The organism is Shewanella colwelliana (assembly GCF_001735525.1).
Taxonomy (GTDB): Bacteria; Pseudomonadota; Gammaproteobacteria; order Enterobacterales; family Shewanellaceae; genus Shewanella; species Shewanella colwelliana.
Window position 1 is genome coordinate 271,013 of the sequence record NZ_MCBT01000046.1, and the last position, 57,671, is coordinate 328,683.

General features: G+C 45.0%; 53 protein-coding genes, 1 pseudogene and 1 other annotated feature (1 of these 55 cut by a window edge). Of the genes and pseudogenes, 39 read left to right on the forward strand and 15 right to left on the reverse strand.

Annotation, left to right across the window (positions count from 1 at the left end; all coding sequences use genetic code 11):
* The first annotated feature begins 458 nt into the window (after window positions 1-458).
* A pseudogene (locus tag BEL05_RS16695) lies at window positions 459-1,660 on the forward strand (IS4 family transposase).
* A 306-nt stretch (window positions 1,661-1,966) separates the two neighbouring features.
* Here BEL05_RS16695 and BEL05_RS16700 read toward each other — a convergent pair.
* From BEL05_RS16700 to BEL05_RS16710, 3 genes are all read right to left on the reverse strand, one after another.
* Complete coding sequence (locus tag BEL05_RS16700; RefSeq protein ID WP_069671862.1) at window positions 1,967-2,524, reverse strand: hypothetical protein; 558 nt, start codon at window positions 2,522-2,524, stop codon at window positions 1,967-1,969.
* A gap of 111 nt (window positions 2,525-2,635) precedes the next feature.
* Complete coding sequence (locus BEL05_RS16705; protein ID WP_069671863.1) at window positions 2,636-3,244, reverse strand: hypothetical protein; 609 nt, start codon at window positions 3,242-3,244, stop codon at window positions 2,636-2,638.
* A 136-nt stretch (window positions 3,245-3,380) separates the two neighbouring features.
* On the reverse strand, window positions 3,381-3,749 hold the full coding sequence (locus tag BEL05_RS16710; RefSeq protein ID WP_139151908.1) for a hypothetical protein: 369 nt from the start codon (window positions 3,747-3,749) through the stop codon (window positions 3,381-3,383).
* A gap of 628 nt (window positions 3,750-4,377) precedes the next feature.
* On the opposite strand from BEL05_RS16710, the gene BEL05_RS16715 reads away from it, so the two are divergent.
* Window positions 4,378-4,656, forward strand: a complete 279-nt coding sequence (locus BEL05_RS16715) for a hypothetical protein (protein WP_069671865.1) — start codon at window positions 4,378-4,380, stop codon at window positions 4,654-4,656.
* A 284-nt stretch (window positions 4,657-4,940) separates the two neighbouring features.
* Here BEL05_RS16715 and BEL05_RS16720 read toward each other — a convergent pair whose 3' ends face one another.
* Both BEL05_RS16720 and gltB read right to left on the reverse strand, forming a co-directional pair.
* On the reverse strand, window positions 4,941-6,350 hold the full coding sequence (locus tag BEL05_RS16720; protein WP_069671866.1) for an FAD-dependent oxidoreductase: 1,410 nt from the start codon (window positions 6,348-6,350) through the stop codon (window positions 4,941-4,943).
* Window positions 6,351-6,356: 6 nt separating this feature from the next.
* Window positions 6,357-10,805: a glutamate synthase large subunit gene (gltB, locus tag BEL05_RS16725; RefSeq protein WP_069671867.1), complete on the reverse strand. Its 4,449-nt coding sequence runs from the start codon at window positions 10,803-10,805 to the stop codon at window positions 6,357-6,359.
* Window positions 10,806-11,290: 485 nt separating this feature from the next.
* Between gltB and mnmL the strand changes: the two genes are divergently transcribed.
* The 3 genes from mnmL to oxyR all read left to right on the forward strand — a co-directional run bounded on the left by mnmL (window position 11,291) and on the right by oxyR (window position 13,909).
* Complete coding sequence (gene mnmL / locus BEL05_RS16730; protein WP_028762725.1) at window positions 11,291-12,217, forward strand: tRNA modification radical SAM protein MnmL/YtqA; 927 nt, start codon at window positions 11,291-11,293, stop codon at window positions 12,215-12,217.
* A 180-nt stretch (window positions 12,218-12,397) separates the two neighbouring features.
* A complete protein-coding gene (locus BEL05_RS16735; RefSeq protein ID WP_069671868.1) occupies window positions 12,398-12,763 on the forward strand; it encodes an Hpt domain-containing protein in 366 nt (121 codons plus the stop codon).
* Window positions 12,764-12,997: 234 nt separating this feature from the next.
* The gene (oxyR, locus tag BEL05_RS16740) at window positions 12,998-13,909 is read left to right on the forward strand and encodes a hydrogen peroxide-inducible genes transcriptional activator OxyR (RefSeq protein WP_069671978.1); all 912 of its coding nucleotides are present in this window, start codon (window positions 12,998-13,000) and stop codon (window positions 13,907-13,909) included.
* Here oxyR and BEL05_RS16745 read toward each other — a convergent pair whose 3' ends face one another.
* Window positions 13,910-14,989 carry an adenylate/guanylate cyclase domain-containing protein gene (locus BEL05_RS16745; protein ID WP_028762728.1) on the reverse strand — a complete coding sequence of 360 codons (1,080 nt, stop codon included), beginning with the start codon at window positions 14,987-14,989 and terminating at the stop codon, window positions 13,910-13,912. It lies immediately after the preceding gene.
* Between the two features lie 181 nt (window positions 14,990-15,170).
* Window positions 15,171-15,842, reverse strand: a complete 672-nt coding sequence (gene mutH, locus BEL05_RS16750) for a DNA mismatch repair endonuclease MutH (protein ID WP_373316136.1) — start codon at window positions 15,840-15,842, stop codon at window positions 15,171-15,173.
* A gap of 694 nt (window positions 15,843-16,536) precedes the next feature.
* On the opposite strand from mutH, the gene rppH reads away from it, so the two are divergent.
* From rppH to BEL05_RS16795, 9 genes are all read left to right on the forward strand, one after another.
* Window positions 16,537-17,061 carry an RNA pyrophosphohydrolase gene (gene rppH, locus BEL05_RS16755; RefSeq protein ID WP_028762730.1) on the forward strand — a complete coding sequence of 175 codons (525 nt, stop codon included), beginning with the start codon at window positions 16,537-16,539 and terminating at the stop codon, window positions 17,059-17,061.
* A 20-nt stretch (window positions 17,062-17,081) separates the two neighbouring features.
* Window positions 17,082-19,313 carry a phosphoenolpyruvate--protein phosphotransferase gene (gene ptsP, locus BEL05_RS16760; protein WP_069671869.1) on the forward strand — a complete coding sequence of 744 codons (2,232 nt, stop codon included), beginning with the start codon at window positions 17,082-17,084 and terminating at the stop codon, window positions 19,311-19,313.
* Window positions 19,314-19,389: 76 nt separating this feature from the next.
* Window positions 19,390-20,184, forward strand: a complete 795-nt coding sequence (locus tag BEL05_RS16765; protein WP_028762731.1) for a sulfite exporter TauE/SafE family protein — start codon at window positions 19,390-19,392, stop codon at window positions 20,182-20,184.
* A 70-nt stretch (window positions 20,185-20,254) separates the two neighbouring features.
* Window positions 20,255-21,106 (forward strand): thymidylate synthase, encoded by an 852-nt coding sequence (locus BEL05_RS16770; RefSeq protein ID WP_069671870.1) that lies wholly within the window; start codon window positions 20,255-20,257, stop codon window positions 21,104-21,106.
* Window positions 21,107-21,441: 335 nt separating this feature from the next.
* Entirely contained in the window at window positions 21,442-22,617 is a 1,176-nt protein-coding gene (nhaA, locus tag BEL05_RS16775) for a Na+/H+ antiporter NhaA (protein WP_069671871.1), read from the forward strand.
* On the forward strand, window positions 22,614-22,997 hold the full coding sequence (locus BEL05_RS16780; RefSeq protein ID WP_037428016.1) for a VOC family protein: 384 nt from the start codon (window positions 22,614-22,616) through the stop codon (window positions 22,995-22,997). The genes nhaA and BEL05_RS16780 overlap by 4 nt, the downstream gene beginning before the upstream one ends.
* A gap of 17 nt (window positions 22,998-23,014) precedes the next feature.
* A complete protein-coding gene (nhaR, locus tag BEL05_RS16785; RefSeq protein WP_028762735.1) occupies window positions 23,015-23,923 on the forward strand; it encodes a transcriptional activator NhaR in 909 nt (302 codons plus the stop codon).
* Between the two features lie 77 nt (window positions 23,924-24,000).
* Window positions 24,001-24,240, forward strand: coding sequence for an FAD assembly factor SdhE (locus BEL05_RS16790; RefSeq protein ID WP_028762736.1), 240 nt, complete (start codon window positions 24,001-24,003; stop codon window positions 24,238-24,240).
* Window positions 24,221-24,631, forward strand: coding sequence for a protein YgfX (locus tag BEL05_RS16795; protein ID WP_069671872.1), 411 nt, complete (start codon window positions 24,221-24,223; stop codon window positions 24,629-24,631). Before BEL05_RS16790 ends, BEL05_RS16795 begins: the two co-directional genes overlap by 20 nt.
* Here BEL05_RS16795 and nadB read toward each other — a convergent pair.
* On the reverse strand, window positions 24,628-26,238 hold the full coding sequence (gene nadB, locus BEL05_RS16800; protein ID WP_028762738.1) for an L-aspartate oxidase: 1,611 nt from the start codon (window positions 26,236-26,238) through the stop codon (window positions 24,628-24,630). The two genes, BEL05_RS16795 and nadB, sit on opposite strands and share 4 nt — an antisense overlap.
* Window positions 26,239-26,437: 199 nt before the next feature.
* Here nadB and rpoE point away from each other — a divergent pair, with 199 nt between their 5' ends.
* The 12 genes from rpoE (at window position 26,438) to BEL05_RS16860 (ending at window position 36,725) form a co-directional block, all read left to right on the forward strand.
* Window positions 26,438-27,016 (forward strand): RNA polymerase sigma factor RpoE, encoded by a 579-nt coding sequence (rpoE, locus tag BEL05_RS16805; protein ID WP_069671873.1) that lies wholly within the window; start codon window positions 26,438-26,440, stop codon window positions 27,014-27,016.
* A gap of 39 nt (window positions 27,017-27,055) precedes the next feature.
* Entirely contained in the window at window positions 27,056-27,658 is a 603-nt protein-coding gene (locus BEL05_RS16810; protein ID WP_069671874.1) for a sigma-E factor negative regulatory protein, read from the forward strand.
* 67 nt (window positions 27,659-27,725) lie between these two features.
* On the forward strand, window positions 27,726-28,655 hold the full coding sequence (locus tag BEL05_RS16815; RefSeq protein WP_028762741.1) for a MucB/RseB C-terminal domain-containing protein: 930 nt from the start codon (window positions 27,726-27,728) through the stop codon (window positions 28,653-28,655).
* A 7-nt stretch (window positions 28,656-28,662) separates the two neighbouring features.
* Entirely contained in the window at window positions 28,663-29,130 is a 468-nt protein-coding gene (locus BEL05_RS16820) for a SoxR reducing system RseC family protein (protein WP_069671875.1), read from the forward strand.
* 119 nt (window positions 29,131-29,249) lie between these two features.
* Window positions 29,250-31,040 carry a translation elongation factor 4 gene (gene lepA / locus BEL05_RS16825; protein WP_069671876.1) on the forward strand — a complete coding sequence of 597 codons (1,791 nt, stop codon included), beginning with the start codon at window positions 29,250-29,252 and terminating at the stop codon, window positions 31,038-31,040.
* A 147-nt stretch (window positions 31,041-31,187) separates the two neighbouring features.
* The gene (gene lepB, locus BEL05_RS16830; protein WP_069671877.1) at window positions 31,188-32,105 is read left to right on the forward strand and encodes a signal peptidase I; all 918 of its coding nucleotides are present in this window, start codon (window positions 31,188-31,190) and stop codon (window positions 32,103-32,105) included.
* 1 nt (window position 32,106) lies between these two features.
* The gene (gene rnc / locus BEL05_RS16835; protein WP_028762745.1) at window positions 32,107-32,784 is read left to right on the forward strand and encodes a ribonuclease III; all 678 of its coding nucleotides are present in this window, start codon (window positions 32,107-32,109) and stop codon (window positions 32,782-32,784) included.
* Window positions 32,781-33,776, forward strand: a complete 996-nt coding sequence (era, locus tag BEL05_RS16840; protein ID WP_028762746.1) for a GTPase Era — start codon at window positions 32,781-32,783, stop codon at window positions 33,774-33,776. Before rnc ends, era begins: the two co-directional genes overlap by 4 nt.
* A 109-nt stretch (window positions 33,777-33,885) precedes the next feature.
* Entirely contained in the window at window positions 33,886-34,581 is a 696-nt protein-coding gene (recO, locus tag BEL05_RS16845) for a DNA repair protein RecO (protein WP_037428019.1), read from the forward strand.
* A 90-nt stretch (window positions 34,582-34,671) separates the two neighbouring features.
* Complete coding sequence (gene pdxJ / locus BEL05_RS16850; RefSeq protein WP_069671878.1) at window positions 34,672-35,409, forward strand: pyridoxine 5'-phosphate synthase; 738 nt, start codon at window positions 34,672-34,674, stop codon at window positions 35,407-35,409.
* A 47-nt stretch (window positions 35,410-35,456) separates the two neighbouring features.
* The gene (gene acpS, locus BEL05_RS16855) at window positions 35,457-35,855 is read left to right on the forward strand and encodes a holo-ACP synthase (RefSeq protein WP_069671879.1); all 399 of its coding nucleotides are present in this window, start codon (window positions 35,457-35,459) and stop codon (window positions 35,853-35,855) included.
* A 330-nt stretch (window positions 35,856-36,185) separates the two neighbouring features.
* Window positions 36,186-36,725, forward strand: a complete 540-nt coding sequence (locus BEL05_RS16860) for an Mpo1 family 2-hydroxy fatty acid dioxygenase (RefSeq protein ID WP_028762749.1) — start codon at window positions 36,186-36,188, stop codon at window positions 36,723-36,725.
* Between the two features lie 80 nt (window positions 36,726-36,805).
* Here BEL05_RS16860 and BEL05_RS16865 read toward each other — a convergent pair whose 3' ends face one another.
* Together BEL05_RS16865 and BEL05_RS16870 are read right to left on the reverse strand one after the other, a co-directional pair.
* Window positions 36,806-38,089 (reverse strand): HlyC/CorC family transporter, encoded by a 1,284-nt coding sequence (locus tag BEL05_RS16865; protein WP_028762750.1) that lies wholly within the window; start codon window positions 38,087-38,089, stop codon window positions 36,806-36,808.
* Between the two features lie 127 nt (window positions 38,090-38,216).
* Window positions 38,217-39,005: a cytochrome C assembly family protein gene (locus BEL05_RS16870; protein ID WP_069671880.1), complete on the reverse strand. Its 789-nt coding sequence runs from the start codon at window positions 39,003-39,005 to the stop codon at window positions 38,217-38,219.
* 290 nt (window positions 39,006-39,295) lie between these two features.
* Here BEL05_RS16870 and ffh point away from each other — a divergent pair, with 290 nt between their 5' ends.
* The 10 genes from ffh (at window position 39,296) to BEL05_RS16920 (ending at window position 48,986) form a co-directional block, all read left to right on the forward strand.
* The gene (gene ffh, locus BEL05_RS16875; protein ID WP_028762752.1) at window positions 39,296-40,669 is read left to right on the forward strand and encodes a signal recognition particle protein; all 1,374 of its coding nucleotides are present in this window, start codon (window positions 39,296-39,298) and stop codon (window positions 40,667-40,669) included.
* 204 nt (window positions 40,670-40,873) lie between these two features.
* On the forward strand, window positions 40,874-41,125 hold the full coding sequence (gene rpsP / locus BEL05_RS16880) for a 30S ribosomal protein S16 (protein ID WP_069671881.1): 252 nt from the start codon (window positions 40,874-40,876) through the stop codon (window positions 41,123-41,125).
* A 20-nt stretch (window positions 41,126-41,145) separates the two neighbouring features.
* Window positions 41,146-41,676 (forward strand): ribosome maturation factor RimM, encoded by a 531-nt coding sequence (gene rimM, locus BEL05_RS16885; protein ID WP_028762754.1) that lies wholly within the window; start codon window positions 41,146-41,148, stop codon window positions 41,674-41,676.
* Between the two features lie 15 nt (window positions 41,677-41,691).
* A complete protein-coding gene (gene trmD, locus BEL05_RS16890) occupies window positions 41,692-42,444 on the forward strand; it encodes a tRNA (guanosine(37)-N1)-methyltransferase TrmD (protein WP_069671882.1) in 753 nt (250 codons plus the stop codon).
* Window positions 42,445-42,472: 28 nt separating this feature from the next.
* Window positions 42,473-42,823, forward strand: a complete 351-nt coding sequence (rplS, locus tag BEL05_RS16895) for a 50S ribosomal protein L19 (RefSeq protein ID WP_028762756.1) — start codon at window positions 42,473-42,475, stop codon at window positions 42,821-42,823.
* Between the two features lie 374 nt (window positions 42,824-43,197).
* The gene (locus BEL05_RS16900; RefSeq protein ID WP_069671979.1) at window positions 43,198-44,289 is read left to right on the forward strand and encodes a 3-deoxy-7-phosphoheptulonate synthase; all 1,092 of its coding nucleotides are present in this window, start codon (window positions 43,198-43,200) and stop codon (window positions 44,287-44,289) included.
* Window positions 44,290-44,303: 14 nt separating this feature from the next.
* Window positions 44,304-45,443, forward strand: a complete 1,140-nt coding sequence (gene tyrA / locus BEL05_RS16905) for a bifunctional chorismate mutase/prephenate dehydrogenase (protein WP_069671980.1) — start codon at window positions 44,304-44,306, stop codon at window positions 45,441-45,443.
* Between the two features lie 297 nt (window positions 45,444-45,740).
* Complete coding sequence (gene hcp / locus BEL05_RS16910) at window positions 45,741-47,405, forward strand: hydroxylamine reductase (RefSeq protein ID WP_069671883.1); 1,665 nt, start codon at window positions 45,741-45,743, stop codon at window positions 47,403-47,405.
* 59 nt (window positions 47,406-47,464) lie between these two features.
* The gene (locus BEL05_RS16915) at window positions 47,465-48,520 is read left to right on the forward strand and encodes an FAD-binding oxidoreductase (RefSeq protein ID WP_069671884.1); all 1,056 of its coding nucleotides are present in this window, start codon (window positions 47,465-47,467) and stop codon (window positions 48,518-48,520) included.
* 130 nt (window positions 48,521-48,650) lie between these two features.
* Window positions 48,651-48,986 carry a hypothetical protein gene (locus BEL05_RS16920; RefSeq protein WP_028762761.1) on the forward strand — a complete coding sequence of 112 codons (336 nt, stop codon included), beginning with the start codon at window positions 48,651-48,653 and terminating at the stop codon, window positions 48,984-48,986.
* 31 nt (window positions 48,987-49,017) lie between these two features.
* Here the strand turns inward: BEL05_RS16920 and pheA are convergent, their stop codons facing one another.
* Together pheA and hpf are read right to left on the reverse strand one after the other, a co-directional pair.
* The gene (gene pheA, locus BEL05_RS16925) at window positions 49,018-50,991 is read right to left on the reverse strand and encodes a prephenate dehydratase (protein WP_069671885.1); all 1,974 of its coding nucleotides are present in this window, start codon (window positions 50,989-50,991) and stop codon (window positions 49,018-49,020) included.
* A 40-nt stretch (window positions 50,992-51,031) separates the two neighbouring features.
* Window positions 51,032-51,153, reverse strand: a sequence feature (Phe leader region).
* Between the two features lie 793 nt (window positions 51,154-51,946).
* Complete coding sequence (gene hpf, locus BEL05_RS16930) at window positions 51,947-52,318, reverse strand: ribosome hibernation-promoting factor, HPF/YfiA family (RefSeq protein ID WP_028762763.1); 372 nt, start codon at window positions 52,316-52,318, stop codon at window positions 51,947-51,949.
* Between the two features lie 273 nt (window positions 52,319-52,591).
* Here hpf and BEL05_RS16935 point away from each other — a divergent pair, with 273 nt between their 5' ends.
* Window positions 52,592-53,275 (forward strand): cytochrome b/b6 domain-containing protein, encoded by a 684-nt coding sequence (locus BEL05_RS16935; RefSeq protein ID WP_069671886.1) that lies wholly within the window; start codon window positions 52,592-52,594, stop codon window positions 53,273-53,275.
* A 69-nt stretch (window positions 53,276-53,344) separates the two neighbouring features.
* Here BEL05_RS16935 and BEL05_RS16940 read toward each other — a convergent pair whose 3' ends face one another.
* The gene (locus tag BEL05_RS16940) at window positions 53,345-53,812 is read right to left on the reverse strand and encodes a c-type cytochrome (protein ID WP_069671887.1); all 468 of its coding nucleotides are present in this window, start codon (window positions 53,810-53,812) and stop codon (window positions 53,345-53,347) included.
* A gap of 223 nt (window positions 53,813-54,035) precedes the next feature.
* On the opposite strand from BEL05_RS16940, the gene trpR reads away from it, so the two are divergent.
* Window positions 54,036-54,311: a trp operon repressor gene (trpR, locus tag BEL05_RS16945; RefSeq protein ID WP_028762766.1), complete on the forward strand. Its 276-nt coding sequence runs from the start codon at window positions 54,036-54,038 to the stop codon at window positions 54,309-54,311.
* A gap of 12 nt (window positions 54,312-54,323) precedes the next feature.
* Here trpR and BEL05_RS16950 read toward each other — a convergent pair whose 3' ends face one another.
* Window positions 54,324-54,704 (reverse strand): hypothetical protein, encoded by a 381-nt coding sequence (locus tag BEL05_RS16950; RefSeq protein WP_028762767.1) that lies wholly within the window; start codon window positions 54,702-54,704, stop codon window positions 54,324-54,326.
* Window positions 54,705-54,858: 154 nt separating this feature from the next.
* Entirely contained in the window at window positions 54,859-55,476 is a 618-nt protein-coding gene (gene slyD / locus BEL05_RS16955) for a peptidylprolyl isomerase (protein ID WP_069671888.1), read from the reverse strand.
* Between the two features lie 701 nt (window positions 55,477-56,177).
* Here slyD and thrA point away from each other — a divergent pair.
* On the forward strand, window positions 56,178-57,671 hold the 5' portion of the coding sequence (gene thrA, locus BEL05_RS16960; RefSeq protein ID WP_028762769.1) for a bifunctional aspartate kinase/homoserine dehydrogenase I. 975 nt of this gene lie beyond the right edge of the window; only the first 1,494 of its 2,469 coding nucleotides appear in the window; it begins with the start codon at window positions 56,178-56,180; its stop codon lies off the right edge, out of view.

Below are 57,671 nucleotides of genomic sequence, written 5' to 3' on the forward strand. Positions count from 1 at the left end.
GCACCGAGTTTTCATTCTCTTCGATTTAGCCTTATTAGTATGACTTAGGCAATCAGAAGTTAAATCGTTTTTGGACATAAGTGAGTCAGCGCAGACTCGCTGACTCGAAAATGGACAAAAATAAGCTGGCCTTCGAATGAAGGTGTTGGCATTTTTGGCTTGTAACATTTGACGAAGTTGTTTTTATTTATTGATGGTAGCGTTGACTTTCATTCTCTTCGATTTAGCCTTATTAGTATGACTTAGGCTATCAGAAGTTAAATCGTTTCTGGACAGAAATTAGTTAGAGTCAAAGCTCTTAAAGTGATGATGATTGTTAGGGAAAGTATGGCAAGCTGATATACGGTAACGCCCTAATCTAGGGAATCCCCAGATAATTTCTTTTACAATCAATTAGTAGACACGCATGGTGCTGTTTGATCTAATCAATTTCGCCAAAAACAAACTAGAACAACACCATGCGCGACATTACAATACTACATGACTCTCTTAGCAATCAATGCTCTTCCATCCACAAAAAACGTCTTAAATCTCTTATGGTTGCCACTAAATCATTACTAGATGGTGATCAACTCTCTTTGACCCAGCTAGGCCGTAACATCTCTGGTAATGTGGCGCCTAAGCACTGTATCAAACGCATTGACCGCTTACTCGGTAATCACCACCTCAATAATGACCGAATGGCGGTATATCGCTGGCATGCAATGCACCTTTGCGGTGCTAACCCAATGCCTATCGTGCTTGTCGATTGGGCCGATGTAAGAGAACAACTCCGCTTGATGACATTGCGCGCCTCCATCAGTGTTCAAGGGCGCTGCGTGACCCTTTATGAGCGTACTTTTGAATTCAAAGATTACAACGCACCTCGCAGCCACAATGTTTTTCTGACTGAGTTGGCAAAGGTGCTTCCGAATAGCTGCTGTCCGCTAATCGTCACCGATGCTGGCTATCGCAATACTTGGTTCGCTCAAGTAGCAAGTCATGGCTGGTTTTGGTTAGGGCGTGTTCGTGGTGACGTCAGTTATCAGCATGTTGGAACACATCAATGGCACTCCAATAAGTCGCTTTACCCAACAGCGACAAACAAAGCCAAAACATCGGCCGTGTTAACCTCGCCAGGAAAAGCCCATTGCCCTGTCATTTACACCTCTACAAAGCGAAAGAAAAAGGTCGTAAAGACCGCCGTTCATCAAAAGCAGGAAGAAATCATACCGCCCAAGCAAGCTACGGAAGAAGCAGCAAAGAGCCGTGGCTATTGGCAACCAACTTACCGCCTAACCACTTTAACTCGGTCCAAGTGACAAAGCTCTACGCTAAGCGAATGCAGATCGAAGAGACCTTTCGAGACTTGAAGAGTCCACAATACGGCATGGGGCTGAGGCACTGCAAAAGTCGTTGTCCGAAGCGGCTAGATGTGTTGCTGCTCATCGCTATGCTGGCAGAAATTGCCTTATGGCTAATTGGTATCGTTGCCTTACATCTAGGCTGGCAAAAACACTTTCAGGCCAATACCATTCGGCACCGGCCTGTGCTGTCGATTGTCAGATTGGGGAAAGAAGTTCGGCGAAGGAAAAACTATCGAATAACAGCGCAGCATTTACGCTGGGCAATGCATGAATATATAAAGTTGGTTCACACTGCTGGGAGACCTGAATTATGAGGGGATCCCCCAGCGCCACTGTTTAAGCGGTAAGATAACAGGATTTTGAAATTTTAGAACTCTAGAAGTGAAACGCAGGAGGTGATTAAGCTTTTGAAACTATAGGCTTACTTATTGGCTGTCAGTGCTAAGGGATAGCTATGGCTAGCCAAAAGTGTAAATTAAGCTCCCCGACCTAAACCAGCGTGAGCTCTCACGCCGCTATTTACTATATAAAGGTATCACTTCCTACAAACCCGGGCTTGTTCAACACTCGGGATAAGGACGCGGCTACGCGCGGCCTATCCTTATTTGTTAGAGTATTTGTTACTGCAACGATTTTTTGTAATGATTGACTATATCTTTATATGTAATGACTGTATCTTTAGTTAATACCATTTCGCTTTCATCATAGCCAAACATATCATTTTCAGATGAAACATTACTCCAGTAATAAATGAATGGAGAAGATGAATTAAAGTTTATTTTTAGCTTACTTAAACTAGGAACCGACGAAAAGAAATCTAATTGTTTTGCTAAATACCTTTCTCCAATTTTTATTGACACTTTTCCACCAATCCAGTTATGGCGATAACTTTGTGGAACAAAATCAACTGAGATATTGTGATTAAAAATGGAGCAAGTGAAGTTATGATTCCCACTACTAATACTATATATATTTTTACCTGCTAGGTTTTCGGAAATACTTTTTTTCTTTACTGCATTAGAATCATGAAAGTTATTAGGCGATTCTACGGATAACCTTTCAATCTGAAAAACGCCAAGTTCAGGCAGGCATGTGTACTTTACAAAATGTTCATTCCATGAAGCGAATGAGAAAGAAGAATAAAATAATAAAATTGTAATTGATAAATAACGGATCATGATGAAAATACTCTAACGCCTTACTAAGCGGCGCGAAATTGTTGGCTAAAATGTACGAGGAACGAGTGCTAGCCAACTGTTTAGCGTCCGTTTGAGTAACTTGTTAGCTTTTTATATATACCGCTGAAAACCATCGCAGCCCTTGAAATAACTAGGCTTTTCCCAATTATTCCTATCGTTTACTTCTTTTTCTAGTCGTTTCATATCGATTACCTCTTCACTCGGGTACTGCTGATAAATATAGAAATATTCTTTTGTAACAGAGCGGTCTTTGTCAGGACCATAAAAACAGAAGCTTAAACCGCCTTTATCTGCACCTTTTGGAAAACTATGCCCGTCAACAATAAGTTTATCAAAGAAAATAGCTCCACCATTAATAGGGATACTATTGACTTTTGTTACACCATTAATGCTAAGTGAAAGTAACTTTTCTTTATCTAACCACACCTTAATAGTGGCATTATCTAATTTGCAAACGCTTGTATCTATTACTCCCGGATATATTGCACCTTTATCTTCGAGCTCTTTCCTAGCAGCGCTAGGTAAACCCTTCGTAACCTCGTCATATAATTGTTCTGGGTGATTAACATACTCAAATTTAAAAGTTACAAAATCTAGCGACTTGTAGCAGTTTTGAAATACGAAAGGTACCCCATAATCTGCGTATGCAAATTTAGGTATAAAAGTAATTATGCAAAGTATTAGGAATGAAAATTTCATCAATAAACTCCTTTTATGTTGATGGTATCGGCTGAAAAGCTAACGCCGGCAGCATTCGCCGGAGGTAATTGGCGGCTTTTTTGCAGCTCCACCGCAAAAAAGGTGCTAATTGCCGGAGGTCGATTGCCTGCCCTGGTTATGTGCTTGCATGAATACTCCACTGAGCATCCTTAAAAGATACAGACCAAAAACCAGCATTACCAGGTAGAATACCGATTGTACCTGACAATGTATTCTTGTTTTGACTGTATTCAAAACTACTTATTTCCATATCTTTGAGATTAGAAATATCCAATTGTGCATCAAGTGAAAGAGCCATACTTGCGAAAGAATATAACTTGAAGATCAATTCATCATATTGCTTGGTGCTCTCATTGTAAGGAGATATCATCAAATCTAATGAATCAGTCTTTATTGATATTCCATCTAAAGGCAGGTCATGCCATACAATATCAGTTAGATTGCACATACTCTCCCTCGCACATAACATTTTATTAGTGCGCATGCGCGTTTACCTCGTTGGACCAGTGAAAACGCGCACAGTTAACTATCTGTATGTAATGAACTTATCAGCATTTTGCTAAATATACCATCTGGAAAAACGCGCATGCGCGTTTTCCAAACCTATTATCTACTTAACAAATAGTATAAGTGATTAATTTTAATACTATTTGTTTAAATAAAAATGAGAAAACGCGCACGAATTCAGGATGAAAATCGTTCAAAATCTTGATGATTTGAATATAACTGTATAGTTATCCTGTTTTTGGTTGGGGAGTAGTGAATTACATCTCGCTGGTGTAGCGATGAAAATTGCCATGCCAGAATGTCCGTTAGGTACTGATCCACCGACAACGTGTTAACTCATTTTGAGGCAAAATCAAGTCAGTTTTTTATTCCCGCTTCCGACATCCGCCAAATCGAAGAGACGTTGAGATACCGAGTGTAGATACGTCGGTGAGCTTCCGAAACAGGGATGTTTCGGCAGAGCCTAAAGGGACTTATTCACGGCGTCTCACAGGCGTATCTGCACATCCCTCGCTGGGCAGGCGTTAGATGGCGATAAAGGAGCGACCTTCAACGTATTTAATAAATGAACATATCGTCAAATGTTAATCAAACAAACTATATAAATGCCAGACCTTCATTCCAAGGCCAACCCACTTTGGGGAAAAATTAAGTTAGCTTTTAATGCGTTATTAGTCCCAAATGAAGTTAAATCAAAGAGAGAAAATAACCCAGTGCAGATGCAACTGTGGACGTTGCTGGCATGGTCGCTCTCTGACATCCATGTCATCGCGGCATTTGTGAATCCATTCACATCAGATGCCGCTGTGGAGCGTTTAGGGATATATTCACAACAATATCCCTATCTAAAAGCCAGTTCGGCATCCCTGCCTCTCGTTCGTTAGCATGAAGCGATGCTTCACTCACCGTGCCAAAAGATCGCTTGCACATAAGGCCTGCGGCAGGCCATTAACCCTCATTGAAGGTTCGACCTTGAAACACACATACCAAAAAAGGCAGCCAAACACGACTCAAACAAACTTTTAAAACTCGGGGTAATGTTAACCGAAAAACAAAACAACCCTCGTTTTGACGAGACAAAAAAAAGCGCTTCAAAGCATGAAGCGCGAAATCACAAGCAAACGGGTTAAGTTACCTCATAAGGCGCTTAGGCAAGCGCCGAACAAGATTAACCTTCGAAGCTATTGAGTATGCCAAGCGCCGCATCGCGTCCTTCGGCAATAGCGGTGACGACAAGATCTGAGCCACGGACCATATCGCCGCCAGCGAACACTTTCGGGTTACTGGTTTGGAAAGGGTTATCGGCGACTTTAGGAGCCACTACTCGGCCCCATTGATCGAGTTCAATATCGTAGTCGGCAAACCACTTGGCAGGACTTGGCTGAAAACCAAAGGCGATGATGATGGCATCGGCGTCTATAAGTTGCTCACTGCCTTCGATGGGCTGTGGGCGACGGCGACCTGAGTCATCAGGCTCACCTAACTGGGTTTCAATACACTCGATGCCAGTGACCACGCCTGCTTCAATCTTTATCGCCGTAGGTTGGCGGTTAAACAGGAACTGAACCCCCTCTTCACGAGCATTTTGCACTTCACGGCGTGAACCAGGCATATTCTCTTCGTCGCGGCGGTAGGCGCAGATCACCTCTTTTGCGCCTTGACGTACGGCGGTGCGCACACAATCCATGGCGGTATCTCCGCCACCGAGTACCACGACCTTCTTGCCCTCAAGTGACAGGTAAGGGGACTCTGTAGATTCGGTGCCCATAATGTGATGGGTGTTCCCAATCAGGTAAGGCAGTGCTTGGTAGACGCCTTGTGCATCTTCATTGTCCAGGCCTGCTTGCATGGCGGTGTAAGTGCCCATGCCGAGGAACACAGCATCATATTGTTCAAGCAAGGCATCGAAACCAATATCTTGGCCGACAGTGACATTGAGTTTAAAGTCAATCCCCATCCCTTCTAACACTTCACGGCGGGTGGCCATTACCGATTTGTCGAGTTTGAAGGCGGGAATACCATAAGTCAGTAGACCACCGATCTGTGGGTTTTTATCATAAACCACGGTTTTTACGCCATTGCGGGCGAGGATATCGGCACAACCTAGACCCGCTGGGCCTGCACCGATGATCGCCACGCGCTCGGAACGTGCGGTGACTTTACTCATGTCGGGTCGCCAGCCTTGGGCGATGGCGGTATCAGTAATGTACTTTTCGACATTGCCGATGGTGACTGCACCAAATTCATCATTGAGGGTACAGGCGCCTTCACAGAGTCTATCTTGGGGGCAGACTCGGCCGCAGATTTCCGGCAGGGTGTTGGTTTCATGTACCAGTTCGGCAGCTTCTAAAATACGTCCTTGCTGTGCCAGCTTTAGCCAGTTGGGAATGTAGTTATGCAGGGGGCATTTCCATTCGCAATAGGGGTTACCGCAATCGAGGCAACGGTCGGCTTGCTCACTCACCTGAGGTTGGGCAAACGGCTGGTAGATCTCGATAAACTGTGTGGCACGTTTAGCGGCTGCGTGTTTAGTAGGATCTTTGCGGCCCACTTCAATAAACTGAAAATCGTTACTCATTTGAAGTTACCCCGCTACTACTGAAAGTTCTGGTTGTGACTGTTCGAGTCGCAATAGATCGTTAAGCGCAACATTTTTTGGCTTAATTAATACGAAGCAATCGATCCAGTTTTCAAAATCATTTAACAACATTTTGGCATGTTCACTGCCTGTCTCGTTGAGGTGTTCCTCAATGAGTCCTTTTAGGTGCTGTTGTTGTATCGGTGAGGACACCTTATGGGTATCGACCATTTCGGTATTTACCCGGCGATTAAAGTGACCAAAGCGGTCGAACACATACGCGAAACCGCCTGTCATGCCCGCACCAAAGTTCACTCCAGTTTTACCCAGCACCACCACAATACCGCCTGTCATATATTCACAGCCGTTATCTCCTAAACCCTCAACCACAGCGATTGCACCGGAGTTACGCACAGCGAAGCGCTCACCTGCTTTGCCTGCTGCAAACAGTTTGCCGCCACTGGCGCCATAGAGGCAGGTATTACCTAGAATGACGCTACGCTCACTTTGGAACATACTGCCCAGCGGTGGGTAGACGGTGAGTTTACCGCCTGACATCCCTTTGCCGACATAATCGTTAGCATCGCCGCACAGTTCCATGTTTAATCCTGGCGCATTCCAAACGCCAAAGCTTTGGCCTGCACTGCCATTGAAGCGGAGGTTTACTGGTGCTTTAGCACCCTGTAAGCCCACTGTGGTGGCAATATGACCAGATAGCCCCGCGCCAACAGAGCGGTCGGTGTTATTGATGTTGAAACAGGCTTTAAACGTCTCACCCTGCTCAACCGCCTCTTTAGCCGCAGCTATAATAGTTTGGTTTAACTCACCTTGATCGGATGTTGGATTAGTTTCTTGCCACGTTAGCGCACAGCCTGCTGGTATGTCTGGCTTAAATAGGATGGCAGATAAGTCTAACTGTTGCTGCTTCTCCGTCACGCCCTCTAACGCGCTAAGCCAGTCACTGCGGCCAACCAGTTGTTCAAATTCGCTGACCCCAAGTGCTGCCATGTACTCGCGGATCTCTTGTGCCATAAACTCAAAATAGGTCATAACACGCTCAGGCAGACCGTGATAATGGTTATCACGTAGTTGCTTGTTTTGAGTCGCGACACCTGTGGCGCAGTTGTTGAGATGGCAGATACGTAAGTATTTACAGCCCAGGGCAATCATGGGCACGGTACCAAAACCGAAGCTTTCAGCACCGAGTAGGGCTGCTTTAATCACGTCGGCGCCAGTCTTAAGACCGCCATCGACTTGGAGACGGATCTTATGACGCAGGCCATTAGCCACGAGCGACTGATGTACCTCTGCCAAACCGAGCTCCCAAGGGCTGCCGGCATATTTTACTGAGGTAATTGGGCTGGCACCTGTACCGCCATCGTAACCTGAGATGGTGATCATATCGGCATAGGCTTTGGCCACACCAGTGGCAATGGTACCCACACCTGGCTCTGAGACCAGTTTGACCGAGATCAGTGCCTTGGGGTTTATCTGCTTAAGGTCAAAAATCAGCTGAGCCAAATCTTCAATCGAATAGATGTCATGATGTGGCGGTGGCGATATGAGTGTGACGCCGGGGCGGGCATTACGCAGCGCTGCGATCTCGACACTGACTTTGTCACCGGGAAGTTGGCCACCTTCGCCTGGCTTAGCGCCTTGTGCCACCTTAATCTGCAGCACTTCGGCATTGACTAAGTAGTGCGCCGTGACGCCAAATCGGCCCGATGCAATCTGTTTAATGGCCGAATTTCGCACCGAGTTGAAACGACTTGGATCTTCACCACCTTCACCAGAGTTTGAGCGGCCACCCAGACGATTCATGGCAACAGCCAAGGCTTCATGAGCTTCAGGGCTTAATGCGCCGATACTCATGGCGGCACTGTCAAAGCGTGGGTAGAGGGTGTCTGCACCTTCTACTTGGTCAATGGTGATCGCGTCCTTATCGCCTTTGACCACAAATAGATCGCGCAATGTGGCGATAGTTCTGTCGTCAACTAATTGGGTAAAACGCTTGTAAGTTGGATAATCTTTGTCGCGCAAACAGGCTTGCAGAGTGTTAACCACATCGGGGTTGAAGCAGTGGTACTCGCCGCCCTCTACATATTTAAGCAAGCCACCTTGCGGCAGTGGTTGATGCTTTTGGAAGGCTAGCTTTTGCAATACTTGCTGATCTTTTTCTAGTAGATCAAAATTAGCGCCTTCGATACGGCTGATCACCCCTTTAAAGCAGAGTTCTACCACATCAGTGGATAAGCCAATGGCTTCAAACTGCTGGCTACAGCGGTATGAGCCAACGGTGCTGATCCCCATCTTAGACATGATCTTTCTCAGACCTTTATCGATACCTTGACGGAAATTGAGCATCAACTTTTGGGTTTCTGTGACACCATGTTTGAGCGAAAGTGCAGAGATGCTTTCGTAAGCTAAATAAGGGTAAATAGCGGTAGCGCCAAAGCCCAGTAACACGGCAAAATGGTGCGGATCGCGTGCTGATGCCGTTTCAACTATGATGTTGGTGTCGCAGCGTAGGCTTTGATCCACCAGAACACGTTGTACGGCGCCGACGGCCATGGCCGCAGGGATCACTTGCTTATTTTTACTCGTGGCTCGATCTGAGAGGATCAACAAGGTAGTGCCAGTACGAGCTAGGCGTTCAGCCTCATCACACACGCGTTTAATTGCAGTTTCCAGCCCTTCTGCTAGGTCATAGTTTAAATCGACGGTGTTGGCACGGTAATAGGTTGAATCTAACGCCAGTAACTGGTTGAAGTCACTAAACAGCAGAACAGGCGAGTCAAACATAACACGGTATGCATGGCCCATGGTTTCGTTGAAGAGGTTTTGCTCGCGACCGATGCAGGTAGCCAACGACATCACATGTTTTTCACGCAAAGGATCTATGGGTGGGTTGGTCACCTGAGCAAATTTTTGACGGAAGTAGTCATACAGAGTGCGAGACTTCTTCGATAACACCGCCATTGGGGTATCGTCACCCATTGAGCCTGTGGCTTCTTCGCCTTTTTCAGCCAACACCCAAATCACTTGTTCAAGTTCTTCACGAGAGTAACCAAATTGCTTTTGGTACTGTAAGAGTGTGTCGTTAGAGAATTCGCATACCCCTTGGGCTGTTTTTGGCATCTGCTCGGCAGGTATCAAGGTTTGACTGTGCTTTGCCATCCACTCTTTGTAAGGGTGGCGACGCTTGAGGTCATTATCGATTTCAAAAGATGAATAGAGTTGGCCATTTAAGGTGTCTAGTACCAGAAGCTCCCCTGGACCAACGCGGCCTTTTTCAACCACTTCATCAGGTGCGTAATCCCAAATACCTACCTCTGAAGCCAAGGTCAAAATTCTATCTTTAGTGATCACATAACGTGACGGGCGAAGCCCATTACGGTCAACGGCACAGGCAACATGGCGACCGTTGGTCATGACGATACCTGCGGGGCCATCCCACGGCTCCATGTGCATGGAGTTAAAGTCGTAGAAGGCTTTGAGCTCTTCGTCCATTTCTGGATTACTTTGCCATGCAGGCGGGATAAGCAAGCGCATGGCGCGGTAGAGATCCATCCCGCCGGCGAGTAACATCTCTAGCATGTTGTCTAGCGATGATGAGTCTGAACCGCTCTCATTAACAAAAGGCGCCGCTTGTTGAAGATCGGGTAATAGTGGTGCATTAAATTTATACGCACGAGCACGTGCCCACTGGCGGTTACAGGTAATAGTGTTGATTTCGCCATTATGGGCTAAGTATCTAAATGGCTGTGCCAATGGCCATTTAGGTGATGTATTGGTGGAGAAGCGCTGGTGGAATAAGCAGATGGCGCTTTGCAATCTAATGTCTGCTAAGTCAGGGTAAAAAGCTGGCAGATCAGCGGGCATCATTAGCCCTTTATAGACAATGGCTTGACCTGAGAGACTGGCTACATAGAAGTCTTGGTCATCGAGCATCTGTTGCTCTAAGCGCCGACGCGCCATGTAGAGGCGTCGCTCAAGATCTTTCTCTCGCCATCCGATAGGGGCATTAATCAATACTTGAAATATTTGCGGTTGACTGGCTTGCCCTATTGGCCCTAACACATCGGCATTAACGGGGACTTCACGCCAGCCAGCAACGCTTAAGGTTTCTTTTTCAAGTTCACGTTCGAGTAGCAGTTTAGCCTGGGCAGCCTTTTCTTCATCTTGACTGAGAAACAGCATGCCAACCGCGAACTTGCGGCTAAGGTGCCAATCATTCTCTGCCGCGATCGCTTCGAAGAATTTAATGGGGAGCTGCATTAATAAACCACAGCCATCGCCAGTGCGGCCATCAGCTGCAATACCACCACGATGTTTCATACGGTCTAAGCCGTGAATCGCGGTGCGCACTATTCTGTGACTGGCTTCGCCATCCATCTGGGCGATCAAACCAAAGCCACAGTTATCCCGTTCAAAACTGGGGTGATACAAGCTCATATAAAAACTCCCTAATACTCACTATTACTACTCGGGGAAATTGTTGTGTTTGATAGCCACCCGAACCAACCAAATTAACTTTTGCATTACCAAAGGTCAAACCTATTTTTTGCATAAAATCTGCTTGCTAATTACTGTTTCATACAAGCGTTTAGCAGGCTTTACGTTAACGTAAACTGATAAAGATGCTGTATAACCTTATGAATAAAAAGAATTTTGAAGGTTGGTGTTGTTTCTGTTTACTAATATGTAACAAAATGTCGGATTGTTTTGCTTTTTAAAAAAGTGATTTTTATTGCAGGCACAGTGAATTTTTTAACAACTGATGATGCGGAAAGGACAATAAATGAGACAATCTGTCTGTTTACTTATCACTAATGTGATTGACCACACATTTCAATCGTGTGTTGTTTGAGATATCCCTAAGTTTGAATGGCTCAGCTTAGGTAAAATAGCCTGCTTGAGAGTGAGTAGAGATTTTTAGTGTGGGACTGGATAGTTACGTCAATACGTTTGGTGTGCAGTGTAAGCTGCGATATGGCCAGCGATTAAAGAAGTTAACCATAGATGCCAAATTTACCTGCCCAAATAGAGATGGCACCTTAGGACGAGGAGGTTGTACATTTTGTAATGTTGAGTCATTTAGCCATGAGCACGGAACGATTGACTCTATCGGTGTTCAGCTAGCGAAAGGGCGTGAGCGCTCCCAAGCCAAAAGCAGTAAATTTATCGCTTATTTCCAAGCCTATACCAGTACTTATGACGAGTATCAGGTATTAAAAGAGAAATATGATCAGGCAATAGAAGATGATGACATTGTCGGCCTTTGCGTGGGTACTCGTCCCGATTGCGTCCCCGATGAGGTGATTGCGCTGTTGGTAAGTTATCAGCAAAGAGGTTTGGAAGTCTGGCTTGAACTTGGACTGCAAACCGCCAACGATGACACCCTTAAGCGGATTAATCGAGGCCACGGCTTTGCCGACTATCAAGATACAGTCAAGCGGGCAAGAGGTGCTGGCATCAAAGTCTGCACTCATCTTATTTTGGGCTTACCAGGTGAAACTCACGCCGACTTTTTACACACCCATCAAGCGGTGTTGGAGGCGGGTGTCGATGGATTGAAGTTACACCCTTTGCATGTGGTCGATGGCAGCACCATGGCTAAAGCCTGGCGTGCAGGTCGATTACCGCTATTGTCATTAGAGGATTATGCCTATTCTGCATCAGAGCTGATTAGGTATACGCCCAAAGAGATTATTTTTCACAGAGTTACTGCCTATGCTAAGAAACCAGTACTGCTTGCACCAAGTTGGTGTGGCTACCGTTGGAATGGTTTAGTGGCGATTGAGGACAACTTAAAACAGCAGGGTGGGCAAGGACATTACCTGCTGGAACATAAGGTTAAGGCGTAGAAAATTGGGTCATATTCGTAAAAGTTTAAGTAAATAAATTAATGTAAAGTTGCGAGTTCGTTAAATAACAGAGGTTTTTACTAGCATATGCTTCAATTAGTTGCACCTGCAATTATAGAAGGTATTATGGAGTAAATTTAGTTCTTATAAAGTAAGCATTATTTCGAGAGGTGCCTTGATATGGCAACAGCTGAGTTAGAATCAATATTGGATCTTAACACACTAGAGCAGTACTGCAGTGCAATTGGCGCTGGTACGTTGCTGAAAAGTGTCGTCTTATTTGAACAGCTAATGCCTGAGTATGTCGGCAATCTGGTCAATGCTAAAGAAGCACAAGACAAAGATACCTTATGTTCTGAAGCTCATAAGTTTAAGGGCGCTGCAGGATCTGTAGGTTTGAAGCGTATTCAGCAGTATGCGCAGTTATTGCAACATGGTGAAGCCGCCGAATGGTCTCAAGGCCATGACGCTTGGTTGCAAGCAATTGTAGACAATGCGAGCAAAGATTTAGCAGAGCTAAAACAGTATTTAGAATCAAAAGCATAATTTGATTTTTGGATTATCGCTAAAGCCCTTGAAGAGTAATCTTCAGGGGCTTTTTATTACCTGCAGCAAAGGGATAGCGCATCTATACAACTATTGGCTGAGTCTGAGTGGTCGTGGCTACAGATTGTGTGCTCGTTATCGCAAATAAGTTAAAGGCCATGGCAAGTTTGCTCGCACTTTATGCTAGAGTTAGATAGATTATTTGAATGTAAATTAAAGTTGGTAATCGATTTTATGAAACATCTTCCGAGTTTAAAGAACCTCTACTATTTAGTTAATCTCTATCAAGAGCAAAATTTCAACCGAGCGGCAAAGTTGTGTCATGTCAGCCAGTCAACCCTATCCAGTGGTATTCAAAACCTTGAAGAGCAGTTAGGACATCAGCTCATCGAGCGTGACCATAAGTCATTCATCTTTACTGCTATTGGCGAAGAGGTGGTGCTGCGCTCGCGTAAGTTACTGACGGATGTCGATGACTTAGTGGAATTGGTGAAACATCAAGGCGAGCCAATGACTGGCGATATACGCTTGGGTTGTATTCCAACTATTGCGCCTTTTTTGCTTAGCCGTGTGGTGAAGCATTGTCAGAGCGAATACCCCGCATTAACGCTGTTTTTAAAAGAAGATACCACAGAGCGATTACTCGATGCGTTAGGTAAGGGCGAGTTAGATCTGTTGCTATTGGCTTTGCCTGCTGACACTAGTGGCTACCACAGCATGAAGGTGGGGATTGATCCATTTAAGATGGTGATGCACGAGGAGCTATCGGCCGAAACGGTGCAGCCTATCGACTACAAAAATTTACCCGATGAGAGTATTTTTTTACTGCAGTCTGAACACTGTATTACGGGTCATGCTATTAGTGCTTGTCGTTTGGGAGACAGTGAAAAAATTAACCCGTTTGCCGCAACCAGTTTGCATACATTAGTACAGATGGTGAACAGCAAGCTTGGAACTACATTTTTACCCCAAATGGCGATTGATGCAGGGATATTGAACGATACTGAGTTAGCCGTGATGGCGCCACCGGGCGAAACACCATACCGAGATATAGGTTTAGTTTGGCGTCAAACGTCGAGTCGCATTATGACCTTTAGAACCTTGGGCAGTGCGATTGAGCAGTTGTTGGCAAAGCCTAAAGCTTAATTACTGATTTGACCCTTTAGGGGAAACACCAAATACTTCAATTGAGTATTGTTTCCCTTTAAGTTTTATCGGCCCGAGGTTATTGAAATCAAAGTGGCTGGTACTGGTATCGATCAGTGATTGTAACGTGCCAGAGATCAACATGCGTTGCCCAAGGGGATTACACTGATCCTGTAGGCGAGCTAAGGTATTTAGTACATCGCTAAAGAAACTGATCTCCTGCTTTTGTACTCCTACGACCGCAGCAACAACTTGTCCACAATGGGCTGCAGCCTTGAACTTAGGCACAAAGCCATACTGTTCTTCGAAATATTTACGTTGCCAATTAAGTTGCTGACTAAAGTCGTAGTAGATATTAAAACTGCGATCTTCGATGATACCGTTCTCTAATGGCCAGTGGATCAGTACAGCATCGCCCATGTAGCGATAGATCTCAGCATCATTATTGACCACTGTATCAGACAGCAGACTGAAACAGTCTTGAATGAGACGACTAAAGCGGTAATCACCTAAAGACTCGGCATGCGTCGTTGACGCGACCATGTCTAGATAGAGGAATAATCGCTGTTCATAGCGTGGTTTATGGTATTTACCTAAGCCAATATTCAGCAAGACTCTGGGCCCCACAAGGAGTGCCATCTGCTCGATAAATGCTAATCCAACCCGCACGACCACCAAGTAGATGATAAGCGCCTGAAATGATGGGCTATAGAGAATATGCGCTGTTAGCATCTGCCTCAAGGTTGCCATGTGGTTTTCAATCGCCCACATATTTAAAAATTGGGTCATGTAAGCCAGTGTGGTGGCGCCTAGCAGGAGGAACAGACCTTTGAAAATCACCGAAAACAGATAGGGAAGACGATTAATTGCGCTGAAGTCAGCAATCAGATTGGACATCCAGTGCAAGCTACCAAAGATAATACCCATATAGATTGCAAGGGTGGCGAGATCGGCGGTGCCTACGGCCCACTGAGGTAGCTCAGGGCTTTGCGCATAGCGGAAAAAGACAAATGCCCCCATGGCAATTGCCCAAGCGAAAATGGCAAATATAAGCTTTTTTGCTTGAATGCGCGCTCTCACAGTGAAAGTAATACCCTAATGCAGCTGATAATTCAGGATGCGCTAGTGTATAGAAAACACCCCTACAATTTCCAGTGATATTTGTGATCTAAGTCAAATGAAGTCCATATGCGTTAAAAAAGCAGCATAAATCCCCGCGGTTGCGGATTACTTATGCCTTTTTGGGATTATTGAGTCCTTTTTATTTAAGATGCTTACAGAGTATTTGGTGAGTGAAGGCGATTTTTAAGTAAAAGCCTCTAGGATTGGTTAATTTATTTTGACCATCTTGAGCGATACTGAGTGTCACTGAGCGGCTACTTGCCCCTTTAGGACGCAGTTGTAACACCTCACCATGGCGTGCGGTGATCTGTTCTACTTTTCCTAACGCTATCAGCTCCATGATCTCTTCCCAATCTTGGCGGATCATCTCAAACTCTTGTTGTGAAGGTGTCCATAAAATAGGGGTGCCAATATGTCGATCGGCCACCGCAATCGATCTATCGCCTTCGACGGGTATCCACAGCACACGCTGCAACTTATGATAAACCACACTGTCTTGCCATCTCAGCCCTTGGATATCGATTAAAGGGGCGACGGTAACATAGGTGGTTTCCATGGGTTTACCGTTCGCATCCACTGGAATTGTCTTTAACTCTATTCCTAAGTGGAGAAAGTCCTGTTCGGGCTTTGAACCCGCTATTGCCCCGAGTTCATGTTCAATGAGTTGGCCTATCCAACCTTTATCTCGTTTAAGATTATTAGGGACTGGGATATTGTGCAGGTTCGCCAGCTGGCCTAAGGTTAGGCCTGCCATCTCATGGGCTCGTTGCATCAGCTCTGCAACAGATTGTGGGGGGCATGGATTGGTTATCATGGGATAATTTTACTTAAGTTAGTCAGTTAATCAATCGTGGTTAAAAATCACACACCATCAGTAAATAATAATCTATATTGAAAGCTTTGCGCTTAAAATGTTGAAATGTAAGTGGTAATTTGTTTATAGCATAGGGCTTAGGCTAGGTTCATTATAGTTACTCTTTTATTTCCCCAGCGTTTCCAACATAGTTATCCACAGAAATATTGGATAACTGTGATAAAAGATCGTGAAAAGCATTTTGCAACCGCTTGTCAAGCCTAAGTAAGGCAAGTTTTACTCACATTTTGATGGATAAAAATATTTACCTGTGAATAACCTTGTGGTTTGTTATTACAGATATTCTCAATCCCACAGGGTGGTTAAATTTCGTTCGATCCAGTTTGTGCTGCTTGCTTTTTGCTCAGATCCTTTTTAATTATCTATATTAAACATGGGTTTAATTGTTGTTTGAGAGGGTAGTGGATCGTTGTTATTTTAAGCGGAATAGAGATAAATAACATTTTCAACAGAGTTTCAAACAGAGATATCCACAGATTTTGTGGATATCCTTATGACCATCGCCCAGCCTCTGTTGATAAAATAAAATATTTTTGTTTTTTATCCAAATAATATCTGATAAGAGACAATTGCCGAGGACGCTGCTTTGTGAAACAATCGATCCATTAGAATATTTCAATTTGGAGTCCATGTGATTGATAGTGACGGCTTTCGTGCAAATGTAGGCATCATTATCTGTAATCGCTTTGGGCAGGTTATGTGGGCTAGACGATTTGGTCAGCATTCCTGGCAATTCCCGCAGGGTGGCGTTGATGAAGGCGAAACCGCCGAGCAAGCCATGTATCGGGAGTTGTATGAAGAGGTTGGGTTAAGACCTGAACATGTTCAAATTTTAACCTCAACTCGTTCCTGGTTGCGTTATAGATTACCTAAACGATTAATTAGGCAAGACAGTAAACCTTTGTGTATCGGTCAAAAGCAGAAGTGGTTTTTATTACAGTTAAAGAGTCAAGAGTCGGCGATTAATTTGGCTGCCAGTGGTCACCCTGAATTCGATGATTGGCGCTGGGTCAGTTATTGGTATCCAGTGCGGCAAGTCGTCTCCTTTAAACGTGATGTATACCGTAAGGTTATGAAGGAGTTTGCACCCACGGCATTGCCGTTTCAGATGCAAGAGCATTCCCACAGTGGCAGAAGAAGAGGTCGCCGCAGATAATAGATATGGAGATTTAGGCTGTGTTAAAAACTCTAAGAGACATCACCCAGGCAGTTGCATCTGCCGATGATCTTCAATCAGCCTTATCTCTATTGGTTACCCAAACAAAACTCGCTATGGCAACCCAGTGTTGCTCTATCTATATTTTAGAGGAGCATGAGCTGGTGCTGTCTGCCACCGATGGTTTAGATCCTAATGCCATTGGCAATGTTAAGATGCCTGTGACTCAAGGCTTGGTCGGCTTGGTTGCCGAGCGTGAAGAACCCGTCAACGTTGCCGATGCACATCTGCATCCTCGCTTTAAGCTCTTCAGTGAAGTCGCTGAAGATAGCTTCCGTGCCTTTTTGGCCGTGCCCATTATCTATCAAAAATTGATCATTGGTGTACTGGTTGTACAGCAAGCTGAGGCGCGTCAATTTAGTGAAGCAGAAGAAGCTTTCTTAATGACCTTAGCGGCGCAGTTGGCAATGACGGTCCGCGAGCAGCGCAAGCGTGCCGAAGTTGCATCAGCACCAAACCAGCTGTACTACAGCGGCACGACTGCAGCGAACGGTGTGGTCATTGCCCATGCTATGGTGTTGGGAGCCGACATTCCCCTTGAACAACCTGACACTTTTGCTAGCGATATTAACGCTGAGCAAGCTATGCTGCAGCAAGCACTCTCTGCGTGTCGTAATACCCTTAGTGGTTTGTCACAGCGTTTTGATGGCGAGAATGAGAAAGAGGTTCAATCGATATTCTCCGCGCTGTTGCTACTGCTTGATGACACGAGCTTGGGGGGCGAATATGCTAGGGAGGTTGCACAAGGTCTAAGTGCCGTGTCGGCGGTGAGTCGCGTGTCCTTGCGCTATATTGCGCAGTTCCAGCAGATGCAAGATCCCTATTTGCAAGAGCGGGCCAACGATATTCGTGATTTAGGTCAGCGAGTATTACGCCAGTTAATTGAACCACAAAAAATGCACATCGAGCTGGATGTGCCTGTGATTTTAGTGACTAAAGAAGCGACCGCTACCATGTTGGCCGAGTTCCCGCAGCATAAATTGGTCGGGATTGTCACAGAGCTAGGCGGAGTGAATTCACATGCTGCTATCTTAGCTCGCGCGTTTGGGGTTCCTGCAATCATAGGGGTTGAGGGAGTACTCAACGCAGGTATAGATGGCAAACAACTGGTGTTGAATGCCACTAGGGGGCAGGTGCTTGTTTCCCCCACTCCTACCCTCATTCGCGAGTATCGCCAGCTTATTTCTGCTGAGAAAGCCTTACAAAAACGCTTTAGCGACGAATTACCCCTGCCGGCAAAAACTTTAGATGAGCGACGAGTCCACCTTTATCTAAATGCTGGGCTATTAAGCAGTTTAGCATCAGAGATTGCAGAAGGGGCTGATGGTATCGGACTGTATCGCACCGAAATTCCGTTTATGCTTCAGCCTAGATTTCCCAGCGAATCTGAGCAGGTTGAGGTGTATAAGCAGGTGCTCGATGCAGCGATAGGGCGACCAGTAGTGATGCGTACCCTCGACGTTGGTGGTGATAAACCATTATCTTATTTGCCGATCATTGAAGAAAACCCATTTTTAGGTTGGCGGGGTATCCGTTTGACCTTAGATCATCCTGAGCTGTTTTTAGTGCAATTACGAGCAATGTTGAATGCATCTGCCGCCAGAGATCAGCTGCATATATTGCTGCCAATGGTTTGCTGTCTCGACGAGGTCGATCAGGCTATTGCCTATTTGGAGCAGGCTTACCTTGAAGTAAAGCAAGATCTGCATCCTCATCTGGTTCGACCCAAGATTGGCATTATGTTAGAGGTGCCAGCATTATTGTTTCAACTTGAAGAAGTGGCAAAACGAGTTGATTTTGTTTCGGTGGGCTCGAATGACTTAACGCAATACTTGTTAGCGGTGGATCGCAATAACCCTAGAGTCAGTACCCTGTATGACTGCTATCATCCTGGCATATTGCGGGCACTCAAGCATGCACGCATTGATTGCGATAAATACCAGTTGCCTGTGAGCGTGTGTGGCGAATTGGCGGGTGAGCCTATTGGGGTCATTTTGTTGGTGGCCATGGGATATGATCAGCTGAGTATGAACCAAGGCAGCTTGGCAAAAATTAACTATCTGATCCGCCGTGTTTCCTATGCGGATTTAAGTGAATTGCTCGATAAGGCGCTCTCTCTTACTAATGGTACAGAAGTTCGTCAATTGGTCACCGCTTACTTAAAGGCTGCACAGTTAGATGAGTTTTTATAACCAAATATGAGATTTTCATTCAGGGGCTTTTTACTTTAAGCTAAAGCTCTTTTTTGGTCGGGGCTATTGAGAAGTTATGTTAACCATATTGTTGAGTTGTATTGCCCTGGGTGCCTTTATTGGCTTTATGGCCGGGTTGCTTGGCATTGGCGGTGGTGTTATTGCCGTCCCGGTACTGCTCTATTTATTACCCAAAGCAGGTGTGGCCCCTGAATATCTGACTCATGTGGCTATTGCTACATCGCTCGCAGCCATTATTTTAACCTCTCTCTCTTCTGCTCGCGCGCATCACTCCCGTGGCAATATTCCTTGGCCACTGCTAAAAATTATGCTGCCTGCTTTTGTCATTGGAGCATTGGGAGCGGGTTTTATTGCCGAGATGTTTTCTGCCAGTGCATTGAAACAAACCTTTGCGGTATTTGTGATCCTAATGGCGATACAGATGATGTTTCCTGTTAGCCCTAAAGCCGCGGAACGTGAACTTCCCAAAGCTCCATACCTATTTGTGGCTGCGATGGTTATCGCGGTGGTCGCAGCATTAATGGGCATAGGTGGCGGTATTTTGTTGATCCCATTTCTGTGTTGGTGTGGCACCCAGATGCGTCAAGCTATTGGGTTTTCTTCGGTGACAGGATTGATGATCGCTACGTTTGGCAGTATTAGTTATATTATCGCTGGTTGGGGCACCACTGGGCTACCCGATTATATGCTTGGTTATATTTATCTGCCTGCGTTAGTGGGTATCGTTAGTACCTCTATGTTAATGGCCCCTGTGGGTGCAAAGGCGGCGAGTGTATGGCCGATAGCAAGGCTTAAACGTATTTTTGCATTGATGCTGATTCTAACGGGTTTGAAACTCGTCGTTAGCTAGCGCACATTTTTGATGTTGCCAGTGGTATTAGGCAGTGTGAACAACTTTTTGACATTTTGAGTATGGAATAATGAAACAGTATTTGGATCTTTGTCACCGAATTATCGATGAGGGTGTTTGGGTTGAAAACGAACGCACTGGTAAGCGTTGCCTAACCGTGATTAATGCCGATTTGGTGTATCGAGTTGACCGTAACGAGTTTCCGCTTATCACGACACGGAAGAGTTTTTGGAAAGGTGCTATTGCTGAAATGCTGGGTTATCTGCGCGGTTATGATAATGCGGCAGACTTTAGAAAGCTGGGAGCGAAAACCTGGGATGCTAATGCCAATGAAAATAGTGCGTGGCTCAACAATTCTCACCGTAAAGGCTTGGATGATATGGGGCGAGTCTATGGAGTGCAGGGAAGGGCGTGGAGCAAACCTGATGGCGGTAGTATCGATCAACTGAAGAAGATCGTTGATAACCTCTCTAAGGGGATTGATGATCGTGGTGAGATCTTGAGTTTTTATAACCCTGGGGAGTTTCATATGGGTTGCTTGCGCCCTTGTATGCATACCCATAATTTTTCGCTGCTTGGCGATACACTCTACTTAAACAGTTTCCAGCGCTCTTGTGATGTACCTCTAGGGTTGAACTTTAATCAGGTTCAAGTCTTTGCCCTGCTAGCCCTCATTGCGCAAATTACTGGCAAGAAAGCGGGCACGGCTTATCATAAGATTGTTAACGCCCACATTTATGAAGATCAACTGGACCTGATGCAAAATGTGCAACTAAAGCGCGAACCCATGCCATCACCGCAACTGCACATCAATCCTGACATCAAGTCTTTGCATGACATTGAAACTTGGGTGACCATGGATGATTTTGAGGTCATCGGTTATGAACATCACGAAGCGATAAAATATCCTTTTTCGGTGTAATGCCCACTGGCTAGACTCATGTTGAGCCATCTTGGTACAACATCCCGAAAATACTGAGGTAAAGCGACATTATACTTGATGAGTTAATGGCGCTTTATTTGTTTTAACTGCATAAAAATATGCCACTCCTACTTCATTGTTTTATGTGAAGTCACTCACATAAACCTTTTCAAGTACACCGTTCTCCATTCAAAGAATGTTTAGTTGATTACTTAGTGTTAGCTAGCTACACTCAATACTTCGGAATTACCGATGTTTAATGCCGATGCAAACGATTATTCAGCGCGATTGCATTCCGCTAGACTCAATACATTACGTTTTAATGGAGTGTTGTTATGGAAAAGGCTATTAGGAATTTTTTAAGCCAAGAATCTGCAGGTGGTATTTTGTTGATGGGCGCCGTCCTGTTGGCGATGCTGATGGCGAACTCGCCACTTTCTGGAGTGTATCAGGGCTTTTTACACACAGAGATGCAGATCCGTGTGGGCAGCCTAGACATAGATAAAACACTAATCCACTGGATTAATGACGGACTCATGGCACTGTTTTTCATGCTTATTGGACTTGAAGTGAAGCGTGAGCTACTTGAAGGCGCATTGTCTAGCCGTGAACAGGCCTCTTTGCCGACGTTTGCCGCGATTGGTGGTATGGTTTTTCCGGCCGCGATTTATCTGATTTTTAACTATTCCGACTCGCTGACTCAGGTTGGTTGGGCAATTCCTGCGGCCACCGATATTGCGTTTGCTCTAGGGATCATGGCGCTGCTGGGCAGTCGTGTACCGGTTGCTCTAAAAGTGTTCTTACTTGCACTGGCAATCATAGATGACTTGGGTGTAGTGGTGATTATTGCTATGTTTTATAGCACTGATTTATCAACCATTAGTTTGATCATAGCGGCGGTTGCTATTATGGCATTAATAGCCTTAAATCGCAGAGGAGTCACGGCACTCGGCCCTTATGGTGTCGTTGGGCTTATTCTTTGGATTGCTGTACTTAAATCTGGCGTTCATGCAACGCTAGCCGGCGTTATAATTGCGTTTTGTATTCCATTACGAGCCAAAGATGGTAGCTCACCTTCGGAGAGCTTAGAGCATGGCCTGCATCCTTGGAGTACCTTTATGATTCTGCCGATTTTTGCTTTTGCGAACGCTGGTGTTGATTTAAGCGGGATGAGCGTCAGTGATCTATTATCACCAGTACCAGTGGGCATTGCATTAGGTTTATTCCTAGGTAAACCACTTGGTGTGTTGTTCTTTAGTTATCTTGCTGTCAAGTTGAAACTCGCAGTACTTCCTGAGGGAATGGGCTGGCGCCACATTGCTCCAGTTGCAGTGATGTGTGGTATAGGTTTCACCATGTCGATGTTTATCTCATCCCTTGCCTTTGTCGGCGAAGGGGAGGTGTATGGTGATGTAGCACGGTTAGGCATTTTGACTGGTTCGATTCTGTCTGCGGTAGTCGGTTACTTCTGGTTATCGAAGGTTCTACCTGAGAAAGGAGAAAAAGTATGAAAACTCACATAGTCGCTGCAATGTTGTCATTGGGGATGGTTGCTGGCGCATCAGCCACTCAACTTGAAGCATGTAATACGGATATCAACAGTGTGTCGTGCCACTACTACCTAGAAGGCGTGGTCGATGGTGCCTTGATGTATAAGCCAAATGCCACAGGTAAACGCATAGAATCTGATGGTTATGAATCTAGAGCGCTGAAATATCGCAGTGGTAAGCGTTTTGAAGAAGCTAACCGTACCTATTGTGAAAGTCGTATCCCCGACAGAGAGGTGTTGGTTACCGGATTAGCCGAGGCGTTTTCAGAGGGGAGTATTAGTAATATCGATGAACTCAACGCGGTGATGTATAGCTTGATGGATTGTCAGCGTCTTCAGTAACTGGAATCATTGATTTGATGTCACACCTTAACTATAACCATCTGTATTATTTCTGGATGGTTCATAAGAAAGGCTCGGTAGCTAAGGCTGCCGAGGCTCTTTGCCTCACACCACAAACCGTTACTGGTCAAATTCGAGTACTGGAAAACCGCTTAAATGGCAGTTTGTTTAAACGAGCGGGCCGATCACTGGAACCTACTGAACTGGGAGAGTTGGTATTTCGGTATGCAGATAAGATGTTCAGCCTTAGCTATGAGATGTTGGACCTCTTAAATTATCAAAAAGATAATAACATCCTGTTTGAAGTGGGGATTGCCGATGCGTTGTCGAAAGCACTCGCCAGTCGGGTGTTGTTATCTGTGGTGCCAAGCGATGGCTCGATGCACTTAGCGTGTTTTGAAGCCACTCACGAAAGCTTAATGGAGCGCTTACGTGCTCATAAGTTAGATATGATCTTGTCAGATTGTGCTGGCGAGTCTCTTAAGTACCCTGAGATTTTGTCGAAAAAGTTGGGTGAGTGTGGTGTCGCTTTCTTCTCTTCTGAGCAATATGACAAGCCTTTTCCTGAGTGTTTGGAGTTAGGTAAGTTGCTTATTCCAGGTAAGCGAACTTCTCTGGGCCAGCAGTTACATCATTGGTTTGATGAAAATGGCCTCAACGTGACTATTCTTGGCGAGTTTGATGATGCAGCGATGATGAAAGCCTTTGGTTATTTTCATCAAGGTATTTTTGTTGCTCCTTCTATCTATAAGCAAGATATCTTGGCGCATGATATGTTCTTACTGGGTGAGACCACTGATATTAAAGAGGTTTATCATGTTATGTTTGCCGAGCGAATGATCCAACATCCAGCAGTTAAACGCTTGCTTGAAACTGACTTTACCGACCTGTTTGCAGGTAAAGATTTGCAAGTTCAACGTTTATAAAAACGGTGTGAAGCCTAAAGGGTTGCTGGTACACTAGCGCCAATAGTAGATAAGGGAGTAGTCGCGTGTTAGAGACGATGAACATTGCCAGAGTAAGATGGGCGTGCCGCCGTGGTATGTTAGAGCTTGATGTGTTGTTTCAACCCTTTGTTGAGACTCAATATGAAAGCTTGTCTGACCAAGCTAAAGCCATCTTTATTCGGTTATTAGAGTGTGAAGATCCTGAATTGTTTGCATGGTTTATGGGTCATGAAGCCTGCCCTGATGCAGAGCTTGCCGCGATGATAGTACAAGTCCGTGGTCGTCCAGCGCCATAACTTTAGCATTACCGCTTCTATCGACCAACGCTTGTCGTTGGTCGTTTTTACTTCAATCTGTTTAACCTCCTTTCTTGCTTGGCCATCATTTACCATCACTTGGTATATCATTTTACGCTATGCCTGTGCGATGCTGCTATTAAGCTACTTAGGCTGGCAGTTTTATCAATTAAAGACCTGGCATTGTAGCTTCTGGATTGATGAAGCGGGCAAGGCGGGACTCAGCAAGCCTAACATCTCCTGCCAACTGAAACGTTTCTGGGTGAGCCCATTTGCGGTGGTTTTTCAACTTAAAAATGACCAAAGCAGCCATTTTGTGATTGTGTGGCGAGACATGTTAGACGACACAAGTTATCGTCACCTGTGTCGTCTGGTGTTAGCCCATGGTTAATCTGGCAACAGAATCGTTGGGGTCGGATCATCTGACTTATTGGGATGATCTATGTTGTAGTGGAGGCCTCGGCTCTCTTTACGCTCCATTGCGCAGCGAATAATCAGTTCGGCAACCTGCACAAGGTTACGCAGTTCGAGCAAGTTATTACTGACCCTGAAGTTACTGTAATATTCCTGGATCTCTTGTTGTAGCATCGCGCAGCGTCTCAAGGCACGTTCTAATCGCTTGTCAGAGCGAACAATGCCGACATAATCCCACATGAATAAACGCAATTCATGCCAGTTATGGGCAATAACCACCTCTTCATCAGAGTTAGACACTTGGCTTTCATCCCATGCAGGAAGCTCGCCTGGCATTGGGATTTTTTCAAGTTGGCTTTCGATATCTTCGCCTGCTGCTCGAGCAAACACCAGACACTCTAATAGTGAATTACTGGCCAAACGATTGGCACCATGAAGACCCGTATACGCCACTTCGCCGATAGCATAAAGACCATTGAGATCGGTTTGTCCGTGTAGATCTGTCATGACACCACCACAAGTGTAATGGGCGGCGGGTACCACTGGAATCGGTTCTTTAGTGATATCGATACCCAGTTCCAAACAGCGCTTGTGAATCGTTGGGAAATGTTTAATCACAAAATCGGCGGGTTTATGAGTAATGTCTAGATAGACACAATCTGAACCTAGACGTTTCATCTCATAGTCAATGGCGCGAGCGACGATATCTCGCGGTGCTAATTCGCCACGCTCATCAAATTCAGGCATAAAGCGACTGCCATCTGGGCGACGTAAATAAGCGCCTTCACCTCGAAGTGCCTCGGTAAGTAGGAAGTTACGAGCATCGGCATGGTAGAGGCAAGTTGGATGAAACTGGTTGAATTCCATATTGGCTACGCGGCAACCTGAGCGCCATGCCATAGCAATACCATCTCCAGAAGCAATATCCGGGTTGGAGGTGTATTGATAGACTTTAGAACAGCCACCAGTGGCTAAGGCTACAAATCGTGCTTTGACCGTTTCAACATGCTCTTGGTCGCGATTCCACACATATGCGCCGAGTACGCGGTTGCCGGGGCGTTTAAGTTTTCGAGAAGTGATTAAATCGATTGCGTTATAACGTTCAAGCACTTGGATATTAGGGTGAGTGAGCGCACGCTCTTGCAATGTGACTTGCACCTCCTTACCCGTGGCGTCTGCAGCATGCAAAATACGGCGATGACTGTGTCCACCTTCACGCGTCAGGTGGTAGGGGGCATTACTAGCGTCACCCTCAAAACCTTCCTCTTTATCAAAGGCTACGCCGCACTGGATCAACCACTCCATTGAGCTTTTGGCATTTTCGGCGGTAAAGGTCACAACTTCTTTGTCACATAGCCCCGCACCGGCAACTAACGTATCGGCGACATGGGATTCAATGGTATCCTCTGCGTCGAACACCGAGGCGATGCCGCCTTGGGCGTAATAGGTGGACCCTTCGCTTAGTGGCCCTTTAGACAATAAGATAACTTTTGCTTTTTCAGCGAGATGCAAAGCTAAAGTTAGACCTGCAGCACCGCTGCCGATAACCAAAACGTCAGATTGGTGTTCAACTACTTGTTTCATCAGGTATCATGGTAAGTTATGCGAGTATTGGCTATGTTAAACCATGATGAAAAATATGGATATAGGCGTGGCTTTAGAAAATAAATTCAATTAATGCCAATTTTTTTAGAACTTTTTCGATGTGGGCTAGTCTACATATGTGAATATGATTCGAGCGACTGAGAAATCAGCATTTTAGATTTAGGAGTAGTCGGCTCGGATGAGTGGACAGATAAGTGATCAACAACTAGTTGAACGTGTTCAACAAGGAGATAAAAACGCCTTTAACCTGCTGGTACAAAAATACCAGAGTAAAGTCATCAACCTGATATCACGTTATGTACGTAATCAGGCCGATGTGGCAGATGTGGCTCAAGAGGCGTTTATTAAAGCCTACCGCGCATTGCCTAATTTTAGAGGGGAAAGTGCTTTTTACACTTGGTTGTACCGAATTGCAGTCAATACTGCAAAAAATCATTTAGTGGCACAAGGCCGGCGAGCGCCAGCCAACGATGTCGATGCAGAAGAAGCCGAATATTATGATGGCAGTGATGCGCTTAAAGAGTTTGCCTCTCCAGAGCGTTTAATGCTGTCAGATGAAATTCAGAAAGTGGTTTTCAATACATTAGACAACTTGCCTGAAGAGTTAAAAATGGCAATCTCGCTGCGAGAGCTTGATGGCATGAGCTACGAAGAGATTGCTAATGTGATGGAGTGTCCTGTGGGTACCGTGAGATCGCGGATCTTTCGTGCTCGGGAAGCCATTGATAAGCAGCTACAGCCGTTGCTGGAGCGCTAAATAGTTTATATAAGTTCATTAAATTTGAATGGGTGATAAATGGATAAATTAGGTCAGGAGTGGGTATCCGCTGCCGTCGATGGCGAAGTCGACAAGCAGATGATGGCTGAATTAGCTGCCGATACGGATTCACATGAACAGTGGCGTGATTATCACATCATAGGTGATGCAATGCGTGGCGAACTGCCCAAGATGCTCGATCTCGACTTGAGTGCCAACATTGCTGCAGCTATTGAAAACGAACCTACGATTATCGCGCCAAAAGCTGCGCCGCAGACTGATGTCGCGACGAAGAAGTTAGCCAATGTGATTCCAATGTTTAAGCAGTTTGGGCAGTATGCCATCGCTGCAAGTGTTGCATTAGTCGCTGTCGTTGGTGTGCAAAATTATAATCAATCGCCAGAAATCGACGCGTCGCCTTTACCTGTATTAAATACGCGTCCATTGATTGGTAGCGCGTCGCCAGTCAGCTTGCAAACGGGGCCAGTGCAACAGAATCAAAGCTTCACTAACGATCAAATGATGGAGCAGCGTCATCGCATTAATACCTACATTCAAGATCATATGCTCCAACAAAGATTGAATAATAGTGACAAAATAGAGGACAATAGTGACTTAGTGCCGGTTCCGGTGAATCACTAGAAGCTATTACAATCCCTTGTGCTTGCTAAATTGCAGTACAAGGGGGTGCATTTTTTAAGGAGTTAGCTTGCGTCTTATCTGGTTGGCCCTGATTGTCCTTGCTCTGCCCAGCTCTGCTGAAGAGTTGTCTGCAAAAGCTTGGTTGGAAAATATGAGTCTGGCCCTAAAAGGGCAAGAGTTCAAAATGTCTTTGATCCAGCTGCAAGCGGATCACATTCGTCCCCTCGTTTATATCCACGGAAAAGTTGAACAACAGGAAGTTGCCTTCCTCGAACATCTAAATGGACCGCCAAAGAATGCTGTCAGAGTCGGTGATACCGTTACGTTTATTGAGCATGATCAGCCTGCGTATAGCGTACAAGCCAACCGAATTCAAGGTGTGTTACCGCCAGCATTTGCCGGTGATATTTCAGTATTAGAAGCAGGCTACCAGTTTGTATTAGGTGGAAGAAGCCGCCTTGCTGGGCGCCCTAGTCAACTTGTGCGTATTATCCCAAACGATGAAAATCGCTATGGCTATCAAGTGTGGCTTGATATGGATACTTATCTGCCATTGCGCTATGACATGCTTAATCTTGATAAACAGTTACTTGAGCAGATATTGGTTGTCGAGTTGATTGTGCTAGAAGAAGCCCCTGCTATTTTACACGAAGCCTATAAGCAAGATTGGCCTGCAATTATGGCGCAACCAACGCGCGAAAAAGGCGATAACTGGCAATTTAAATGGTTACCACAAGGGTTTAAAATACTAGTCAAAGATAATCATAGATTGATTGGCAGTCATGAATCGGTGGAATATATTGCGCTCAGTGACGGGCTAGCCAACATTTCTGTATATGTCGCTCGGGCGGGAGATACAGCCATGCCAGAAGAGTTGATGACCCGTAACGGCCTGTCTCTAGCGACCGAACGAGTTGGTAATGCAGAGGTGGTTGCTGTGGGTAAAGTGCCTGCAGAAACCTTAACCCGAATAGCTAAAAGCATTACCATAGAGTAAATACCTGATGATGGAAGAGGTGGCTAAGGTCATTGATTGCGACGCTGACGGTTGGGTTAGGGTCGAAGTTAAAGTTAAAAACGCATGTAATCATTGTGAGAACAATGAATCTTGTGGCACCTCTGCTGTGTCTAAGGCTTTTTCACCAAAAGTTCAGCAATTCTCTGTGCAAGCCCAAGGCGAGTACCATACTGGTGAGCTACTTAAGTTAGGATTACCTGAAAGCGTCATTCTTAAAGCGGCAGCGATCGTGTATCTGTTGCCACTGCTTGGACTCTTTGTGGGCGCGAGTGTGGCGCGTTTTGCTTTTCCTGTGTTAGACATTGCTACAGGAGATGGTTTGATTGTGCTTGCAGCCCTTCTTGGGGGCGTTAGTGCATGGTTGTTAGGACGGCGCTGGGCGCGTAAGTTAGAAACCAATAGCCAGCCCATCATTCTGGGACGTTTGGGACAGACGCTTTCCACATCAAATTAACCCTTAATTACTGCCAAATTTTTATCGCTAGGCATGATTCCAATTGGTATTAGTGGCCTGATCGGGTACAATTCGGCACTTTTAGATTATTTTCAACTTGAGTTTAGTCATTTCGCATAATGAAGCATATTAGAAACTTTTCGATTATTGCCCATATTGACCACGGCAAATCAACCCTATCTGACCGTCTTATCCAAGATTGCGGTGGCTTGTCTGACCGCGAAATGGCGGCGCAAGTTTTGGATTCTATGGATCTTGAACGTGAGCGTGGTATTACCATTAAAGCCCAGAGTGTCACACTCGATTACAAGGCGAACGATGGTGAGACTTATCAGCTTAATTTTATTGATACGCCTGGCCATGTGGATTTTTCCTATGAGGTGTCGCGTTCACTTGCGGCCTGTGAAGGCGCACTGTTAGTCGTGGATGCAGGACAAGGTGTAGAAGCCCAAACGTTAGCAAACTGTTATACCGCATTGGAAATGGATCTACACGTGGTGCCAATCTTGAATAAGATTGACCTACCGCAAGCTGATCCTGAGCGCGTAGCCGAAGAGATTGAAGATATCGTTGGGATTGAAGCCACCGATGCTGTGCGTTGCTCTGCTAAAACCGGTGTTGGGATTAACGAAGTCCTAGAGACAATTGTTGCACAAATTCCACCACCAGAGGGCGATCCAGAAGCGCCGCTGCAAGCGCTGATCATTGACTCTTGGTTTGACAGCTATCTGGGGGTTGTATCGCTGGTGCGCATTAAGAACGGTTCGCTGAAGAAAGGCGATAAGTTTAAAGTAATGTCGACTGGTCAAACTCACACCGCTGATCGTGTTGGCATTTTTACACCGAAACAAACCGATACTGGTGCATTGAACACTGGCGAAGTTGGTTTTGTTATTGCGGGTATTAAAGAGATCCACGGTGCGCCAGTGGGGGATACCTTAACCTTAGCCAAGCATGGTGCAGAAAAGCCGCTACCTGGTTTTAAAAAGGTTAAGCCGCAGGTTTATGCCGGTGTTTTCCCTATTTCAACTGATGACTATGAAAACTTCCGTGATGCACTCAATAAATTAAGCCTTAATGATGCATCGCTGTTTTTTGAGCCAGAAACATCATCAGCGCTTGGTTTTGGTTTCCGTATTGGTTACCTCGGTCTGCTGCACATGGAGATTATTCAAGAGCGTCTAGAGCGTGAATATAATCTTGACCTGATCACGACTGCGCCAACAGTGGTTTACGAAGTAGTGACCACCAAAGGTGACACTATCTACGTTGACAACCCGTCAGATCTGCCAGCACTGAATAATATCGAAGAGATGCGTGAGCCGATTGTTGAAACCAACATTTTGGTGCCTAAAGAGTATTTAGGTAACGTGATCACCCTTTGTGTTGAAAAGCGTGGTGTGCAAACGAATATGGTGTACCACGGTAATCAAGTGGCGATCACCTATGATATGCCAATGGCTGAAGTTGTGATGGATTTCTTCGATCGCCTAAAGTCAACCAGTCGGGGTTATGCGTCGCTTGAATATAACTTCAAGCGTTTTGAGCCTGCAGACATGGTACGTCTTGATGTGTTGATTAACGGTGACCGCGTCGATGCGTTAGCGATGATTTTGCATAAGACGAATGTGCGCTACCAAGGTCTTGCCTTGGTGAATAAGATGAAAGAGCTTATTCCACGCCAGATGTTCGATATCGCCATTCAGGCGGCTATCGGTAGCCAAATTATTGCCCGTTCTTCGGTTAAAGCGCTACGTAAAGACGTAACGGCTAAATGTTACGGCGGTGACGTATCGCGTAAGAAGAAACTGCTTAATAAGCAGAAAGAGGGTAAGAAACGCATGAAGCAGGTGGGTAACGTTGAAGTGCCACAAGAGGCCTTCCTTGCGGTGCTTAAGCTGAACGAATAGCAACTTTTGAGTTAATATTTGTTAATAGTGATTGATATGGAGCGCCGCGGTTTGCGGCGCTTTCGTTGTTAAAGTATAAATGAGTTATTCGTGCGTAAGATAACGAGTCTTATGCCAATATTCTTATTTTTCAGGAGTTAGTTAGCTATGGCAGCTTATTTTTCCCTTATTTTAGTCTTGGTGACCTTAGGCAGTGGGTTAATCTGGATGTTTGATGCTTTTGTGTTGGCGCCTAAACGTCAGCAAAAATTGGCAATTGCTCAAGCGGGACAAGCGGATATCAGTGAAGAGAGTGCTGAAAAAATTGTACGTGAGTCGGCGATTGTCGAAACGTCGCGTTCCATTTTTCCAGTGATCGCTTTTGTATTGATTTTACGCTCATTCATCTACGAGCCTTTCCAGATACCATCGGGCTCTATGATGCCGACACTGCTTGTTGGTGATTTTATTTTAGTTGAGAAGTTTACCTACGGATTGAAAGATCCGGTTTGGCGTAGTCAGCTTGTGGAAACGGGCAAGCCTGAACGCGGCGACGTAGCTGTGTTTAAATACCCAGAAAACCCAAAGATTGATTACATTAAGCGTGTGGTCGGTTTACCTGGCGATCGCATCGTTTATCGCAATAAAGATCTCTATATTCAAAAAGCGTGTCCGACGGGCGAAACTGATTGTCCTAAGCTTGTGAAGATTGAGCGTGTTGGCGTTAACCAAGGTGAGTTTAACCAAGATAATATCCCGCTTCTGCGTTACAAAGAGCAGTTAGGTGATGTGACTCATGACATCTTAATTAATCCCGGTCGTGGTGAGCCAACATCCTATTATTACCGTGAGAAAAATCTGTCAGTTGGTGAGTTTGTCGTGCCTCAAGGACAATATTTTGTCATGGGTGATAACCGTGATAACAGTACAGATTCTCGTTTTTGGGGCTTTGTACCTGAAGCGAATCTTGTTGGTAAAGCCGTGGCTATTTGGATTAGCTTCGAATTTGAGCGTAGTAAAGCCGATTTCTTGCCAACGTGGATCCCAACAGGCGTTCGTTTTAATCGTGTAGGCGGTATTGTGTAACATGGAACCGATTAAGAATTTTCCACGTTTGTGCAGAACTTTAGGCTATGAGTTCAATAATATTGCGCTATTGGAACAAGCATTAACCCACAGAAGTGCGGCCAGTAAGCACAATGAGCGGCTAGAATTTTTGGGTGATTCGATACTCTCTATTGTGGTGTCAGATGCCTTGTACCATCAGTTTCCAAAGGCAACTGAGGGCGATTTGAGTCGTATGCGTGCGACTTTAGTGTGCGGCAAGATGTTGGCTGAAATAGGCAAAGAGTTTAAGTTAGGTGATTACCTAAAATTAGGGCCTGGCGAATTAAAAAGTGGTGGTTTTCGCCGCGAATCGATTTTGGCCGATGCAGTGGAAGCCATTATTGGTGCTATCTATCTCGACTCAGATATCGAAGTTTGCCGTGCGTTAGTATTAAACTGGTATAAGAGTCGTTTGGCGACGATTGAACCCGTTAACCAAAAAGATCCCAAAACCCTGCTGCAGGAACAACTTCAGGGCTTTAAAAAACCGCTACCTGTATACAAGGTTGTTAATATCAGTGGCGAAGCCCATGCGCAAACTTTTACCGTTGAGTGTAAAGTTGAGCAACTTAAAGATGCAGTGATTGGTATTGCCAATTCACGCAGAAAAGCGGAACAGATTGCCGCAGCAGAAGTGTTGGAGCGTATTAAACGATGAGTAACAAACCAGAGCAACCGCAAGGCAGTAACGAGCCAAGTTTAGATGAACTATTGGCGCGTATGAATAGCGGTGCCAGTGGTAGTCAATATGATGTGACCTACTGTGGCATGGTTGCTATCGTGGGACGACCCAATGTCGGTAAGTCGACATTACTGAATAAGTTGCTGGGGCAGAAGATCTCCATTACCTCTAAGAAACCACAGACAACACGCCATCGCATTATGGGGATCCATACCGTTGGGCCACGTCAGGTGGTGTTTATTGACACGCCGGGTCTGCACATCGAAGAGAAACGCGCCATCAACCGTTTGATGAACCGTGCGGCGGCAAGCTCGTTGGCTGAAGTGAGCCTAGTGGTCTTTGTGGTCGACGGCCTCAACTGGACTGCTGATGATGAGATGGTGCTGAAAAAGTTACAGAGTCGCGACGATGGCCGCAAAACCGTGCTGGCCATCAACAAAGTGGATAACATCAAAGATAAAGAAGCGCTATTTCCGCATCTGCAGGAACTTTCGGCCAAATTTGAGTTTGATGAGATTTTACCGATTTCGGCAACCCAAGGGACCAACGTACAGCGCATTATGGATATGGCCATTGAGTCTGTGCCTGAGTCACCGCATTACTTCCCAGAAGATTACGTGACTGACCGCTCGCAAAAGTTCATGGCGTCTGAAATTGTCCGTGAAAAACTGATGCGCTTTTTAGGGGACGAACTGCCCTATGACGCAACCGTTGAGATTGAACAGTTTAAGATGATGGAAAATGGCGTCTATCAGATTAATGCCTTAATCTTGGTTGAGCGAGAAACCCAAAAGCGGATGGTGATCGGTAACAAAGGTGAACGTATTCGTACTATTGCCACCCAAGCACGTCTTGATATGGAGGTCTTGTTTGATAATAAGGTGTTCTTAGAGGTGTGGGTCAAAGTGAAATCTGGTTGGGCTGATGATGAGCGTGCACTACGGTCATTGGGTTATGGCGAAGAATAACGTCAAAATAACTCATTAATCAAAGGCTGAGATGGTGGATTGCAACAAAGGTTGTGATTGATTATCTTGGCCTTTATTGTTTTTACCGTTCATTATGAGAGTTGGGTTAATGCTGCGAGGCTATGTACTACATACTCGTCCTTATAAAGAGTCTAGCGTGCTCGTTAATTTATTGGTCGATGGTCAAGGCCGAATTGATTGTGTTGCACGTGTCGGCAATGGAAAAACATCGATTAAGAGCATTTTACAACCCTTCCAACCATTACTGTTTCAGCTGTCGGGCCGAAGCACCCTGAAAAACCTCTATCAAGTGGAAGCCGCAAGCCCACCTGTGCCGTTAATTGGCGATGTAAGTTTTGCTGGGTTTTATCTCAATGAACTGCTGGTGCGTTGTTTAAGTGTGGAACATGGTGGCGAACAGTTTTTCTTTGTTTACCATAAAACCTTAATGGCAATGGCAGCAGGCTTTAGCCAAGCACAATTACGCTATTTTGAGGTGGAGTTACTTAAAGAGTTAGGGGTTATGCCGTCGCTGAATAGTGACATAGAGCAGGCGCCGATAGTGGCAGACTTTTACTACCGTATTCTTTCAGAAGAGGGCTTTAGCACGGCTCTCGGGCCAAAAACTAACCATTATAGCGGTGAGATGTTATTGGCGCTGGAAACAGGTTGCCTACAAGAGGTCCATTTTAAACAGGCCAAGTTACTGATGCGGCAATTGCTGTCTATCATATTGGGCGACAAACCTCTTAAATCGCGCGCGTTATTTAACAAGGGCGTTAAGAAATCCTCGTATCATACGTAATTTGCGTCGAACCTAAGCAGTTTCAACTGGTTTTTCCCTTTGGCGTAAGTACAATAAGCGCAAACAACCCTACAAACTAAAGGACACTCCATGAGCCGTATTCATTTGGGCGTTAACATTGATCATATCGCAACCTTACGTCAGGCCCGTGGCACAAACTATCCAGACCCTGTGCACGCTGCTGCGGTAGCCGAACACGCGGGCGCTGAAGGGATCACGGTTCACCTTAGAGAAGATAGACGTCATATCATAGATCGTGATATCTATCTGCTTGCTAAAACTCTAAAAACCCGCATGAACTTCGAGATGGCAGTAACTGAAGAGATGTTGGATATTGCGTGTGACGTTAAGCCAACTTATGTCTGCCTTGTGCCAGAAAAGCGCGAAGAATTGACTACCGAAGGCGGCTTAGATGTCGCAGGCCAAATAGACAAAATTCGCACTGCAGTAACACGTTTAACTGCACACGGTATTAAAGTGTCACTGTTTATCGATGCTGATCCGACGCAGATCGATGCTACCGTCGCCGTTGGTGCTCCAGTGATTGAGTTACATACCGGTTGCTATGCAGATGCTGAAACCGATGAGGCTCAAACGTTGGAGTTGGCGCGTATCACCAAAATGGCCACCTATGCGCACGGTAAGGGGCTAGTGGTTAATGCAGGTCATGGACTTCACTACCACAACGTTAAGCCGATAGCAGCGATTCCTGAGCTGTATGAGCTCAATATTGGCCATGCCATTATCGCCCGCGCTGCCATTGATGGTTTAGACACTGCTGTGCGTGATATGAAGCAGCTGATGATAGCGGGACGTAATGGCGAGTAGTTTGAGCGGTACGTTGTTTACATTCTAAGGCATTTACAGGAGCGGTTATGATTGTTGGTTTAGGTACTGATATTGTTGAAATTGAACGTATCGAGCAGAGAGTACCTAAGGCTGGCGATCATGCTGCGCTTGCACAGTGCCGCTTGGCTAAGCGAGTACTCACTGAATCTGAGTTGATGATTTTCGTTAATGCCGCCCAACCTGCTCGCTATTTAGCCAAGCGTTTTGCTGCTAAAGAGGCAGCTGCTAAGGCGCTAGGCACAGGTATTGGCCGTGGCGTTTCTTTTCAGCATATTGAGGTCTGTAATGATACTAACGGTGCGCCTTTAGTGAATTTCACTGCTGGTGCGGCCGAGCGGTTAGCCTTGTTAGGTGGTATTAAGGGGCATCTGTCGATTGCAGACGAGAAGCACTATGCCACAGCGACGGTGATAATTGAGTCTTAACAACAAGTCGGTTAACTTGCCAATAATCACTTTTTAAAAAAAATATCTGCTTCTCCCTCAAAACTTTGCCCATCTTCTTACGACCATTCTTGTCTGCGCAATACCACTTACCTTCAAGTACATGCTAGCAGTGCTATGTGAAAAGTTGCAGAGCCCTAACGTTTTGCTCTAGAAAAGCGATGTGTAATGCTTTAGGTTAGGCTAAATGATGCCGCTGTCACATCTCACTGCAGTTGAAGGTGTCTGTATAGGACTCAGCTGTTGGCGCTATAGCTAGTAGAGATACAACTGGTTGATGTAATAAAAATAATAAAATGATGGAGCATATTGATGAAATCCGCTGTAGAGCAGTTATCCACTTATAAAAGTGTTCACCTTAATCCAACCAATATAAAGACCCATTTTGTGGGGATTCCACTGATTATTTGGTCTGCATTTGTGATGCTAAACACTATCCCAATTAGTTTTTTAAAGTTAGACGATCCAACCTTAGTGCTTAATGTTGCAGGTGTATTTGCCATCGGCGTGTTGATCTATTACGCCAAATTGCACCTTAAGCTGGCGGTGGGTTTGGCATTGTTTATTTTACCCGTACTGTACACCTCATATTTAGTGTCACAAATGGAGCCTGCATGGTTGATTGCAGTGAGTGTGTTTGTCATTGGGTGGGTTTTTCAATTAATTGGTCATAAGTACGAAAAGGCTAAACCTGCTTTTGTGGATGATTTAAACCAGTTATTGATTGGTCCGTTCTTTTTAATGGCAGAACTCTATTTTATGCTGGGATTAGAGAAGGGACTGGATAAGACGATAACACCGCTAGCAATCACTAAGCGAAGGGCAATAGAAGCCAGCAAAAAATCGGCTTAATAAAATGGATATCATAAAAAAGGCGCTCATTGAGCGCCTTTTTTATAGGAAGGAATTAAGCATCATAGGTTGGTTTAGCGCTAACGTTTACTCGCTTTCGGCGCTTTGTAGTGTTGTGGCAACACTCTAACTGACTTAACCATATTCTCACCCACTTCAACGACTTCTAACGGATAACCATATAGTCGCATTGAGGTGTTAGATTCTGGGATCTCTTCTAAGTACTCTAATATCAATCCATTAAGGGTCTTTGGACCATCAATGGGAAAATACCAATCCATCTCTTTATTGAGATCGCGAATATTGATAGTCGCGTCAATAACAAAACTCCCATCGGGTTGTTTAGTTATATCTTCACTTGGGGTGGTAACCATAGAGGTAGTGAAGTCTCCGACAATCTCTTCGAGGATATCCTCTAATGTAACTAACCCTTGAATATCGCCATACTCATCAACCACTAAACCGATACGCTCTTTGTTTTGCTGAAAGTTTGCGAGCTGTACGTTTAGTGGGGTGCCTTCTGGCACAAAATAGATCTCTTTTACCGCCCGTAGTAGGGAGGACTTGCTGAACTGCTCTTTCGATTGCAGTCGCAGTGCGTCACGCAGATGCACAAAGCCGACCGCATCATCAATGTTATCTCGGTATAACAACACCCGTGTATGAGGGCTTTGGATCACTTGTTTGTTAATGCTCTTAAAGTCATCATTAATATTGATGGCATAGAGTTCTGAGCGGGGGATCATAATATCTTCGACCGTTACTTTCTCCAGGTCCATGATGGAGAGTAGCATCTCTTGGTGTCGCCTCGGGATAAGTGCACCAGCTTCATGCACAACCGTTCTCAACTCTTCTTGGCTTAATGCATCATCTTCTTTTACCGAGCGAATACCCAGAATATGCAAAAAGGTAGAGGTGATTAAATTTACTACTTTTACCAATGGTGACAATACCGTGAGCAGCACTTTAAGCAAGACACTCGAGGGAAAAGCTATCTGCTCAGGGTGCAGCGCCGCAACGGTTTTTGGGGTCACTTCGGCAAAGACTAGAACCACAAGGGTTAATACGCCTGTGGCGATTGCCACCCCAACATCACCAAAAAGACGAATACCAATAATGGTGGCAATGGCTGAGGCGAGAATGTTGACCAAGTTATTGCCAATTAAGATGAGGCCAATCAGTCTGTCGGGTCTATCAAGCAGTTTAATTGCGCGTTTGGCGCCCTTGTGACCATTATTGGCAAGGTGGCGAAGCCGATAGCGGTTGAGTGACATCATGGCCGTTTCAGAGCCAGAAAAGTAGGCTGAGATAATGATCAGGATGAAGAGGATGATAAAGAGTACGCTGGTGGATATCGCGTCCAAAAAGTGGCCCCGCTATGGCGTTGGTAGATAGAATAAAACTGCAAAGGGTAGTAATTACAGCGATTTTTGAGCAGTGTCAAGTGAACCTAGGTTTGATAAGGGCTCAAACCTAGGTAGAGTATGATATTTAGCTGAGGATGAGCTCTTTTACAATTCGAGCGCCAAAATAGGCCAAGCTGAGTAATGTCGCACCAGTGAGCGTATAGATGACGGCTGTGCGGATACGGCAACCAACCCAGTATTGTTGTGCAAGCATAGCGATATAGGTGAACCAAGCTGCGATAGAAAGCAGTGCTTTATGGCCCTTGCCTTCAGCGAACATGTCATCAAGGAAGATAAAGCCGGTTGCTAAGGAGAGGCTAAGTAATACCACACCTATAATCACTAAATGATAAAGTTGTTTCTCAACTGTCATTAAGGGAGGAATAGCAGGGCTCAACATTAACTGTTTTTTCTTTAACTTGCTCTGGATCATCGCTAACTGTATGGCGTATAAAGCTGCAATCATCAGGGCACTGTAGGCCATCAGTGATAACACCACATGAGCGAGTACTTCCGGATAGAGCTCAAAGTGAGTAATAAACTCAGGTGGTAGCAGCCACAGCAGGGCGACAGAGATAACCGAGCAGGCATAGACAACTGGCACCACAACGATCACTTTTAACCTAAACATTAAAATGGTGAAGGTAAACGCGATGATCCAGTTAACCATAGAGATGACATTGGTTAGACTAAAGTTTTGACCATCTCCGGTAAATATGGCCTGAGATAGCGCTGCCGCATGTAATACAACGGCCACCGCAGCAAAGCCAGCAACAGCTTTACGGTTTGGCCCATCGGCATGAAATAGACGGCTGACGACCAAAACAAGGGCGATACTATAAAAAAATATGGCTGAAGCCGAAAAAATGACCATCGAAAATTAACCTATCGTTATGTTAGCTTTCTTTGCAATACTGCCCACATCTTTGGGTCAGTATGTTCCTAAGTTAATAGTTAGAATAACACGATGAGTGTGTTATTGGGCAGAGGCTTTACACACAAAAATTAGCACTTTCTGAGCGTTACTCCTAAGTTTTGAACATTTATCTATCATAAAAGCTAAACATCGAGAGCGATAACTTGGTCTGTGCGGTAGCATAATATCTGGGCATCGCTATAATACTGCCCCAATCATGTAAATTCTAAACGGTAAAGAACGCGATAATGTTTGAGAACCTAACCGACAGATTATCACGCACGCTGAAGAACATCAGTGGCCGTGGTCGCTTAACTGAAGACAATATTAAAGAAACGTTACGCGAAGTGCGCATGGCGCTGCTTGAAGCCGATGTTGCTTTGCCTGTAGTTCGTGCCTTCGTTAACAGTGTAAAAGAGCGCGCAGTTGGCCAAGAGGTTTCAAAAAGCCTCAGCCCCGGCCAAGCCTTTATTAAGATAGTACAAAGCGAGTTGGAAAACGCCATGGGCGAAGCCAACGAAGCGCTAAATCTATCGGCTCAGCCGCCAGCGGTTATTATGATGGCGGGTTTGCAAGGTGCGGGTAAAACCACGAGTGTCGCCAAACTATCAAAGTTTTTGCGTGAGCGTGAAAAGAAATCCGTTCTTGTGGTCAGTGCCGACGTTTATCGTCCAGCGGCAATCAAGCAGCTTGAAACCTTAGCGACAGAAGTTGAGGTGGAGTTCTTTCCATCTGATGTCAGTCAAAAGCCAATCGACATTGTTAATGCTGCACTCGCGCATGCTAAATTAAAATTCATTGATGTGGTCATTGTCGATACCGCGGGTCGTCTGCACGTTGATGAAAGCATGATGGACGAGATTAAAGCCCTTCATGCCGCAGTGAAACCGATTGAGACCCTATTCGTGGTTGACGCCATGACAGGTCAAGATGCGGCAAATACGGCTAAAGCGTTTAATGAAGCTCTCCCTCTAACCGGTGTTGTGCTGACCAAAGTCGACGGTGATGCGCGTGGTGGTGCGGCATTATCCATTCGTCATATCACGGGGAAACCAATTAAATTCTTGGGGGTTGGTGAGAAAACCGATGCGTTAGAAGCATTCCACCCCGATCGAGTAGCGTCTCGCATTCTTGGTATGGGCGATGTGTTATCGCTGATTGAAGAAGTTGAGCGCGGGGTAGATAAAGACAAGGCGATGAAACTAGCTTCTAAAGTGAAGCAGGGTGGTAGCTTTGATCTGGAAGATTTCCGTGAGCAGCTGCAACAGATGAAAAACATGGGTGGCATGATGAACATGATTGAAAAGCTACCAGGTGTTGGACAATTGCCGCCAGAGGCTCTCGCTCAGGTTCAAGATGGTAAGATGACAGGTCAGATGGAAGCCATTATCAACTCCATGACGGCTGCTGAGCGTAAGCGTCCAGATATCATCAAAGGTTCTCGTAAGCGCCGTATTGCCATGGGGTCAGGTACCCAGATCCAAGATGTAAACCGTTTATTGAAACAGTTTACTCAGATGCAAAAAATGATGAAGAAGATGTCGGCGAAAGGCGGCATGAAAAAAATGATGCGCGGCATGAGTGGCATGTTGCCCCCAGGCATGAAAATGCCTGGCCGTTAATACATCTTATTTTTAAAGAGTTAACTAAGCCCGTGAAGTGGTTCCCCCCCTTCATGGGCTTTCTATTTTTGTGTAAAAACGTTGCATTCGTCGCCGATTCAGGTAGAATCGTGCGGCTTTCTATCTGGGACTCTTCGCGAACACGGGGTTCCAGTTTTTATTTTTGCCCCATTTAAAGGGTAAATCATTAGAGGATAAAGACGCATGGTTACCATTCGTTTAGCTCGTGGCGGCGCAAAAAAGCGTCCATTTTATAACATCGTTGTTGCAGATAGCCGCAATGCTCGTGACGGTCGTTTCATCGAACGTGTTGGTTTCTTCAACCCATTGGCTCGTGGCCAAGAAGAAGGCCTACGCTTAGATCTTGATCGTGTTGAGCACTGGGTTTCTAACGGTGCAGCTACTACAGAACGTGTAGCTAAGTTGATCAAAGACGCTCGTAAAGCTGCTGCTTAATAGCGTTAAGGTATAGATTGATGAGTAGTCACCAAGAACCTGTTGTACTGGGCAAAATAGGCGCCAGTCACGGCATTAAAGGTTGGTTGAAGATCACTAGCTATACCGATTCTGTCGAAGACATTTTTAGTTATTCACCTTGGTTGGTTAAAGAGCAAGGCGAATGGCGTGAGGTTAAGGTTGAACAGTGGCGTTTTCAGGGGAAGGCATTAATTGCCGAACTTGAAGGTGTTTCCACTCGAGACCAAGCGCAAATGCTCACTAATTGTGAGATTGCCATTCCTGCAGAGTTGATGAAAGAGTTGCCAGAAGACGAGTTCTATTGGCGTGACTTAATCGGCTGTGACGTAGTGAATACCAAAGGCTATAACATGGGCAAAGTTGAACAGATCGTGGAAACAGGATCAAACGACGTGCTACTTGTTAAAGCTAACGCAAAAGATGGTTTTGGCAAAACGGAACGTATGATTCCTTTTGTTACCGAGCAGTTCGTCCTTGAGGTGAACCTAACGGAAAAACAAATTTTAGTGGATTGGGATCCGGACTTCTAAGTCGAGGGACAACAGATGTGGTTAGGGGTAGTAACCCTGTTTCCAGAGATGTTTCGTGCCGTAACAGACTTTGGTGTAACGGGTCGGGCCGTTAGCAACGGTTTGCTGGAGTTGCAAACGTGGAATCCTCGTGATTTCACCCATGATAAACATCGCACAGTGGACGACCGACCTTACGGCGGTGGACCTGGGATGTTAATGATGGTGCAGCCTCTACGTGATGCTATCCACGCAGCCAAATCGGCTGCTGGAGATAAGGCGAAGGTGATTTATCTTTCTCCTCAAGGACGCAAGCTGACACAGCAAGGCGTCGAAGAGTTAGCTAAATCAGAGAGTTTGATTTTAGTGTGTGGTCGCTACGAAGGTATCGATGAACGCATTATTCAAGCAGAAGTGGATGAAGAGTGGTCAATTGGCGATTACGTGCTTTCGGGCGGTGAATTGCCAGCGATGACGCTGATTGATTCAGTATCACGCTTGGTTCCAGGGGTTCTTGGAAAGCAAGCATCAGCAGAGCAGGATTCCTTCTCTGATGGGTTACTGGATTGCCCCCACTACACTCGACCTGAAAGCTTAGATGGTATTGACGTACCGGCAGTGTTGTTAAGTGGTAACCACGAACATATTAGACGCTGGCGTCTGCAACAGAGTCTCGGAAGAACTTTGTTACGACGACCAGAATTATTTGAAAATCTAGCTCTGACTGACGAACAAACAAAGCTATTAGCGGAGTTTGTTAAATCCACCCAAGTTGGTGAGAAAGACTGATCAGTTATACCTAGTATGGAGTTTATTCATGAATAACATCATTAAAATGCTCAACGATGAGCAAATGAAGCAAGACGTACCACAGTTTGGTGCAGGTGACACTGTAGTTGTTAAAGTACGTGTTGTTGAAGGCGGTAAAGAGCGTCTACAGGCTTTTGAAGGCGTTGTAATCGCAAAACGTAACCGTGGTCTGCACTCTGCATTCACAGTACGTAAAATCTCTAATGGTGAAGGTGTTGAGCGTGCGTTCCAAACTCACAGCCCAATCATCTCTAGCATCGAAGTTAAGCGTCGCGGCCGTGTACGTCGTGCTAAGCTTTACTACCTACGTGATCGTTCAGGTAAATCTGCACGTATCCGTGAGAAGCTTGCTAAGTAAGCAACTGCTTCAAGTAAAACAAGATGCAGTGTTCGCACAAATACCCGCCTTATGGCGGGTTTTTGTGTTTTAGGGCAAGCATAAATGCTGTTTAGCATAAGTGCTTTATACTGATTAGCATTACAATAGATTGCCTTTGAACAGGTGAAGCTGAAAATCTGCCAAGCTCCCAAGCTCCCAAGCTCCCAAGCTCCAAAATACCATTTAAGTTGAATTTTGCTATTGATGAGAATTTCCACTTGATCTGACGGTGATCCGCTGGCATAGTTAGCTCTCAGTCGTAATGGTGTACCATTACAGTATTGCAGGGTGTCTACGTCGATAACATTTAGACAGATTAGTGAGTGATTAACATAGATAAGTTGGTGAAAGGTATGCAGCAAGACACTATTAACAATGTCCATATTAGTTCTGAAAAAGTATTGGTAACGCCAGAAGAGTTAAAGCAGCAACTACCTCTATCCACTGCAGCCTATCAATATGTGTTGAATGCTCGTAAAACAGTGGCCGATATCGTTCATAAGCGGGATAACCGAGTATTAGTGGTCAGCGGACCCTGCTCGATTCACGACATCGAATCAGCCAAAGAATATGCCCTTAAACTAAAAACACTTCATGATGAATTACAAGATGAATTCTACATCTTGATGCGTGTGTATTTTGAAAAGCCGCGTACAACCGTTGGTTGGAAAGGCATGATAAACGACCCAGATATGGATGAGTCATTTGACGTCCCAAAAGGGCTTCAAATGGCGCGAGAGCTAATGATTTGGTTAGCAGAGCTCGGACTCCCTGTCGCAACAGAAGCACTCGATCCGATTAGTCCACAGTATCTGTCGGAGTTAGTGACTTGGTCAGCGATTGGTGCCCGTACTACTGAATCGCAAACTCACCGAGAGATGGCCTCAGGCCTTTCTATGCCTGTTGGGTTTAAAAATGGCACCGATGGTAAACTGGGGGTAGCAATTAATGCGTTAGAGTCGGCTGCCAGCGGTCACAGGTTTATGGGGATCAACCAACAGGGGCAGGTCGCGCTACTGCAAACCGCAGGTAATCCAGATGGACATGTAATTTTACGTGGCGGTAAGACGCCAAACTATGATGCAGCGAGTGTGGCAGAGTGCGAACATCAGCTGCATGCTGCCAAACTTAATGCTCGTCTAATTGTTGACTGCAGTCATGGCAACTCTTCTAAGGACCACAGTAAACAGCCTGCTGTTTGCCAAGATGTGTTTAATCAAATAGTTTCAGGTAATCAGTCTATTATTGGCGTTATGCTAGAAAGTCACCTTAACGAAGGTAACCAAAGTAGCAATAAACCCTTGCATGAATTGGCTTACGGGGTCTCGGTCACCGATGCTTGCATCAATTGGCAGACTACTGAGCAATTGCTTCGGCAAGGTGCTGCACAATTGGCATCGGTTTTACCGACAAGATTTGATATGCTCAAGGCAGTAAACGCTTGATGGATAAACCACAAATGAATGAAAAGACAACCGATGATTTAGAAAAGCTGCGCGGGCATATTGATAATGTTGATCAGCAGTTATTGCACCTGCTGCGTAAACGACTCGATTTAGTTGGTCAGGTTGGAGCTGTTAAACATGCTGCCGGTGTTCCCATCTACGCGCCAGAACGCGAAGCCTCTATGCTGGCAAAGCGTCGTGAAGAAGCGGCGAACATGAATGTTTCTCCGCAGCTAATTGAGGATATTCTACGTCGTTTAATGCGAGAGTCTTACCTTAATGAGAAAGATGTTGGCTTTAAGCAGGTGAAAGCTGACCTGGGCCATGTGGTTATTGTTGGTGGTGAAGGTAAGCTCGGCGGCCTGTTTAGTCAGATGTTGCGTTTATCAGGCTATCAAGTGAAGTCGTTAGACAAAGATGACTGGCAGCGTGCTGAAGCGATTTTTGATGGTGCAGGTTTAGTGATAGTGACTGTGCCTATAAGTATCACCTGTGAGCTGATTGCAAGCAAACTAGGGCAATTGCCTGAGTCCTGCATTTTAGCCGACTTAACATCAATTAAGGCAAAACCGCTTGATGCGATGCTAACGGTGCACAAAGGCCCTGTGGTCGGTCTGCACCCAATGTTTGGCCCTGATGTAGGCAGCCTTGCTAAGCAAGTTGTTGTTGTCTGTCATGGTCGTGGTCAAGAAAGTTATCAATGGTTGATGGAGCAGATTAAGATTTGGGGAGCACGTCTGGTTGAGGCTGATGCGCAAAAGCATGACAAGGCGATGCAATTAGTGCAGGCGATGCGTCACTTTTCATCATTTGTTTATGGTCTCAACCTTTATCGAGAAGCGGCAGATATCGATAACCTATTGCAGTTTAGCTCACCAATTTATCGTTTAGAGCTGGCGATGGTGGGGCGTCTTTTTGCTCAGAGTCCTGAACTTTATGCCGATATTATCTATGCTCAGCGCGAAAGCCTGACGGCGATCGGTGATTATTTAGATAATTACAGCCAAGCGTTGGAGTTATTAAAGTCTGGAAATCGTCAAGGCTTTATCGATCAGTTTGAAGAAGTCGCCAATTGGTTTGGTGATTTTGCACCGCAATTTCAGCGAGAGAGTCGCGCGATGTTGCAATCGGTTAATGATATGAAAGCGGGCTAGTTATTGCCAGTCAGTCTATTTATCGATACCGAACTTTAGTCTAAAACCTGAGCTTAGATTAACGCTATCTAGCTCAGGCCTTTTTATGGGATTTAAGCAAATTATTGTCCTTTTCTCCTTATATTTCTTGTGTTCTGGTGCTGTAAAGTTCCTTACTTAGTTGCGCCTTTGCTAATTTGATCTGCCTCATAGTTTGTCGCATTGATCCAATAAATCGCTTTAGCTGATGACAAAGGCGCAGTAGACTCCCTTAAAACATGCAAAATAAAAGCATGATTAAAAATAGGAGTAGTTGTAATGTTTTGTATTCAGTGTGAGCAAACGATTAGAACCCCAGCAGGTAATGGTTGTAGTTATTCCCAAGGCATGTGCGGAAAGTTGTCAGATACTTCAGATCTGCAGGACCTATTGATCTACTTGCTTCAGGGCGTTTCAGCCTATGCGGTTAAGGCAAGAGAGTTTGATATTATTGATAGTGAAGTTGATAACTTTGTTCCTAAAGCTTTTTTCGCCACACTGACTAACGTCAACTTTGATGACGATCGCCTCATCGATTATGTGAATCAAGCCGACCTCTACCGCAACCGATTAAAAGCAGCTTATGAAAGTGCTTGCGCTGAGTCAGGTAAAGCGATTGATAGTCTCATTCCTGCGGCTTCATTGGTATTGGCGACATCGAAACCTGAAATGCTTGCTCAAGCCGTTCAAGCTGCGCCTAACCGCGGTAAAGAGAGTGTTCATGAAGATATTATGGGTCTGCGTTTACTTTGTCTTTATGGCCTAAAAGGCGCTGCGGCCTACATGGAGCATGCCCGTGTTCTTGAGCAAACCGATAGCGACGTTGCCGCTAGCTTTCATGAGATCATGGCGTTTCTTGGCTCAGATTCAGAGGATGCCGACAAACTTTTTGCAACCGCAATGGAGATTGGCCAGCTGAACTATCGAGTAATGGCGATGCTTGATACTGGTGAAACAGCATCATTTGGTCATCCTGAGCCAACGCAAGTCAACACGGTAGCAGTGAAAGGCAAAGCTATTTTGGTCTCTGGCCATGATATGAAAGATTTAGAGCTGATTTTGGAACAAACGCAAGGTAAGGGCATTAATGTCTTTACCCATGGTGAAATGTTACCCGCGCTGGCTTATCCCGCATTCAAAAAGTATCCACACCTCGTCGGTAACTACGGCAGCGCGTGGCAGAATCAACAGAAAGAGTTTGCTAACTTCCCTGGTGCGGTAGTGATGACCTCTAACTGTATTATCGATCCAAACGTTGGTGATTACTCCGACCGTATTTACACTCGCAGCATTGTTGGCTGGCCTGGGGTAACGCATATCGAAGGAGAAGATTTTTCCGCAGTGATCGATAAAGCTTTATCGCTAGAAGGCTTTATCTATGATGAGATCCCCCATCTTATCACCATAGGTTTTGCTCGAAATGCGTTAATGGCTGCTGCGCCTGCCGTGGTTGAGAATGTGAAAAATGGTTCAATTAAACACTTCTTCCTTGTGGGGGGGTGTGATGGTGATAAGTCTGAGCGTAGCTACTTTACTGATATTGCAACAGCGGCGCCAAAAGACTCCATTATTATGACCTTAGGTTGTGGTAAGTATAAATTTAATAAGCTTGCATTTGGCGACATTAACGGTATTCCGCGTTTATTGGATATCGGTCAATGTAACGATGCTTACTCGGCAATTCAGCTAGCGATTGCACTGTCAGAAGTGTTTGAGTGTGAGATCAACGAACTGCCACTGAGCTTGGTTCTATCATGGTTTGAACAAAAGGCGATTGTGATCTTGTTGACTCTGCTATCGCTGGGAGTCAAAAACATCCGTACTGGCCCGACAGCGCCTGCATTTTTGACTGAAAATCTGGCTAAGATCTTAGAAGACAAGTTTGGTCTACGGACCACAACGACTGTCGAAGCCGATCTCAAGGAAATCCTCAGCGTCGCATAACTCGTTTAAACGCCTATGACTAAAGTCATAGGCGTTCTATTTTCAGGGTAACTCTCTTAATGAATAGCCAACAATATCATTCAGCGACCTGGCAGCATGGCGAAGTGCGTTTAAGATGCGTCGAGCGCTGGCAAGAAACACATGATGTCACCAGTTTCCGCTTTCAGGGCGAACAGAGTGTCAAATTCCACTTTAAGCCTGGGCAGTTTATCACCTTAATGCTTAACATTAATGGTAAAGCCGTTGGGCGCAGCTACACCATCTCTTCATCACCTTCTCGTCCTTACTCTATCGTGGTAACTATAAAGCGGATAGAGGGCGGAGTGGCGTCAAATTACTTAGTGGATCATCTGCAGCCTGGGCATAGTGTTACTGCTCGCGGACCCGATGGTGCGTTTAATTTGGTGGATATTAATGCAGATAAGTATCTGTTTTTAAGTGCGGGTAGCGGAATAACCCCTATGTATTCAATGTCTCGCTGGCTGACCGATACACAGGTAGGCAGTAATATAGCGTTTTTCCATAGTGCTAAATCGCCACAAGATCTGATTTTTTACCAACCACTGCAGCAGTTAGCACAGCGCAATGAGCACTTCTCGTTAACCTATTGCCTAGAGGAGGGAGAGATTAACGACACCGATACCTACCAAGGACGTATATCGTTAGCTTCTTTAGTCTCTGCGGTGGCTGATTATAAAGAGCGAACCATATTTGTCTGCGGCCCAGCACCTTATATGCAGGCGGTTAAAACTATGCTTGAGCAAGCGGGTTTCGATATGAGCCGTTATCATCAAGAAAGCTTTGGCGATGCACCTGTTGTGCCTTTACCTTCAGCGGCAGTGGCTGACTCAGCCAAATTTATGCTACATATCGGGGATGTTAAGACGCCACTGTCCGCAAAGCAAACAGTACTGGAAGGCATCGAAGCCGAAGGCTTACCTATTATTGCCGCATGTCGTTCTGGTGTATGCGGGGCGTGCAAGTGCAAAGTTGAGCGCGGTGAAACACAATCAAGCAGCTCGATGACATTAACTCCAGGTGAGATTGAGCAAGGTTACATCTTAGCGTGCTCAACAACACTTAAATCAGATGTGTTGTTATCGTTAAATGGCTAGTGTGCATTGGGAGCATCTCTAAATCGGGGGTTTTTACCGATATTATTCGATGAGGAAATTTGCGCAATAGTAAGTGACAAAGTATGGTTAAGGTAGAACTGCTATTTTGCACTATATGGAGTCGCCAATTATGCATTCGACCACTTCACCCAGTGTCGCTATTGATGACCATAGCTTAGGGCATCTGCTTTATGCCATGATGGCAGCGTTTCCGCTGTTATTGTTACCGCCGTTGTTGGGCTTATTGATTAATGTTACTCAAAAAAGAGATCATATGAGTCCGCTTCTCTATTCGCATATTCGTTGGCAGCGTTGGTCAATAGTGACAATGCTATCTATTATCATTTTAGCGACTATGGTGACGCAGGTGTGGATAGCGATATGCTTAGTTATATTAGGTGCTTTATGGTTCTGTCACCGAATAATTAAAGGTTGGCTGCAACTGCTCGATGGCCAAACGATATAAAAAAGAGGACCTAGGTCCTCTTTTTTATTGTCTATTGGTAAATCGCTCTGAGGGTGATGTTTTGTTGCTGCAACTGGGTGGGCAGATCTTGGGTTGCATCGATAAGCGAGATCAATCCATCGGCACCTAGCTGTTTAGCTGCTAAAGATTGGGCATTGACCGTTGCAGGTGCGCAGGCGTAACTGGTATTAATGATCACAGGCAGGTGACTCAAAGCTTTGATGTTCACAAGTCCAGCAAGGTCCAGCGCCGGCATGAGTGCATCATTAAAGGTGCGAATGCCTGACTCACATAGCACTAGCTGCTGATTGCCTTTGGTCAGAATCGTCTCTGCCGCTGACAGAAATTCTTCGACACTCGCCATAGTATTGCGCTCCAAGATTATGGGACTATGCATAGCACCGACTTTTTTCAGTAGCGGTTTATTAAACATCTCTTTTCCGGTGATTAACAACAGATCTGCATGGTCGCTGGCTAATTTTAGGTCTAGCTCTTGCTCAACGGCAATGATACAGGCTAGGTCAAACTGGCTGAGTGCTCGGGTCAGGTCACTAAGCTGCATATCTGCATCGAGTGCTTGGCTTATTCCCGTTATATTAACGCCTTGAAACCCCGCTTCCTTTATTTGGCTCGCTATTTGATTAGCACTGCCGCTGGTTGCTGCTAAATCTATCTGTGCGATGGCACCAAAATGTTGGCTGCCAATAGCAAGTAATCCATGGACAACTTCAGTAGCGGTATGCTTATTGGCTTTACTGTAGCGAGGCTGTTCTGTTTGCGATGTCACCGATGTTAGCGGTTGAGGCTGGCGACTGGTGGTTGGTTCAATCATTAACTGGCTGTTAGTGAGTTGGGTAGGACTAACCGTTTCACAGGGGTAGCAACCCAGCACCTTGATAAAACGGGTGATCCGTTCAAGTTCTTTTAATGCCTTTTGCATTGATTCATCGGCAAGGTTGGCATCAAGATCTAGATAAAACATCTCCTCCCATGGGGTGCCAGGAATTGGACGAGACTCTAATTTACTCATATTGAGGTTATGTGCTTTTAGCACCAACAATGCCTCGACTAATGCTCCCGGTTTTTGTCCTGTAGCCATAATTAATGTCGACTTGGCTGGTAGTTGCGAGGGAACTGCAATCGCTTTTCGTGCGACGACAATAAATCGGCTCTGATTTATTTTTTGATTAGCCAGCTCTTGTTCAATAGCTTCAAGTTGATACAGAGCACCGCCTTCGGCGCTGCCAATTGCCGCAACGCTATCATCCTGGGACTCGGTGACTTTCTCCATCGCCTCGGCGCTACTTGAGCAGTACTCTAATTTGACATTGCCATGTTGACTGAGAAATCGACTGCATTGGCTTATGGGTTGAGGGTGGGCGTAAACCGTTTTTATCTGTTTAAGCGTGCAGCCCGGTTTGGCTAATAAACAGTGACCGACTTCAATGGTGGTTTCACCAACGATGGCTAAGCTGGTATGTTGCAAGACATCATAAACTTCATTTATCGATCCCGAAGAGGTATTTTCGATAGGAAGAAAGCCGTAATCTGCGTGACCAGACTCTACCGCTTGCACAATTTCATCGAAGCTCTTACAACCTAAATCGTGCATTGTTACTTGGCGACGTTCGCAGTAACGGGTCGCCGCTAAGTAGGAGTATGAGCCACGGGCACCTAAGTACGCGATAGAGTATTGCTGTTTTTGGAGGTCGGGATTTGCTCGGCCTTGCAGGTAAGCTTGTTGATTGAGCACTGAGTCTTCGATGATGCTCTGATACAAGGAAAGCACATAGTGAGCATCTAGACCTTGCTCTCTCCCTTGCTGCACGAGCCTTGCGAGCAGCTCTTTTTCTCTTTGGGTATCACGGATCGGCCGAATATCCACCTCTTTACTGCGAGCTACATCTAGGCTCAAATCACGACGCTTTGCTAATAATGCGAGAAGTTCATTGTCGAGCGCGGTGATCTGTTCCCGGGTGTGATTCAAGGGATGTGGTTTCGTCATGCTGTCCTCTATTTTTGAACAATTCTTGATTAAGGGTATAAAGCAAAAAGCCCCCCATAATGGGAGGCTTTGGAATGTTTACTTTCGTTTTTACACCGAAATTCCGCCTCCCTAGAAGGGTGGAATAAAAAAGAAAGTAAAAAATATTGTGTTTAAAAATTTCATAGCCCTCAAAGTAGATCGCACGGTGCAGAGTGTCAATGAAAAATTATGCAATATGAGGAATTATCGGTTTGCTATCGGCATGAAAAAGCGCACCGTGGGGTGCGCTTAGTTGGATCAGGGATAAATCATTCAAAACTTCGCTTTCCTCCCTATTGATGACTAGCTTTCAAAAATGGCTTCTATGCTAGCAGGATAGGTAACCCTAGTGATTGCTCAGGCGAAGTTGCTATTATATTAGCAGTGTTCCAAATGCGACGTTTTTATGTCGTATGGCTTGGCTTCAAATATCGCCTACATAACTTACCAAATCAGATATCAAAACTCTTATCTCTCCTTATTTCGTATGTTTCCCAAAAGCAGAAACCGATCAGTTATAAGAGAGGCGACCTTGAGTAGCATGTTAGCTAATTCCGTGTAGTTACTAAAACAACTTTACGGCTATTGTTGTCGCCTATGTTTGTTACTGTGCAAAATCTGATTCAAGTGGTACCGATCTCCTTTGCCTAGTGTAAGCCATCTAAACGAGCATATTACATCTGTCTTTTATAAGTATAACAAGGGATGGCAACATCGCTAGCTCGTTAGCTAATTTCCTTTAGTTACTGAGTAACTATCTGGGTTGATATGATTGCCGCCCTTATGCCTGCTATTGAAAGACGTTTTAACACATTGTTTAAATATTAATTATGCTCCACATTTTTACTAACTGAGGTGACCGATGATAATGCTACGTGGGTAGCTAATGTTCCAGTTGCTGTCTGGGCTGACATTGCATCGGTGTTCCTCTGAGTTACGCGACATACTCCTTATCGAGTGTTTCGTCATATTCATCGTCGAAGTCGTCTGCTGCTTCTGTTTCTACTACTGTTGCTGCGCGGCGTAAGCCTTCTGGTTTGTGGTTCAAGCGATTAAGTTGTTTCTCCAATTTCTGCCCCATGGCATTAATCGCTGCGTATAAATCTTTGTCTGTTGCTTGAGCAAATAGTTTATTATTTGGAATACCAACTGAAGCTTCTATTTTAAATCCTTGCTTCTCTTGAACTATGATTATGTGTGGATTAATTAACTGAATATCGTGTCTGCTTAACTTCTCTAATCGGCTCTCAATGCGTTCGCGGATAGGTGCTGTGACGTCGAAATCTTTACTGGTAATCTTAATCATATGTCGAACCTTTCGTTGTTTCCTTGAGTTCAGATTACCAATTTCACACCCTTAAAACGTGATGTGTGTCACGTTTTGGCGGGCTGTTTTTACTGTTCGCTCTTTATTTGACCCCTTAGACAAATTTGCTAAATAAACATTAGTAATGGCTTGTATTTCTCTGAATAAGGGCTCATATTTGACTGAATAACCGCTGAAGCTTAATTCTATTTGCCTCTCCTGATTGCTTCAAATATCATCTGTGACATCATTTTCCGTAGTTAGAGAAATTAGATGCTTGCTAACAATTCAACCCCTGTTCGTAAAATCAAAGTGAAAGTATGGGATCTGCCTACGCGCGTATTTCATTGGACCATGATAGTCCTACTTGGTGCGCTGTGGTGGACCGCTGAGAATGGTGAGATGGGGTGGCATCAAGTTTTTGCCTACTCATTGATGGTACTGATTGTATTTCGTCTGGTGTGGGGATTCATTGGCAGTGATACGTCGCGATTTAGTCATTTTGTTAAACCTCCTGGATATGTGATGGCATACGTTAAGCAGCCTAAGCATATAAGCATTGGCCATAACCCTATAGGTGGTTATATGGTGGTGACTATGATTGCGGTTTTGTTGTTTCAGCTTGTCAGTGGTTTATTTGCAACCGATGATATCTTTACCGAAGGCCCGCTTTATAGTTTTGTGAGCAGCGATGTCAGTAGTACCTTAACGTCGTTGCATAAGAGTAATTTTAATATCTTGTTAGGTTTGGTTGTTCTGCACGTCTTAGCTGTCATCGTACATGGTTTAAAAGGCGATAAGCTGGTTGGCGCGATGATAACCGGCTATAAATCGGTGACTCATGAAGTTAAAGGTGAGGTTAAGTTTAGATCTAACGTTATTGCATTAATTTTAGTGTGCGTATTGGCTGGCGTGACAGCGAACTTTCTTATTTTACCTCTTACCGCGATGCTATAGATGATATGAGCTTTAGCGGCTTAAGAGCCGCTAAAGCGAGAAAGGTAAACTGAACTTAACTCAATAAGATTAATCTTTTTTATAGACGTCGTGGCAGCCTTTACAGCTTTTGCCTGTGTTCATAAATGCCGCTTTAATAGCATCTTTATCTTCTGATTTTGCCGCAATAGCTAGCTTAGCTGCATTGTCTTGGAAAGCCGTCATTTTGGCATCGAAATCTGTTTTCTCCGCCCAGATTTTTGCCAATGCTTCAGTCTCACCTTTGTCTGAACCTGCTACAAAACCTTCAGCTGGCAATTGGCTTAAGGCGGCAACATTTTGTGCGCGCATTGCAAATACCTCTGCATCAAAAGGCTTTTTACCTTTTAGCATGGCACCCATGTCACCGAAGTTATGAGCGATTAAACCAAACGCAGATTGACGGTAATGAATAGCATCATCGCTTTCTTTGAAGTTATTAGCGTGCACTGCGGTAGCGGTAGCGGTAACTGCTGTTGCTGCGATAGCAAGTAGAGTAAGTTTAAGCTGTTTTTTCATTGGGACTGCTCTCACGTGTTAGGTTGTTTTTGTGAACTGACGCAGTATTCTAATCATAATCAACTATCAGATACTAATCATTTTTATTAATGCTTCTAGGTAATTTGTTGCTGAGTGTGTCTTGGGAGTTTGCTCACGAAGTTATAGCAACTATGCAGTAGCCACGATTAACCGTTTGTTGTTACACTTCACGTAATGGTACACAAGTACGAAAGAGGTGGTTGTGCGAGCTAATTGGGACCTTGTTTTAGAGAAAGTCGTCGGGCTGCAAGATCATAGTGCGTTGGTCGATTTGTTTGAGTTGCTGCTGACAGAAGAGGAGCGGAGCGCTATAGCTGGCCGTTTAACCGTGTTTAAAGCGTTACTTGAGGGCAACATGAGTCAACGGCAAATTGCCGCGGAATACGAGATAAGTATTGCGACAATTACACGGTGTTCTAATTACCTGAAGCATATGACTGCAGGACAGCGAGAAGCAATTAAAGCACTAATCTTGTAACTTTTATATTATCTAAAAAATTTTATTGGTAGCCGTGGATTGGTGTTTGCGGTAGTGACTGCGTTGCATGAGCAGGTAAAGGGCATAACAAAGTAGCGCTGCTGCAACGTAGCCACCAATACCAACAGGTGAAAACCTCAACAGTAGTGCGGCACTCAACAGATAAATAAAGGGGACTTGATCATAGAGGGCTTCTGGTAATAATCCATGTTTACGCCTTTTTCTGGGATCGGTGCGGCGGTTTTTAGAGCGTAAGTTGTAAATACGCGCACCTAACACAAACACCAACAAGGCCAACACCACTGCGATGGATTCTTGATGTAACACTATGGTTGAACCGCCTACAAGTAGGTAGCTGGTGGGTAATATCTCATATATAGATCTGGCTATCATAACTGTGTCCTAAATTACCTATCAGCATCCTGCTGCAGTTACAATAAGTCTAAATGAAAAAAGCTGGCAAAACCCAAAAAAAGGGTGCCAGCTTAGAATATTACTACCTTAGTACTAAAGTAGTAATATCAAATTCAACTAATAGTGCTAGGTATTAGTGACGACAGCCACAACCACCATTGCCATCACACCCTTCTTTAGGCTCTTTGTCTGCATCATCATTGCAGCAACCGCCCTCATGAGAGTGGCCTTCACCACCACAACAACCGCCTTCGTGACTATGCTCGTGACCGCCACAACTACCGCCATGGGCATGAATGTGACCGTGACTGATCTCTTCCGCTGTGGCTTCACGAACAGCAAGCACTTCGACGCTAAAGTTAAGTGATTGGCCTGCCAATGGGTGGTTACCGTCAACAACAACCACTTCGTCTTTGACTTCGGTCACTTGTACTGGGCGTTGACCCATTTCTGTTTCTGCGATGAAGCGCATGCCAGGGACGATATCTTCAATGTCACCAAAAGCTGATAAAGGCACTTCTTGACGTAGGCCGTCGTGATATGCGCCGTAGGCTTTCTCAGCTTCGATGGTAACATCAAGCTTATCGCCAACACTCTTACCTTCTAATGCTTCTTCCAAGCCTGGGATCATGTTTTCTGCACCGTGAAGATAGAGCATTGGCTCACCTTCAAAAGAGCTTTCGACTAATTCACCTTGTTGGTTGGTTAAACGGTAGTGAATGCTAACGGCAGTGTGTTGGGTGATTATCATATCGCCTCCAATTCAGAATGTGGCGGCATTTTAGCTTGGTTTTTAAGGATTGGCGATGACCTAGCTCCGCTTCTTCACCGAAAGATGCTCTAATTAAGGGATAGCTCACATTCGTTGCTGTGTCACTGGATTTGTGTTGTCATATTATTTGTAAATATAATTTCATAATTTATGGGTATTTATTCTGTTTGCTTGTGGGAGTCTGCCTGCAATAGAAGTTGGGCTTTTGTTGGTTTGCGAGACAGCATAGTCACTAAGTGCTTTCTCGTTATATTTACCCGTCTAGATTTTTATAACTGTTTAATTTAAAGCATTTTTAATTTCTAACGTGCATTACGTTTACGTAAACTAAATATGGTTTTAATGCTGATACACGCAGAATATTATCGACAGCTTATGAGATAACTCGGCTTTTGTCCGCCAAAATCGACTTGATGGTTATTTTTAATAAAGTTTGTAATTTGGGGTTGACAGTTGCATAGAAAAAAAGCAATTCTGTTACCACTTAATACAGAGACGATCTGACGACTAAAATTCATGCATAGCCATAATCTTGTAGTAACCACCATTATTACAACCACCACGATTACAAACGTGGGGGCGGGCTAAGCATACTTAATTAAAAAGTAATTTGATAAGCCCGCTCCCACACCAAGGAGCGGGCTTTTTTGTTTCTAGGGTGCGTGGTACAAGGAGAAAATATGAAAGTGATGAAGTTTGGTGGTACCTCGCTAGCCAATTGGCAACGCTTTAGTGGCGCTGCAGACATTGTGGCTCAAAGTGCAAAGCAAGAAAGTGTTGCAGTTGTGCTGTCTGCGCCAGCTACGGTAACGAATGGTCTGCTGGAAATGGTCGATATTGCGGTTGAGGGTAAAGACTTTTCAAATGCGCTAACTAAGGTCGAGTTAGTGTTTGCTGGCCTGTTAGAAGAAGCTGAGAAGGAAGTGCTCTCTTCATCTCAATGCGCCGGTTTAAAGCTGGTTTTAGACAAACAACTGACACTTTGGCGTAACAAATTACAAGGGATCCTGCTGCTCGGTGAGTGCCCTGATTATGTTAGAGCGGAAATTGTTGTCGGTGGCGAAAAGCTTTCCGCTGCATTGATGGAGCAATTAATGTTTGCTCAGTCGATCAGTGCTAACCAGTTGGTACCCGAAACATTGTTTGTCGCGGGGGGTGAAGTATTAGAATCTGTGGTTGATATCAGCGCGAGTAAACAACGATTTGCCAATTTGTCGCTTGATGCGCACCGTGTCTGGGTAATGCCTGGGTTTACAGCTGGTGACAAAGATGGGCGTATCGTAACGTTAGGGCGTAATGGCTCCGATTACTCCGCTGCGGTCCTTGCTGCCTGCATCGATGCTAGTTGCTGCGAGATCTGGACAGATGTTGATGGTGTTTACAATACTGACCCACGGGTGGTGACCGACGCAAAACTGCTCACTCAACTAAGTTATCAAGAGGCGATGGAGTTAAGTTATTTTGGCGCTAAAGTGCTGCATCCAAAAACGATATCGCCTATTGCTCAGTATCATATCCCTTGTTATATCCGTAATAGTTTTAATCCTGCTGCGCCGGGTACATTAGTCTCTAATCAAGCCGATGAAACTGGATTGAATGTTAAAGCTATCTCCAATCTCGATGATCAAACCATGTTTGATATCGCAGGCCCTGGTATGAAAGGGATGGTTGGTATGGCGAGTCGCACTCTGGGAGCTATTTCGCGTTCTGGAGTCTCTGTTTCACTTATTACTCAAAGCTCATCGGAATATAGCATCAGTTTCTGTGTGGCGACAGAAGACGCACCTAAGGTGCGTGAAGCTTTGGAGCTTGAGTTTGAACTAGAGCTTAAAAGTGAGATTTTAGAAACTATCGAGATGCGTCATCATTTAGCCATTGTGTCGCTTATTGGTGATGGTATGCGCACCCATAAAGGCGTGGCGGGAAAATTCTTCCAAGCACTCGCTCAAGCCAACGTTAACATTGTTGCGATAGCCCAAGGGTCTTCAGAGCGTTCCATTTCAGCTGTCGTTGAATTACGCAAAACTAAGCATGCCATTGCTGCCTGTCACCAAAGCTTTTTTGATGTTCAACATTACCTGGATCTGTTTTTAGTGGGTTGTGGCAACGTAGGGGCTGGGCTATTAGATCAAGTGAAAGCGCAAGCCGAAATGCTAAAGGAGCAACATATCACC

What these genes read in the sequence shown, in the direction of transcription:
- BEL05_RS16700 (WP_069671862.1), bottom strand. Translation starts at nt 2,524, where the DNA reads ATGATCCGTTATTTATCAATTACAATTTTATTATTTTATTCTTCTTTC.
- BEL05_RS16715 (WP_069671865.1), top strand. Translation starts at nt 4,378, where the DNA reads ATGCCAGACCTTCATTCCAAGGCCAACCCACTTTGGGGAAAAATTAAG.
- ffh (WP_028762752.1), top strand. Translation starts at nt 39,296, where the DNA reads ATGTTTGAGAACCTAACCGACAGATTATCACGCACGCTGAAGAACATC.
- BEL05_RS16780 (WP_037428016.1), top strand. Translation starts at nt 22,614, where the DNA reads ATGAAAACTCACATAGTCGCTGCAATGTTGTCATTGGGGATGGTTGCT.
- slyD (WP_069671888.1), bottom strand. Translation starts at nt 55,476, where the DNA reads ATGATAATCACCCAACACACTGCCGTTAGCATTCACTACCGTTTAACC.
- hpf (WP_028762763.1), bottom strand. Translation starts at nt 52,318, where the DNA reads ATGATTAAGATTACCAGTAAAGATTTCGACGTCACAGCACCTATCCGC.
- pheA (WP_069671885.1), bottom strand. Translation starts at nt 50,991, where the DNA reads ATGACGAAACCACATCCCTTGAATCACACCCGGGAACAGATCACCGCG.
- nadB (WP_028762738.1), bottom strand. Translation starts at nt 26,238, where the DNA reads ATGAAACAAGTAGTTGAACACCAATCTGACGTTTTGGTTATCGGCAGC.
- tyrA (WP_069671980.1), top strand. Translation starts at nt 44,304, where the DNA reads ATGAATGAAAAGACAACCGATGATTTAGAAAAGCTGCGCGGGCATATT.
- gltB (WP_069671867.1), bottom strand. Translation starts at nt 10,805, where the DNA reads ATGAGCTTGTATCACCCCAGTTTTGAACGGGATAACTGTGGCTTTGGT.
- BEL05_RS16770 (WP_069671870.1), top strand. Translation starts at nt 20,255, where the DNA reads ATGAAACAGTATTTGGATCTTTGTCACCGAATTATCGATGAGGGTGTT.
- rpoE (WP_069671873.1), top strand. Translation starts at nt 26,438, where the DNA reads ATGAGTGGACAGATAAGTGATCAACAACTAGTTGAACGTGTTCAACAA.
- nhaA (WP_069671871.1), top strand. Translation starts at nt 21,442, where the DNA reads ATGGAAAAGGCTATTAGGAATTTTTTAAGCCAAGAATCTGCAGGTGGT.
- pdxJ (WP_069671878.1), top strand. Translation starts at nt 34,672, where the DNA reads ATGAGCCGTATTCATTTGGGCGTTAACATTGATCATATCGCAACCTTA.
- rpsP (WP_069671881.1), top strand. Translation starts at nt 40,874, where the DNA reads ATGGTTACCATTCGTTTAGCTCGTGGCGGCGCAAAAAAGCGTCCATTT.
- BEL05_RS16765 (WP_028762731.1), top strand. Translation starts at nt 19,390, where the DNA reads ATGTTAACCATATTGTTGAGTTGTATTGCCCTGGGTGCCTTTATTGGC.
- BEL05_RS16860 (WP_028762749.1), top strand. Translation starts at nt 36,186, where the DNA reads ATGAAATCCGCTGTAGAGCAGTTATCCACTTATAAAAGTGTTCACCTT.
- acpS (WP_069671879.1), top strand. Translation starts at nt 35,457, where the DNA reads ATGATTGTTGGTTTAGGTACTGATATTGTTGAAATTGAACGTATCGAG.
- oxyR (WP_069671978.1), top strand. Translation starts at nt 12,998, where the DNA reads ATGAAACATCTTCCGAGTTTAAAGAACCTCTACTATTTAGTTAATCTC.
- BEL05_RS16900 (WP_069671979.1), top strand. Translation starts at nt 43,198, where the DNA reads ATGCAGCAAGACACTATTAACAATGTCCATATTAGTTCTGAAAAAGTA.
- rplS (WP_028762756.1), top strand. Translation starts at nt 42,473, where the DNA reads ATGAATAACATCATTAAAATGCTCAACGATGAGCAAATGAAGCAAGAC.
- BEL05_RS16810 (WP_069671874.1), top strand. Translation starts at nt 27,056, where the DNA reads ATGGATAAATTAGGTCAGGAGTGGGTATCCGCTGCCGTCGATGGCGAA.
- lepA (WP_069671876.1), top strand. Translation starts at nt 29,250, where the DNA reads ATGAAGCATATTAGAAACTTTTCGATTATTGCCCATATTGACCACGGC.
- BEL05_RS16820 (WP_069671875.1), top strand. Translation starts at nt 28,663, where the DNA reads ATGATGGAAGAGGTGGCTAAGGTCATTGATTGCGACGCTGACGGTTGG.
- BEL05_RS16950 (WP_028762767.1), bottom strand. Translation starts at nt 54,704, where the DNA reads ATGATAGCCAGATCTATATATGAGATATTACCCACCAGCTACCTACTT.
- BEL05_RS16920 (WP_028762761.1), top strand. Translation starts at nt 48,651, where the DNA reads ATGCATTCGACCACTTCACCCAGTGTCGCTATTGATGACCATAGCTTA.
- nhaR (WP_028762735.1), top strand. Translation starts at nt 23,015, where the DNA reads ATGTCACACCTTAACTATAACCATCTGTATTATTTCTGGATGGTTCAT.
- BEL05_RS16790 (WP_028762736.1), top strand. Translation starts at nt 24,001, where the DNA reads ATGAACATTGCCAGAGTAAGATGGGCGTGCCGCCGTGGTATGTTAGAG.
- rimM (WP_028762754.1), top strand. Translation starts at nt 41,146, where the DNA reads ATGAGTAGTCACCAAGAACCTGTTGTACTGGGCAAAATAGGCGCCAGT.
- BEL05_RS16720 (WP_069671866.1), bottom strand. Translation starts at nt 6,350, where the DNA reads ATGAGTAACGATTTTCAGTTTATTGAAGTGGGCCGCAAAGATCCTACT.
- BEL05_RS16710 (WP_139151908.1), bottom strand. Translation starts at nt 3,749, where the DNA reads ATGCGCACTAATAAAATGTTATGTGCGAGGGAGAGTATGTGCAATCTA.
- BEL05_RS16870 (WP_069671880.1), bottom strand. Translation starts at nt 39,005, where the DNA reads ATGGTCATTTTTTCGGCTTCAGCCATATTTTTTTATAGTATCGCCCTT.
- BEL05_RS16940 (WP_069671887.1), bottom strand. Translation starts at nt 53,812, where the DNA reads ATGAAAAAACAGCTTAAACTTACTCTACTTGCTATCGCAGCAACAGCA.
- era (WP_028762746.1), top strand. Translation starts at nt 32,781, where the DNA reads ATGAGTAACAAACCAGAGCAACCGCAAGGCAGTAACGAGCCAAGTTTA.
- rnc (WP_028762745.1), top strand. Translation starts at nt 32,107, where the DNA reads ATGGAACCGATTAAGAATTTTCCACGTTTGTGCAGAACTTTAGGCTAT.
- hcp (WP_069671883.1), top strand. Translation starts at nt 45,741, where the DNA reads ATGTTTTGTATTCAGTGTGAGCAAACGATTAGAACCCCAGCAGGTAAT.
- BEL05_RS16935 (WP_069671886.1), top strand. Translation starts at nt 52,592, where the DNA reads ATGCTTGCTAACAATTCAACCCCTGTTCGTAAAATCAAAGTGAAAGTA.
- lepB (WP_069671877.1), top strand. Translation starts at nt 31,188, where the DNA reads ATGGCAGCTTATTTTTCCCTTATTTTAGTCTTGGTGACCTTAGGCAGT.
- BEL05_RS16705 (WP_069671863.1), bottom strand. Translation starts at nt 3,244, where the DNA reads ATGAAATTTTCATTCCTAATACTTTGCATAATTACTTTTATACCTAAA.
- BEL05_RS16915 (WP_069671884.1), top strand. Translation starts at nt 47,465, where the DNA reads ATGAATAGCCAACAATATCATTCAGCGACCTGGCAGCATGGCGAAGTG.
- recO (WP_037428019.1), top strand. Translation starts at nt 33,886, where the DNA reads ATGCTGCGAGGCTATGTACTACATACTCGTCCTTATAAAGAGTCTAGC.
- trmD (WP_069671882.1), top strand. Translation starts at nt 41,692, where the DNA reads ATGTGGTTAGGGGTAGTAACCCTGTTTCCAGAGATGTTTCGTGCCGTA.
- BEL05_RS16735 (WP_069671868.1), top strand. Translation starts at nt 12,398, where the DNA reads ATGGCAACAGCTGAGTTAGAATCAATATTGGATCTTAACACACTAGAG.